At 68.9% G+C, this 54,201-nt stretch carries 63 protein-coding genes, 1 other RNA gene and 1 pseudogene (2 of these 65 cut by a window edge); 20 read left to right on the top strand and 45 right to left on the bottom strand.

From position 1 onward, the window contains the following. The 3 genes from ACZ5AJ_RS03810 to ACZ5AJ_RS03820 form a co-directional block, all read right to left on the bottom strand. Positions 1-325, bottom strand: the beginning of a protein-coding gene (locus ACZ5AJ_RS03810) for a GDSL-type esterase/lipase family protein (protein ID WP_464137232.1). It extends 1,214 nt beyond the left edge of the window; 325 of the gene's 1,539 nt are visible here — the first part of the coding sequence; the start codon lies at positions 323-325; its stop codon lies off the left edge, out of view. Then, the gene (locus tag ACZ5AJ_RS03815) at positions 322-2,586 is read right to left on the bottom strand and encodes a hypothetical protein (RefSeq protein ID WP_464137234.1); all 2,265 of its coding nucleotides are present in this window, start codon (positions 2,584-2,586) and stop codon (positions 322-324) included. Before ACZ5AJ_RS03815 ends, ACZ5AJ_RS03810 begins: the two co-directional genes overlap by 4 nt. A gap of 812 nt (positions 2,587-3,398) precedes the next feature. After that, positions 3,399-6,869, bottom strand: coding sequence for a phage tail tape measure protein (locus ACZ5AJ_RS03820; protein WP_464137236.1), 3,471 nt, complete (start codon positions 6,867-6,869; stop codon positions 3,399-3,401). A gap of 53 nt (positions 6,870-6,922) precedes the next feature. Between ACZ5AJ_RS03820 and ACZ5AJ_RS03825 the strand changes: the two genes are divergently transcribed. Both ACZ5AJ_RS03825 and ACZ5AJ_RS03830 read left to right on the top strand, forming a co-directional pair. Next, a complete protein-coding gene (locus tag ACZ5AJ_RS03825; RefSeq protein WP_464137238.1) occupies positions 6,923-7,132 on the top strand; it encodes a hypothetical protein in 210 nt (69 codons plus the stop codon). 59 nt (positions 7,133-7,191) lie between these two features. Then, positions 7,192-7,557: a hypothetical protein gene (locus tag ACZ5AJ_RS03830; protein ID WP_464137240.1), complete on the top strand. Its 366-nt coding sequence runs from the start codon at positions 7,192-7,194 to the stop codon at positions 7,555-7,557. A 5-nt stretch (positions 7,558-7,562) separates the two neighbouring features. Here the strand turns inward: ACZ5AJ_RS03830 and ACZ5AJ_RS03835 are convergent, their stop codons facing one another. The 37 genes and pseudogenes from ACZ5AJ_RS03835 to ACZ5AJ_RS04015 all read right to left on the bottom strand — a co-directional run bounded on the left by ACZ5AJ_RS03835 (position 7,563) and on the right by ACZ5AJ_RS04015 (position 31,824). Continuing rightward, a complete protein-coding gene (locus ACZ5AJ_RS03835; protein ID WP_464137241.1) occupies positions 7,563-7,835 on the bottom strand; it encodes a hypothetical protein in 273 nt (90 codons plus the stop codon). Between the two features lie 68 nt (positions 7,836-7,903). Further along, positions 7,904-8,554: a hypothetical protein gene (locus ACZ5AJ_RS03840; RefSeq protein WP_464137243.1), complete on the bottom strand. Its 651-nt coding sequence runs from the start codon at positions 8,552-8,554 to the stop codon at positions 7,904-7,906. Between the two features lie 131 nt (positions 8,555-8,685). Beyond that, positions 8,686-9,201 carry a phage tail tube protein gene (locus ACZ5AJ_RS03845; RefSeq protein WP_464137246.1) on the bottom strand — a complete coding sequence of 172 codons (516 nt, stop codon included), beginning with the start codon at positions 9,199-9,201 and terminating at the stop codon, positions 8,686-8,688. A gap of 1 nt (position 9,202) precedes the next feature. Beyond that, on the bottom strand, positions 9,203-9,367 hold the full coding sequence (locus ACZ5AJ_RS03850) for a hypothetical protein (RefSeq protein ID WP_464137248.1): 165 nt from the start codon (positions 9,365-9,367) through the stop codon (positions 9,203-9,205). A 75-nt stretch (positions 9,368-9,442) separates the two neighbouring features. Next, the gene (locus ACZ5AJ_RS03855) at positions 9,443-9,880 is read right to left on the bottom strand and encodes a hypothetical protein (protein ID WP_464137250.1); all 438 of its coding nucleotides are present in this window, start codon (positions 9,878-9,880) and stop codon (positions 9,443-9,445) included. Further along, a complete protein-coding gene (locus ACZ5AJ_RS03860; protein WP_464137253.1) occupies positions 9,877-10,263 on the bottom strand; it encodes a hypothetical protein in 387 nt (128 codons plus the stop codon). Before ACZ5AJ_RS03860 ends, ACZ5AJ_RS03855 begins: the two co-directional genes overlap by 4 nt. Continuing rightward, positions 10,244-10,678 carry a DUF6093 family protein gene (locus ACZ5AJ_RS03865; RefSeq protein ID WP_464137255.1) on the bottom strand — a complete coding sequence of 145 codons (435 nt, stop codon included), beginning with the start codon at positions 10,676-10,678 and terminating at the stop codon, positions 10,244-10,246. Before ACZ5AJ_RS03865 ends, ACZ5AJ_RS03860 begins: the two co-directional genes overlap by 20 nt. Further along, the gene (locus tag ACZ5AJ_RS03870) at positions 10,675-11,064 is read right to left on the bottom strand and encodes a hypothetical protein (RefSeq protein ID WP_464137257.1); all 390 of its coding nucleotides are present in this window, start codon (positions 11,062-11,064) and stop codon (positions 10,675-10,677) included. The genes ACZ5AJ_RS03865 and ACZ5AJ_RS03870 overlap by 4 nt, the downstream gene beginning before the upstream one ends. A gap of 17 nt (positions 11,065-11,081) precedes the next feature. Further along, positions 11,082-11,525: a hypothetical protein gene (locus ACZ5AJ_RS03875; protein WP_464137259.1), complete on the bottom strand. Its 444-nt coding sequence runs from the start codon at positions 11,523-11,525 to the stop codon at positions 11,082-11,084. Between the two features lie 11 nt (positions 11,526-11,536). Further along, positions 11,537-12,568, bottom strand: coding sequence for a major capsid protein (locus ACZ5AJ_RS03880; protein WP_464137260.1), 1,032 nt, complete (start codon positions 12,566-12,568; stop codon positions 11,537-11,539). Between the two features lie 11 nt (positions 12,569-12,579). Continuing rightward, positions 12,580-12,972 carry a head decoration protein gene (locus tag ACZ5AJ_RS03885; protein ID WP_464137262.1) on the bottom strand — a complete coding sequence of 131 codons (393 nt, stop codon included), beginning with the start codon at positions 12,970-12,972 and terminating at the stop codon, positions 12,580-12,582. 54 nt (positions 12,973-13,026) lie between these two features. After that, complete coding sequence (locus ACZ5AJ_RS03890) at positions 13,027-13,692, bottom strand: hypothetical protein (RefSeq protein ID WP_464137264.1); 666 nt, start codon at positions 13,690-13,692, stop codon at positions 13,027-13,029. Between the two features lie 178 nt (positions 13,693-13,870). Continuing rightward, on the bottom strand, positions 13,871-15,208 hold the full coding sequence (locus ACZ5AJ_RS03895) for a hypothetical protein (protein ID WP_464137267.1): 1,338 nt from the start codon (positions 15,206-15,208) through the stop codon (positions 13,871-13,873). Continuing rightward, on the bottom strand, positions 15,208-16,569 hold the full coding sequence (locus ACZ5AJ_RS03900; protein ID WP_464137269.1) for a phage portal protein: 1,362 nt from the start codon (positions 16,567-16,569) through the stop codon (positions 15,208-15,210). The genes ACZ5AJ_RS03895 and ACZ5AJ_RS03900 overlap by 1 nt, the downstream gene beginning before the upstream one ends. 21 nt (positions 16,570-16,590) lie before the next feature. Further along, positions 16,591-18,318 carry a terminase large subunit gene (locus ACZ5AJ_RS03905; protein WP_464137271.1) on the bottom strand — a complete coding sequence of 576 codons (1,728 nt, stop codon included), beginning with the start codon at positions 18,316-18,318 and terminating at the stop codon, positions 16,591-16,593. A gap of 47 nt (positions 18,319-18,365) precedes the next feature. Further along, the gene (locus tag ACZ5AJ_RS03910; RefSeq protein ID WP_464137273.1) at positions 18,366-18,971 is read right to left on the bottom strand and encodes a phage terminase small subunit P27 family; all 606 of its coding nucleotides are present in this window, start codon (positions 18,969-18,971) and stop codon (positions 18,366-18,368) included. A 901-nt stretch (positions 18,972-19,872) separates the two neighbouring features. Next, positions 19,873-20,682 (bottom strand): hypothetical protein, encoded by an 810-nt coding sequence (locus tag ACZ5AJ_RS03915; RefSeq protein ID WP_464137275.1) that lies wholly within the window; start codon positions 20,680-20,682, stop codon positions 19,873-19,875. A 127-nt stretch (positions 20,683-20,809) separates the two neighbouring features. Beyond that, positions 20,810-20,980 carry a hypothetical protein gene (locus tag ACZ5AJ_RS03920; RefSeq protein WP_464138794.1) on the bottom strand — a complete coding sequence of 57 codons (171 nt, stop codon included), beginning with the start codon at positions 20,978-20,980 and terminating at the stop codon, positions 20,810-20,812. A gap of 541 nt (positions 20,981-21,521) precedes the next feature. Next, positions 21,522-21,992: pseudogene (locus ACZ5AJ_RS03925) on the bottom strand (hypothetical protein); the annotation flags it as partial. 210 nt (positions 21,993-22,202) lie between these two features. After that, complete coding sequence (locus ACZ5AJ_RS03930) at positions 22,203-22,529, bottom strand: hypothetical protein (RefSeq protein ID WP_464137277.1); 327 nt, start codon at positions 22,527-22,529, stop codon at positions 22,203-22,205. Next, positions 22,526-22,903 (bottom strand): hypothetical protein, encoded by a 378-nt coding sequence (locus tag ACZ5AJ_RS03935; RefSeq protein WP_464137279.1) that lies wholly within the window; start codon positions 22,901-22,903, stop codon positions 22,526-22,528. The genes ACZ5AJ_RS03930 and ACZ5AJ_RS03935 overlap by 4 nt, the downstream gene beginning before the upstream one ends. Further along, positions 22,900-23,142 carry a hypothetical protein gene (locus ACZ5AJ_RS03940; protein WP_464137280.1) on the bottom strand — a complete coding sequence of 81 codons (243 nt, stop codon included), beginning with the start codon at positions 23,140-23,142 and terminating at the stop codon, positions 22,900-22,902. The genes ACZ5AJ_RS03935 and ACZ5AJ_RS03940 overlap by 4 nt, the downstream gene beginning before the upstream one ends. Before the next feature lie 202 nt (positions 23,143-23,344). Then, positions 23,345-23,722 (bottom strand): hypothetical protein, encoded by a 378-nt coding sequence (locus ACZ5AJ_RS03945; RefSeq protein ID WP_464137282.1) that lies wholly within the window; start codon positions 23,720-23,722, stop codon positions 23,345-23,347. Positions 23,723-23,870: 148 nt separating this feature from the next. Beyond that, the gene (locus ACZ5AJ_RS03950; RefSeq protein ID WP_464137284.1) at positions 23,871-24,131 is read right to left on the bottom strand and encodes a hypothetical protein; all 261 of its coding nucleotides are present in this window, start codon (positions 24,129-24,131) and stop codon (positions 23,871-23,873) included. Next, on the bottom strand, positions 24,128-25,084 hold the full coding sequence (locus tag ACZ5AJ_RS03955) for a hypothetical protein (protein ID WP_464137286.1): 957 nt from the start codon (positions 25,082-25,084) through the stop codon (positions 24,128-24,130). The genes ACZ5AJ_RS03950 and ACZ5AJ_RS03955 overlap by 4 nt, the downstream gene beginning before the upstream one ends. Beyond that, positions 25,068-25,241 (bottom strand): hypothetical protein, encoded by a 174-nt coding sequence (locus ACZ5AJ_RS03960; RefSeq protein ID WP_464137287.1) that lies wholly within the window; start codon positions 25,239-25,241, stop codon positions 25,068-25,070. The genes ACZ5AJ_RS03955 and ACZ5AJ_RS03960 overlap by 17 nt, the downstream gene beginning before the upstream one ends. Further along, positions 25,232-25,486: a WhiB family transcriptional regulator gene (locus ACZ5AJ_RS03965; RefSeq protein WP_464137290.1), complete on the bottom strand. Its 255-nt coding sequence runs from the start codon at positions 25,484-25,486 to the stop codon at positions 25,232-25,234. The genes ACZ5AJ_RS03960 and ACZ5AJ_RS03965 overlap by 10 nt, the downstream gene beginning before the upstream one ends. Further along, positions 25,483-25,905, bottom strand: coding sequence for a hypothetical protein (locus ACZ5AJ_RS03970; protein WP_464137292.1), 423 nt, complete (start codon positions 25,903-25,905; stop codon positions 25,483-25,485). Before ACZ5AJ_RS03970 ends, ACZ5AJ_RS03965 begins: the two co-directional genes overlap by 4 nt. A 59-nt stretch (positions 25,906-25,964) precedes the next feature. Further along, entirely contained in the window at positions 25,965-26,552 is a 588-nt protein-coding gene (locus ACZ5AJ_RS03975) for a hypothetical protein (protein WP_464137294.1), read from the bottom strand. Then, on the bottom strand, positions 26,549-27,298 hold the full coding sequence (locus ACZ5AJ_RS03980) for a hypothetical protein (RefSeq protein ID WP_464137295.1): 750 nt from the start codon (positions 27,296-27,298) through the stop codon (positions 26,549-26,551). Before ACZ5AJ_RS03980 ends, ACZ5AJ_RS03975 begins: the two co-directional genes overlap by 4 nt. Then, positions 27,295-28,779 carry a ParB/RepB/Spo0J family partition protein gene (locus ACZ5AJ_RS03985; RefSeq protein ID WP_464137297.1) on the bottom strand — a complete coding sequence of 495 codons (1,485 nt, stop codon included), beginning with the start codon at positions 28,777-28,779 and terminating at the stop codon, positions 27,295-27,297. Before ACZ5AJ_RS03985 ends, ACZ5AJ_RS03980 begins: the two co-directional genes overlap by 4 nt. Then, entirely contained in the window at positions 28,779-29,228 is a 450-nt protein-coding gene (locus ACZ5AJ_RS03990; protein WP_464137299.1) for a hypothetical protein, read from the bottom strand. Before ACZ5AJ_RS03990 ends, ACZ5AJ_RS03985 begins: the two co-directional genes overlap by 1 nt. Further along, complete coding sequence (locus ACZ5AJ_RS03995; protein WP_464137301.1) at positions 29,225-29,434, bottom strand: hypothetical protein; 210 nt, start codon at positions 29,432-29,434, stop codon at positions 29,225-29,227. Before ACZ5AJ_RS03995 ends, ACZ5AJ_RS03990 begins: the two co-directional genes overlap by 4 nt. 232 nt (positions 29,435-29,666) lie before the next feature. Then, positions 29,667-29,903, bottom strand: coding sequence for a hypothetical protein (locus tag ACZ5AJ_RS04000; protein WP_464137304.1), 237 nt, complete (start codon positions 29,901-29,903; stop codon positions 29,667-29,669). 121 nt (positions 29,904-30,024) lie between these two features. Beyond that, complete coding sequence (locus ACZ5AJ_RS04005) at positions 30,025-30,795, bottom strand: phage antirepressor KilAC domain-containing protein (RefSeq protein ID WP_464137306.1); 771 nt, start codon at positions 30,793-30,795, stop codon at positions 30,025-30,027. Between the two features lie 59 nt (positions 30,796-30,854). After that, entirely contained in the window at positions 30,855-31,478 is a 624-nt protein-coding gene (locus tag ACZ5AJ_RS04010; protein ID WP_464137309.1) for a hypothetical protein, read from the bottom strand. Between the two features lie 28 nt (positions 31,479-31,506). After that, positions 31,507-31,824 carry a helix-turn-helix transcriptional regulator gene (locus tag ACZ5AJ_RS04015; protein ID WP_464137310.1) on the bottom strand — a complete coding sequence of 106 codons (318 nt, stop codon included), beginning with the start codon at positions 31,822-31,824 and terminating at the stop codon, positions 31,507-31,509. A gap of 220 nt (positions 31,825-32,044) precedes the next feature. Here ACZ5AJ_RS04015 and ACZ5AJ_RS04020 point away from each other — a divergent pair, with 220 nt between their 5' ends. The 14 genes from ACZ5AJ_RS04020 (at position 32,045) to smpB (ending at position 44,678) form a co-directional block, all read left to right on the top strand. After that, positions 32,045-32,947 carry a hypothetical protein gene (locus ACZ5AJ_RS04020; protein ID WP_464137312.1) on the top strand — a complete coding sequence of 301 codons (903 nt, stop codon included), beginning with the start codon at positions 32,045-32,047 and terminating at the stop codon, positions 32,945-32,947. Beyond that, on the top strand, positions 32,944-33,981 hold the full coding sequence (locus ACZ5AJ_RS04025; protein WP_464137313.1) for a hypothetical protein: 1,038 nt from the start codon (positions 32,944-32,946) through the stop codon (positions 33,979-33,981). Before ACZ5AJ_RS04020 ends, ACZ5AJ_RS04025 begins: the two co-directional genes overlap by 4 nt. Positions 33,982-34,111: 130 nt before the next feature. Then, a complete protein-coding gene (locus ACZ5AJ_RS04030; protein ID WP_464137315.1) occupies positions 34,112-34,582 on the top strand; it encodes a hypothetical protein in 471 nt (156 codons plus the stop codon). 72 nt (positions 34,583-34,654) lie between these two features. Continuing rightward, entirely contained in the window at positions 34,655-35,038 is a 384-nt protein-coding gene (locus ACZ5AJ_RS04035) for an ImmA/IrrE family metallo-endopeptidase (RefSeq protein ID WP_464137317.1), read from the top strand. Between the two features lie 58 nt (positions 35,039-35,096). Next, positions 35,097-36,539 (top strand): recombinase family protein, encoded by a 1,443-nt coding sequence (locus tag ACZ5AJ_RS04040; RefSeq protein ID WP_464137318.1) that lies wholly within the window; start codon positions 35,097-35,099, stop codon positions 36,537-36,539. Positions 36,540-36,758: 219 nt separating this feature from the next. After that, positions 36,759-37,142, top strand: coding sequence for a TadE family protein (locus ACZ5AJ_RS04045; RefSeq protein ID WP_464137320.1), 384 nt, complete (start codon positions 36,759-36,761; stop codon positions 37,140-37,142). A gap of 2 nt (positions 37,143-37,144) precedes the next feature. Further along, on the top strand, positions 37,145-37,603 hold the full coding sequence (locus ACZ5AJ_RS04050; RefSeq protein ID WP_464137322.1) for a hypothetical protein: 459 nt from the start codon (positions 37,145-37,147) through the stop codon (positions 37,601-37,603). Beyond that, positions 37,600-38,106, top strand: a complete 507-nt coding sequence (locus ACZ5AJ_RS04055) for a pilus assembly protein TadG-related protein (protein WP_464137323.1) — start codon at positions 37,600-37,602, stop codon at positions 38,104-38,106. The genes ACZ5AJ_RS04050 and ACZ5AJ_RS04055 overlap by 4 nt, the downstream gene beginning before the upstream one ends. Beyond that, entirely contained in the window at positions 38,103-39,389 is a 1,287-nt protein-coding gene (locus tag ACZ5AJ_RS04060; protein ID WP_464137325.1) for a glycerate kinase, read from the top strand. Before ACZ5AJ_RS04055 ends, ACZ5AJ_RS04060 begins: the two co-directional genes overlap by 4 nt. An 11-nt stretch (positions 39,390-39,400) precedes the next feature. Next, on the top strand, positions 39,401-40,516 hold the full coding sequence (gene prfB / locus ACZ5AJ_RS04065; RefSeq protein ID WP_464137326.1) for a peptide chain release factor 2: 1,116 nt from the start codon (positions 39,401-39,403) through the stop codon (positions 40,514-40,516). Positions 40,517-40,666: 150 nt separating this feature from the next. Continuing rightward, positions 40,667-41,686 (top strand): cell division ATP-binding protein FtsE, encoded by a 1,020-nt coding sequence (gene ftsE, locus ACZ5AJ_RS04070; RefSeq protein ID WP_464137328.1) that lies wholly within the window; start codon positions 40,667-40,669, stop codon positions 41,684-41,686. Then, positions 41,683-42,600 (top strand): permease-like cell division protein FtsX, encoded by a 918-nt coding sequence (gene ftsX, locus ACZ5AJ_RS04075; RefSeq protein WP_464137329.1) that lies wholly within the window; start codon positions 41,683-41,685, stop codon positions 42,598-42,600. Before ftsE ends, ftsX begins: the two co-directional genes overlap by 4 nt. A gap of 2 nt (positions 42,601-42,602) precedes the next feature. Further along, complete coding sequence (locus ACZ5AJ_RS04080) at positions 42,603-43,949, top strand: murein hydrolase activator EnvC family protein (RefSeq protein WP_464137331.1); 1,347 nt, start codon at positions 42,603-42,605, stop codon at positions 43,947-43,949. 225 nt (positions 43,950-44,174) lie between these two features. Then, the gene (gene smpB, locus ACZ5AJ_RS04085; RefSeq protein WP_464137333.1) at positions 44,175-44,678 is read left to right on the top strand and encodes an SsrA-binding protein SmpB; all 504 of its coding nucleotides are present in this window, start codon (positions 44,175-44,177) and stop codon (positions 44,676-44,678) included. A gap of 33 nt (positions 44,679-44,711) precedes the next feature. On the opposite strand, the gene ACZ5AJ_RS04090 is transcribed toward smpB, so the two are convergent. After that, complete coding sequence (locus tag ACZ5AJ_RS04090) at positions 44,712-45,302, bottom strand: hypothetical protein (RefSeq protein WP_464137335.1); 591 nt, start codon at positions 45,300-45,302, stop codon at positions 44,712-44,714. 231 nt (positions 45,303-45,533) lie between these two features. Between ACZ5AJ_RS04090 and ssrA the strand changes: the two genes are divergently transcribed. Both ssrA and ACZ5AJ_RS04100 read left to right on the top strand, forming a co-directional pair. Further along, positions 45,534-45,904: a transfer-messenger RNA gene (gene ssrA / locus ACZ5AJ_RS04095) on the top strand. Between the two features lie 206 nt (positions 45,905-46,110). Continuing rightward, positions 46,111-46,305 carry a hypothetical protein gene (locus ACZ5AJ_RS04100; RefSeq protein WP_464137336.1) on the top strand — a complete coding sequence of 65 codons (195 nt, stop codon included), beginning with the start codon at positions 46,111-46,113 and terminating at the stop codon, positions 46,303-46,305. Positions 46,306-46,402: 97 nt separating this feature from the next. Here ACZ5AJ_RS04100 and ACZ5AJ_RS04105 read toward each other — a convergent pair whose 3' ends face one another. After that, positions 46,403-48,439, bottom strand: a complete 2,037-nt coding sequence (locus ACZ5AJ_RS04105) for a glycoside hydrolase family 3 protein (protein WP_464137339.1) — start codon at positions 48,437-48,439, stop codon at positions 46,403-46,405. Positions 48,440-48,517: 78 nt separating this feature from the next. After that, complete coding sequence (locus ACZ5AJ_RS04110) at positions 48,518-49,387, bottom strand: sugar phosphate isomerase/epimerase family protein (RefSeq protein WP_464137340.1); 870 nt, start codon at positions 49,385-49,387, stop codon at positions 48,518-48,520. 391 nt (positions 49,388-49,778) lie between these two features. Between ACZ5AJ_RS04110 and ACZ5AJ_RS04115 the strand changes: the two genes are divergently transcribed. Then, entirely contained in the window at positions 49,779-50,981 is a 1,203-nt protein-coding gene (locus tag ACZ5AJ_RS04115) for a Gfo/Idh/MocA family protein (protein WP_464137342.1), read from the top strand. A 128-nt stretch (positions 50,982-51,109) separates the two neighbouring features. Then, positions 51,110-52,213, top strand: a complete 1,104-nt coding sequence (locus ACZ5AJ_RS04120; RefSeq protein ID WP_464137343.1) for a phosphotransferase — start codon at positions 51,110-51,112, stop codon at positions 52,211-52,213. Between the two features lie 33 nt (positions 52,214-52,246). Here the strand turns inward: ACZ5AJ_RS04120 and ACZ5AJ_RS04125 are convergent, their stop codons facing one another. Together ACZ5AJ_RS04125 and ACZ5AJ_RS04130 are read right to left on the bottom strand one after the other, a co-directional pair. Then, positions 52,247-52,879, bottom strand: a complete 633-nt coding sequence (locus tag ACZ5AJ_RS04125) for a hypothetical protein (RefSeq protein ID WP_464137345.1) — start codon at positions 52,877-52,879, stop codon at positions 52,247-52,249. Positions 52,880-53,154: 275 nt separating this feature from the next. Next, positions 53,155-54,201, bottom strand: the 3' portion of a protein-coding gene (locus ACZ5AJ_RS04130; protein ID WP_464137346.1) for a glycine C-acetyltransferase. 156 nt of this gene lie beyond the right edge of the window; only the last 1,047 of its 1,203 coding nucleotides appear in the window; the start codon falls outside the window, past its right edge — the gene reads right to left on this strand; the stop codon is at positions 53,155-53,157.

The raw sequence follows: 54,201 nt of genomic DNA on the forward strand, positions 1-54,201 counted from the left end.
GCATGCCCGCACCAGTGCCGTACCGGGTCGAGATCAGCGTGCCCAGCGTGCTGTTCGGCAGACCCAGAGCTTCGGCCGTAGACCCCGACCAGATCGAGTAGACCCCGTTCGAGATCGTGTCGAGGTTCGCGGACGATCCCGTCGCAGTCGCGGTCTTGTCGAAGCGCACCCCCTCAATGTCAGTGAATGCCTGATCGATCCGCACGTCGGTCGTCTTCAGTACGGAGTCCGTCTTCACCGCGAGCGCTTCAAGGTCCGTGTGGGTCGCGACCGGGTCGGCACCGTCGGGATAGGGGAGCGCGAAGTTGACGGTCGACTCGCTCATGAAGGAGCTCCTTCCAATGGGTTGGCGACGAAGTCGCTGTAGGTGAGGGCATCCCATACGGCGGCGAGACCCGTGTAGTTCGACGGAGCCCAGGCGGCAGCAAGATCGCTGTAGGTCACATCCCGAGTCGACGTTGCACTGATCACCCGCACCGAGGCCGACTGGGTCGCTCCGCCGCCGATGGACTCGGAAAGCCCCACGATCAGCGCTCGGAGCTCGACACCGATCCACTCGGACCGGATCGTGATGACGTCGCCGAGCTCGCGACGAGGATCGAAGATCAGCCCAAGGTTCGTGATCGTCGGCTGCGGAGCAGCGACCTGGGTCGCCAGGTAGTCACCGATCCGCTGGGCGACAGACCCCCCGGCGAAGTACTCCCCACCCCAGTAGCCGAGGTCATGGGAGAGCACCGGCGCTGCCTGCGGTCCAGCGGACGTCGTATAGGTCGAGTCGACCCACTCACCTCGCCCTCGACCACGCACGACCGGCAGGGCCTCGTTCCGGAGATATTCCTTGAGCGCCGTCGCCTCCGGATGGGTCGACGTGTTGACCTCCAGACCGGACTCCAAGGACACGACGTTCGTGGTGATCTTCAGCGAGTCCGAGTACAGGGTCTCGGCCGTGATGTCCACGTCCGCGTCACCCGTCGCCGGATCGCCGGAGCTGTTGGACAGCCACACGCCGCAGTACGAGCCTGCCCGCAGGTTGTACGCGCCCCAGTTCGAGGCGTTCAGCCGGCGCAGCGTCCGGTCCACGCCGAACCACTCCACGCCGGAGTCAGGGGACGCCCACGCGATCAGAGGATCATCAGCAGCCGTCAGGACATCCTTGGCCGCTCGCCACAGCTCGAGCCGCGACTCCTTGCCCTTGGAGATGAGAGGGTCCTTCCACGTCACCTCGACGCTGGAGCGGACAGCGAGGAGCGAGTCCTCCCACGACAGGGCTGTGATGTCGTCGGCAGTCGTGATGGTCTGAACTACCGTGCCGCCGCGCAGCTGGTCCGAGGGGACGAGACGCAGCACCCCTTCGGTGTCCCACCATGCCGCGGTCAGCGTCGCCTTGAGGATCTCATCGACGAGGTCACCGACCTGTCGGCCTCTGATCGCCGGGGACATGTCCATCGTGGATGCGAGCCCCGACGGTGTGAACCGCATCGAGGGCGTGAACCCGATGGACGCGAACTCCCGCGCAGACGAGGTGGGATGCGAGATCTGCACACCGGCGATGCGGGCCCCGGCGCCTGCGTCGACCTCCACACCGGACATCGGAAGGTTCGTGACGGTGCCGACGGCTCGAGCTGCGGTGAGCTCCGCGCCACCGTCTCCACGGACCGTCCATGTCCCGTTCTTGACGAGCAGGGTGATGACGGTCGATGAGAGCAGGGTGGATCGGGCGAGGGACCCTACGGTGTACCAGCCGGACGATCCGTCGTTGTGGTAGATCACAAGCGAGCGCTGGCTAGTGATCGTCAGCCGGATCCGCTCCGTCCCGTAGTAGACGGTGACCATCGCTGACTCCTGATGGCTGTCTCCGACCACGATCGTGATCTGCGTGGTGGTGCTCGGTGCTTCGGTGAGCCGCGGCGTGTAGAGCGCTGTGAAGCCGCCCGCCGCGTATCCCCACGGTGTGCTGTAGAAGCTCGCGTGCGTCCCGAGCGTGGGGCCCTGCGCGGCCGTCAGCGTGCCACCCTCCGGCCAGACCGTGCCCTGCAGCGGCACCGACACCGCCGAGGGTGCCTCCGCCGGCGGGACATTGCACAGTCCGACGGACCTCAGCGCCGCGACCAGGATCGGCCAGTGCGACAGCCCGATCGACCGGTAGGCACCCCCATCCGTCGACGGTGTCATGTGCCGCAGCAGCGCCTGATGCGTGAACGAGCCCGTGATCTGATCGCGCCGATCGATGATCGTCGACGCGAACCCGCTGGTCGGGTCGCCCGTCGTGTCGTCCACCAGCCCCACAAAGCGCGTCCACCACGTCACCCCGTCCGAGACGCGGATCCGCACCTCGTCGCCCGAGGACGGAGGCCACGCAGCAACCTTCGCCCACGGAGAGGCTGGGCGCTGAGACACCGGGTCCGAGGTCGCCCATTCGATCTTGCCGGACACACCGGAGATGCCACCGCCTGCGATCACCTGATCAGGCAGATCCCCATCGATGCTTCCGTCCCACGAGATGGTTCGCGCCTCCCGTACGACCCCGTTCACGGTCACCTCGACCAGCCATCCCAGGACGCCCTCCGCCAGCTCACCAGACAGCATCAGGACACCTCCTCAGGCGACTTCCAAGACCGTGAAGCTCAGGGACGCATATGAGCCGCGACGGTTGGCCATCAGGACGTTCTCCGACAGCCCATCGATGACCGCGGACCGGCATCCGTGCCCCGGCGCGACCGGGACAGGACCATCGGTCCACGTCGCCTGAGGGCGTGCAGCGACAACCGTCGAGGACCGGACGCCGCCCCATGCGGAGACCGCCCCCGCAGGCGCCGTGACGGTCACAGACACGCGCTGCATGCCCGTCCCCGTCCCCGTCGCAGCCGTCGTCGACAGCTGAGTCCCGGCCGCGTCGTAGAAAGCGACCTGCACCGCCGGGGACGACGAGCCGCCCTGCACATCGGCCGACCACGTGAACGGGGCGCCGGCGAGCACAGGGATCCCGCGGACCAGCGCGACCCACCCAGACGAGAGCGACACCGACACCGACCGTGGAGCCCACACGCCATCAGCACCGCGCACAGGACCCGCATCGGTCAGAGCGGTGCTCGATACCCGATCCAGCAGCACGGCCTCGCGTGGAGTCAGCAGATTCGCGCGATGAGCGAGTACCGGCACCCAGTGCCACGGACCGCCCCCCCAAGCGCCCGAGAAGAAGTCCAGCAGGGGAGTGAGCTGGGTCGACCGACCAACAGCCCAGCTCACATCCCATGCACGCGGCCGCTCCGGGATGACCTGCACCCGTCGACGCCCCTCGACCGTGATCTCAGAGACGTACCGTTCCGCGACATCGATTCTCTCCTGCGAGGAGCACCGGAGTTCCACGAGACGCCCCAGCTGCCCGAGATACTCGGCCATCAGGACCTCCTCGTCACGAACGGTGCGCGTTGCGCCTTGCCAGCGCGGACCATCTCGCCATACAGCGTGCTCGATCCGACCTGCACCATCGGCTGCCATCCCGACATTGCCGACGCGACCGCCGACGCGACCGCAGCCGTGTCGACCGAAGCCGCGACCGTCTGCACCCCTGCGACACTGCTCGCCGGAGCCATAGACGGGACAGCGGCATACCCGCCGCCCTCGATGCCGCCACCATCCGCGAAGCGCAGCGCACCCGTCCGGATCGATGACCGCATCCGATAGATCGCGTCATGCCCACCGGCGAGCGCGACCTCGGCCGCGGTGATCACGTGCTCGCCGTTGGAGAGGTAAGCGGCGATGCTGTCGGAGGTGCCGGTGCCGAGCCCGTGGACAGCGCCGCCGGCGGCCTTCGAGATCGGTGCGGAGCCGGAGAATCCGGAGAAGACCTGCTTCACTCGCTGCGTGATCACGGCGCTGCGAGAGCGGGCTGCGAAGTTCAGCGCCGACTCCGCGGCGCCCGTGACTGCGGATGCGGTGATGGTCGAGGACCGGTCCCGGGCGGTGGAGTTGATGTCGGACTCGGCGCCGCCGGTGTCGGCGTCGACGTTGATCGTGCCCGTCGTCCCATCTGCGTGGGCCTTCGCGGAGTCGGTTGCCGAGTTCGCGCCGGAGTTGTCGCCGTCGATCGTGAGCGTGCCCTCGGAGAGGTTCACCTGCAGGATCGCGGCGGCGAGCGCTTCCTCGGCCGGGTAGGACTGGCCGTTGATGGTGACGGTGCCGTCGCTGGTGTCGATCGTGGTGAGGACGGTGGCGAGGGCTTCTTCGGCGGTGAGCGTCTCTCCGTTGATGGTGACGGTGCCGCCCTGGCCGTCGACCTGGATGAGGAAGGCCTGAACGTCTTCCTCGGCGCCGCCGGTGTCGACCCATGCGTCGATGATGAGCTGCGGGTCCGAGGTGTTGACCGTGGAGACGAGCCCGTCGAACTTGTCCTCGGCGGGGCCCGTGTCCGCGTCGACGTCGACCTCGGCTGTGTCGCCGGTGATGAGGGCGATGAGCTCTGCTGCTGCGGTGGTCGCCCGGTCGGTCTCGAGCTCGACCTGGGTCTGGATGGTCTCGGGGGTGAGACCGATCGACTCGAGGTAGGCGTCAAGCTCCGCCTGCGGGACGTCATAGGCCTCACCCAGTGCGACGATCTCGTCGTAGCGCTGCTGCATGATGCCGGAGGTGACATCGCCGTTGGCGGTCGCGGACTCGAGCTCGCGGAGGTAGGCGCCGGCGACGTCGTCGAGGGCTTCCTCGTAGCGGCGTGCTGCCTCGGTGCCGTCATCCCAGTGGGTGGTGCCGTCGTACTCGTCGAGGAGGGCGTAGGCGTCGTCGAGGGCGTCCTCGTAGTTGCGGGTCGCGTCGCGGGCGGCGAGGAAGGCGTTGCCGACCTCGGTGAGAGCACTGATGTGCTCGTCGATCGCGGCGACCGCCTCGTCCGTCGCGGAGGTCGACTCCTCGACCTCGCCGGTGTACTCGGAGATCGCGCCGCTAGCCTCGTCGACCACAGGTGTGAGCTCGCCCGTCGCGAGCTTCGCGAGGGTCGTGGAGTCCGCCTCGAGACCCATGGCGGTAGCGGTCTGAGTGAGGGCCGTCTGCAGCGTGGGGAGCTGCTCGATCAGGTCCTCGGCCGTATAGCCGTAGGCCTCGGCGGACTCGACGGCCGCGTTGAAGGACTCGTGGAAGGTGTCGTCGAGCCCGGCGTCGTTGAGCGAGGACAGGGCCTTGTCGAGCTCTCCGAGGCGCTCGGCGGCGAGCCCAGCTGTGGTGTCGAATCCAGCGAATCCGGCGGTCACCTGCTCGATGCCCTTGGAGACGCCCCAGCCGTTGACGAGGTCGAGGGCGTCGCCGACGCCCTTGATGGAGAAGCCCGCGTTGGAGGACGACGCGACGAGCTCGTCCATGCTGGCTGCGGTGACGGTGCCGGTGGTCTGCACATTCGCGAGAGACGCGGCGATCTGGTCTGCGGCCGGGACGCCTTCCTTGAAGGCGTCCGTGACCGACGAGACGATGTTCAGGCCGACGAAGGCGGCACCGAGCGCACCAGCCCGCTTCGCGACGGTCCCGAGGCTGCTCGCGAGCCGTGGCGAGCTATCTCGCATCTGCTTGAACGCGGTGACGGTGTCCATCACGCGCGGGAACAGCAGCAGGAATGTGCCGGCGGCGAGTGATGCCGCACCGGTGACGCCGCCGATGCCCGCGATGGATCGCTGCACCGGGTCCGGGAGGTCCGCAAACCATCCGGCGACGCCGGAGACGCCGTCGGCGAGGTCCGCGACTGCCGGCAGGACGACGCCGCCGATGCTGATGCCGAAGTCGATCAGCGAGTTCTTCGCCATCGCGATGCGGGACTCGGCGGTCTCGTACCTCTTGCTGGCCTCCTCGATCAGGGCAGTGCCCCGCTCGAACTCTCCGTTGCCGGTGGCCATGGCATCAGCGAGGACGCCGCTGGCCGAGGACAGGCGCAGCAGTGCGTCCGACTCCCGGATCCCCGTGATGCCGAGCTCGGACAGGACTCCATTCGTGGTCATGCCCTGCGACTCGACGCTGGACAGACCGGTGACAAAGGCGTCCAGAGCAGCAGCAGGATCGGACTGCCACGCCGCCGTGAACTGCTCCGCCGACATGCCGGAGACCTGCGCGAACAGCTCGAGGCTGTCGCCGCCATCGTCGACGGCCTTCCCGATGCGCTTCATGGTCTGCGACATGGCAGTGCCGCCGGCCTCCGCCTCGATGCCGACGGACGACATCGCGGTGGCCATGCCGAGGATCTCGCCCTCGGTGAGCCCGGCCTGCTCGCCGGCGCCCGCGAGCCGCATCGCCATGTCGACGATCTCGGACTCGGTGGTCGCGAAGTTGTTGCCGAGCCCGACGACGGCGGCGCCGAGGCGGCCGATGTCGCCCTGGCTGGTCTGGGTGATGTTCATGAACCGCGCGAGGGCGGTCGCGGCCTCCTCCGCAGACAGGTTCGTCGACTCGCCAAGATCGATCATCGTCCGCGTGAAGGACAGGACATTCGGGGTGGCGATGCCGAGCTGACCCGCAGCTTCCGCGACCGCGGCGATCTCCTCATGCGAGGCAGGGAGCTCGCGGGCCATCGACCGCAGGCCGGACTCGAGCGCATCCATCTGCACGGCAGTGCCGTCGACGGTCTTCGTGACGCCCGCCCACGAGGACTCCCAGTCCATCGCGGCCTTCGTCGCGAGCGCGAGCGCACCCACGGTCGCGGCGCCGAAGCCCGTCAGCGTGCTTCCGGCCGTGCTCCACGCCTCACGGTTCGTCTGCGCAGACTGCACCATCTGGCCAAGCGCAGTGTCAGCCTGCTTGGCAGCGTCCTCAGTGCCCTTCGCAGTCTCCTCGACTGCCTTCGTGGCCTCCGCCATCTCCTTCTTGAATCCGGAGACCTCGGCCCGAAGTCGCACCACGATGCTACGGTCAGCCAATACGCCACCCCCTGGGTCGATCGAAGGAGCGACGGATGCTGACCGTCAGAGATTTCTGGACCCGCATCGCCATCGGCGCGGTGATGATGCTTCTCGGGCTGCTCGCGCTCACCGGGGACGTGATCGTCCTGCGAGTGCTCGGCGTGGCCCTGCTCTTCGCAGGCCTCGGCAACATCGTCTGGGTGGTGATCAGCGCATCGCTGATCGTGCGGAAGGCAAAGCGGATCGAGCGGGACCGCCGCTAGCCGAGCTTCAGCTACACCCGGCATCCACGTCATCACTCCACGCGCTCCAGGGAGCACGCATGAAGATCAGATCCGTCCCCGCTGCCATCGCCCTGCTCGTGCTGCTCTCGGCGTGCGCCGACATGAAGGGCTTCGAGGATTCCGACCCCGAAGCGCACAGCGCGTGCACGAAGTTCCTTGAGGAGGAGCTGCCGGAGGGAAATGCAGAGCTCGATGACCCGCTGGTCGCCCTCGGGACGACGTTGATCGTCGGAGAGCACGCAGCCAATGCCTCCACGCCCGAGATCCAAGCGGTCGCCGAAGAGGTGACAGGGACAGGCCAGTACCTCATCGACGAGGCCGCTCTCATCAGCGTGTGTGAGGACAACGGCTACGAGGTCTCCACGGGGAGCCTTGCTGAGCTCTGGCAGAGCAAGAACGCCTGACCCCTCTATCTGCCGACGCGGGTCTTGTCCTTGAAGCCGACGAGGACGCCCTTCTCGGGCTGCTTGTCCTTCGCCCTCTCCGCCTGCCACTCCTCAGCGGCCACGAGGTAGATGCAGGTCCTCTCGACAGGCACCGGCTCGATCTCCGACGTGTCCCCATCGCACTCGTCGACGTAGTGCAGAGGGCCCGCACCTGACGGGCACACCTCCATGTCATGCTGGCTCAGCGCGAGCACCAGCAGACGATCCCAGTCCGTCCACCCCTCGACCCCGGTCATGAGATGCGACAGCGTCGTCCCCCACGACCGGGCCGTCGACAGGGCCTCACGGATGTGCGGGAACCGCCTCAGCGCTCGCGCGAGGAAGGGACCGACGGCAGCACCGGGCCGACGTCGTTGAGCTCCACCACACCCTTGTCCAGAGCACGCATCGGACCGTCACCGATCTTCTGCCGCATCCGACGAAGCTGCTTCGCGGACATCTTCGAGCTCTTCCGGCCCGTCGCCGGCTCGTACACGCCCACGATCGCCGCCGAGATGACCATGTCGCCGAGCGCGACCTCATCGACCTTCGTCACCGGCTTCCCATCTCGGCCCCGCACCGGCTTCCCCTCGCGATCCAGCACCAGCTTCGTCGGCGCCTTCTCGGCGAGCGCCTTCTGCTCCTCGCGGTTGAGGCGCTCGATGGTGATGAGGAGGCGGGAGTCCTCCATGCGGTCGGCGATCGCGTCGAGCTGCTCCTGGATGGAGACGTCGCCCATGGCCTCGTCGAGAGCGGGGGAGGCGTCATCGGTGGGGAGTTGGGCGGCGAGGCGCTCGTACTCCTCGAGGAGGCCCCAGTCGCGGTAGATGGTGATCTCGCGGCGGGGCCGGGTGCCAGCGTCGATCCAGTCGTCGATCCAGGCGTCGATGTCGAAGTCCTCGGTGGTGGTGCCGAAGTCGGTGCGCTGGTCGTCGTCGAGGGTGAGTTCGCTGTCGGGGGTGGGTTCAGTGGTCATGGGGTTCTCCTGTGCTCCTGTGCTCCTGTACTCCTGGACTCCTGGGGTTTCCCTCGCGGGGAGGGAGCTGGGCGGGGGAGCGCAGGAGTAACGCTCGACCCCGCCCAGCAGCTGAGCGCCTGGGTGATGCGTCAGGCGGCGAGGGTGACGTCCAGGTGGCCTTCCTGGATGGCGAGGTCGATGACCCGCTTGATGAAGCCGTCGCGGTCGGAGGGCTTCTTCGGGTTGTCGAGGAGCGCCCGGTAGACGGAGACCTCGTCTCCGGCTTCCCAGTCGTCGGTGGACATCTTGTAGGAGTCCCGCTCGACGAGCCAGATCTCGACGCCCTTGGTCTTGAGGGCCTGGTAGACCTCGTCGCCGGTGACATCGACCTGGCCGGTCTCGTCGTCGAAGTATCGGAAGGGTGCGATCTGGCCCTCGAAGTTCGACGCCCCGTAGACGGTGGCGTTGACGTCGCGGCACAGCTCGGGGTCGCTGACGGTGTCGGAGGTGGTCGGGCCGAGGGTGTACGGGGTCTTCGCGATCCGGCAGGACAGGTCGATGCCGGCGGTGACCTCGGCGAGAGTGGGTGCGTCGGGATCGGCGGGTGCCGCGGCGAGCAGCTGCAGCTTGATGTGCCCGTTGGCGAGGGAGCGGACGACGGCCATGTCAGGCCTCCTTCTTCGTGCTGGTGGAGGCCCCGGTGGTGCCGCGGGCCTTGGACTTCGGGGTCAGAGACAGGTGGGGGAAGATGTCCAGCCAGGTCTCGGGGACGCGCTGCGGGAGCTTCGCGCCGGTCTTGGTGTCGTACGCCTCGATGAGCTTCGTGGGCATGCGGGCACCGCCTTTCATGACGAAGCCCCCGGCGCGCTGCGCCGAGGGCGGATGGAGGGTGATGGTGGAGCAGGGTCAGGTCGCGTACGGCGTCGACCCGATCCGGTAGATGTCGACCGCGAAGAAGGCGGCCGGAGCAGCGGTGGCCTGGCCGTTGAGGCGGACCTCGCGATCCGCCTCGACGTCCTGGGATGCCTCGAGCCGCATCTCCCAGCCGTCCCGTCCGGGGACGATCAGCTGCTGCCGCTCGAGCACGGCACGGGACAGCTCCACGAGCTCCCGCACCGCCTTGGGGGCGAGGGCGGTGTGCGTGACCCGGATCAGGGCCTGCACGCCGTCCTCGCAGTCGCCGAGGGACTCCGAGAATCCCGTGACGGTCCCCCCGGACAGCACCAGGAACGGGTACTTGTCGGGGTCGGATGCGACCCTCGACGCGTCCGTGTCATGGATCTCCATGTCGGGGAACGCCGGCGCGAGAAGGGCCCGGACGGCGTCGAAGTGCTCGGCGATCACAGGAGACCATCCAGCAGTGCGGCGAGGGCCTGCTCGAAGCGGTCAGCCTCGTTCAGCATCGCGACCGACGGGTCCGGGACGGTCCCGCCGCCGCGGCTGGTGCCGAAGATCGCGATGTTCGCGAGAGCACCGCCGTACTTCGACTTGTCAGGCCCGATCTGGGCCTCGACACCGTCCGCGAGCACTCGCGTGTCGTAGTTGACGGAGAAGGTGATCCCCCGGAACGACGGCGAGGACGCGAGGTCCATCTGGAGCTCTTGCTTGATGTTCAGGGCGCCCTTCTCCACGACGGGGCGGACGCCCTTCTGTACCTTGTCCGGGATCCGGGCGAGGTCGGTGGCGAGGGTGCGCAGCTCCGACACGTCAACGTGGATCTCCGCCACGGAGCACCTCCTGCACGTTCATGCGGACAGCGGTGGTCCACGTCTTGTCCTCGTCGGAGCGCAGACGCATCCACACACCGACCAGGCGAGGGTTCCGCGAGTCGACGAACTCGACGAGGTCGCCGGTCTGCACGTCCGCCGTCCCGTAGGGGAAGTGGACCTGCGCGACACGGGCGGTCACCCGGGCGACCCCTCCGAGATCCGGGGACGACGGGTACGACGCGTCGTTCTGGGCCTTGGCCGGCGCACCGTCGGGGTCGCCATAGACGATCCGGAGCTCGTCGACGGTCTTCCCGCGTCCGTTCGTCGTCTGCTGCCCGGTGGGCCGCCACACCCGGACCGTGTCCTCCATGAGGACGGCCGCCGCAGCGCGACCGCGAGCGGTCATCGCCTCGATCTGCGCCAGGGACCTCATGACGGGATCACCGTCCAGGCGCCACGACCAGATCGGCGCAGCAGACTCAGCATCGCGTCGGTGGGGAGCAGGACTCCCTCGGCGCGCGCAGAGTCGATCGTCAGCTGCTCCGACTCGGAGTAGTCGTCGATCGCCATCGACAGGTTCCGGGTGCGGGCGCCCTCCGGGTTCTTGAGGACGTTCGCGACCATCTCGCCCTGCACCGAGGAGACGACCTCCTGCGGGAGGGACCCATCGTCGATCCGACGGGCGATCCGCAGACCAGGAATCGCGAGGAGCCGCACCCAGGCGACCTGGAGCAGTCTCTCCGCCTGGGCCTCCTGGGCAGGGGCGAGGTCAGGGAAGAACATCTTGACGTCGTCGAGCGTCGCCCTGTTCTCTGCCATGACCCCACCCCCTCCGGTCAGGCGTCGTCGGCCGGCGCATCGGCGTCGCCATCGGCGTCCACCTCCGCGTCGTCCGCACCTTCGGTGTTCTCGTCCTCCGGGGCGTCGGCATCCTCATCGGTCGGCTCACCCTCCGGCGAGCCGACGGTGGCGGGCGCAAAGCCCGCCTCGGCGAGGACCGCGAGGATCGCCGGCTTCGTGCGGGCGTCGCCGAGGACGACATCCTGGGCCTTCGCGAAGAGCTTCAGCTCCTTCACGGTCCAGGACTCGTCCAGCGGCTCGTCAGCGGCCCGCGGGCGAGGCTCCGTCGCCGGAGCCCCGGCCGGGGCCGGCGCGGCAGCGACCGCGTCGACCCAGACCTTGGGGTTCGTGATCCGGGCGGCGATGTCCGCGGGGACCTCGACGCCGGGCCTGAAGGCGACGCCGTCGACGTACACGGTGCGCTTGAGCAGCTTCGTCATCGCCTGCCTCCTCAGAGCACGTCCGCGACCAGCAGCTTGCGCGGGTCGTAGATCACGGGCATGACGACGCCGCCGACCTTCGTCCACGTGTGGACGGGATCGAAGGTCCTCATCACGACGCCGACGAGACCCGGCAGCTGCTCGTAGGTCAGCTCCGGGTTGGACAGGCCAGCGAGCTCGAGCGCCTCCGCCGTGATGCCCCAGACGGTCTCGCCGAGGGACGCACGGTCCTCGGGGCCGAAGATGACCTTGTCCTGAGAGATCACGCGGGTGTCCGTGCCACCGACCTCGACACGGGTGTCGTAGATCGTGATCGGCGGCAGATCGAAGGTCTCCAGCACGCCGGCCAGCTGACCGGGGGCCAGGTTCGGAGGCGTGACGACACCGGGGAACGCGGACGACTTCACCTCCGCACACTGCAGCATGTTCGCTCGCGCCGTGCGGGACATGATGATGTAGCCGGGCGGGACACCGTTCACGTCGGTGTACTGCTCGACCCACTCGGTCAGATCCGAGATCGGCGTCGCGTTCTCGTGGTCCGACCACAGCGTCGTCGGTGCGACCAGGTTGTCACCGGGGACACCGAAGTCCGCCTCCAGGGTGAGCCCGTTCTCGTCGGCGAGGGTGAACGTGCCATCCTCGAGAACGTCACCGCGAGCGACCTCGACGCGGGCCAGGACGGCGCGCGTGTTGATCTCCACGTCGTCGTACACCTGATCGGCGATCGAGGCGAGGGTGCCGCCACCGTTGCGGATCCGCTCGAGCTGCAGACGCTCGAGCTCACCGATGACGGTCTTCTGACCGACCGGGGGCAGCATCACCCGACGGCGCGAGAAGCTGTCCCGCTGTCCGATCGGGGTCTCCGCGTCGTACGAGCGGAAGCTCGCGGCGCGGTTCGTGCGGGTCACCGAGTCGATGGTCGCCTCGATGTCCTGCACGGTGCGGTTGGGAAGGAAGTCCGCGAGGATGTAGTTCGCGGGCGTGGGGACCTCACGCGTGAACGCGGTCAGGGCCCCACCGGGGACGAGATCGTTCAGGATCATCTCGGGCCTCCTCAGCGGTAGCGGATCTGACCAGCGAGGTCAGCCTTGGCGAGCGCATCCAGGCCGGAGTCGGCCGGAAGCTTGGACTCCACGACAGCTCCGTGGTCGAGCAGCGGGGCACCCAGGCGGGTGGCGCCGGTGGCGACCTTGATGCTGTTGAAGAGATGGCCGGCCGCGGTGTCGCGACCGTCCTCGGCGTCCGGGTCGTAGGGCCCGAACAGGCCCGAGGCCGTGATCTCCGCCAGCACGGTGCCGGAGGGGATGTAGCCGTCGGGGTAGTGGGTCGCGGCGGTGAACGCGGCGACGTCGAGGGTGATGGAGCGGTTGCTCTCCGTGCCGTGCTGCGATCCGAGCCACGCCCGGTTCTCGCTGCCGTACACCTCGTCACGGACGGTGAGGTCCATGTCGTCCTCCTTCAGAGGCTGGGGGTTGACGGCCGTCCCGGGCGGGGCGGCCGGTTACTGCTGCTGGGGAGCGCCGTACCGGGCCTTCGCCCGCTCGGCACCCTGCTCGTACGACGACTCCTTGGCGTTGCCGCGCGGACCCTGGCCCGGGTCCGGTGGGGGAGTCGCCGTCCCGGCGCCCGTTCCCCACGTGCTGATCCAGTCGTCGGCGTCCTTCTCGATGTCCTCGCGGGTCGATCCCTTGAGACGCTCAGCAGCCTGCAGGTTCAGCCCCTTCGCCGCGGCGACCCGATAGCGCTCAATGAGCGCGTCCCGGTCAGCGAGGTCACGGGTCAGCTGCGAGTGCTCCGACTGGAGTCGCTCAGCAGCCTCCTGCTGGCGCTGCTCCTCCGACTTCGAGGCGTCCTCGAGCTCCTTGATCCGGGCCTGCGCGACGGCGAGATCGGCCGAGGCCTTCTTCGACGCCGAGCGCTCCGCAGCCAGCGCCGACTTCAGCCCCTTGTCGGGGTCGTCGCCAGCAGACTGACCGTCACCGGCAGGCTGACCCTCCCTATCGGCGTCGCCGGAGCCGGCGTCACCGCCCGGGGGATCCCCGGCGCCGTCGGCGACGCTCATCTGAGCGTCACCGAAGGTCTGCCGGTGGAAGTCGATCAGAGCGTCGATCCCTCCCGGCGCCGTCAGATCGATGCCGTGAGGGAAGGGCTTGCGCGTGGTGGTCATGGTGGTGCTGCTCCTCATCACGAGGTCGCGGCCGCCCGCATCACACGGAACGACCTGGGATGTGAACGGGCCACCCGCATCACGCGGACCAGCCCAGGGACACGGCCACCGGCATCACGCCGACAGCCGCAGGGGATGCCCGCCCACGGCGAGCGCGGCGCCGCCGGTACGGCAGCGCCTAGATTCGGGTCCCCGGTGCGGGGAGGGTGTGCCTGGTGCCGAGAGCGGTGTCGCCGCCGTCGAGTCCGAGGACGTAGCGGCGGTAGGCGGCCTCGGCGCGGGCGCGGTCGGCGTCCGTCGGCGGGCGGGGGAGGGAGCCTCCGCGGGGCGTGCCGCGGCCCTCGGTGAGGAAGCGCCAGCGCTGTGCGGCGCCGGCCTGGTAGGGATTCATACCTGCCCTGACCATCTGCCAGTCCCGGTCGGCGCGGTAGCGGCGCTTCTCGGCCTCGGTCATCGTGCCCATGTTGGTGGGGTCGCGGAGACCGGTGAGCCAGGATTCCTTGGTGGCGCGGGACGCGTTCTTGGAGAGGCGGAAGGGTCCGGCTATCGAGCCGCCGGGCTCCTGACCGCCGGGGAGGATGTAGCCATCCTCCTCGAGCATGCGGAGGGCGCGGGTGCGGGTGCCGGCGGTGCGGTAGATCTCGTCGACGGTGCGGCGGGCTCGGCCGGTGCCGCGGCGGCCGAAGTTGCCGCGCCTCGAGGTGCCCTCCCATGTGGTCCGGGCGCGCTGAGATCCGACTCTGGTCATGCCGCGGCGGGCGTTGACGACCTGGTAGACGTCGGCGCCGTCGCGGATCGCGCGGGCCTCGGACTTCCCGAAGATCTTGGTCTGCTCCTCAGGGGTGAGGGAGTGGAAGTAGGCGTAGGGGTCGGCGAGGAGACCCTCGTCCTGCATCGCCTGGCTGTTCTTCGCGGCCACGTGGATGCAGTCGCAGTTCGGGTGGCGGTCGAAGCCCTTGTTCCATCGGTACCACTTCCCTGCGAGCACGGCGCAACGCGAGCACGACGGCGGGTTCAGCATCCGCGTGTAGCCGATGGCGTCGCGGGAGACGACGTCGACCGACGCGACAGCCCGGCCGGAGTCCCGTACGGCGCCGGCGGCGAGCCGGTCCAGACGGGCCCTGCCGATCTCGAGGGCCTGCCGCATCGTCATCCCGCCCGCCAGGGCCCGCTTCGTGCCGATCACCGGCATGTACAGTGCGCTCGCGAGGTCACCGCCGTCGTCGAGGACGCCGGTGAATGCCGAGGGGTCCGCGAACGCCCGAGGGAACTCGTACTCGTCGCGGTCGGCGAGGGTCTCGGCGTTGTATGCGGCCGCGGCGGACGTCGCGTCGCCCTGCACCTCCGTGATCCCGGCGGTGAGCAGGGGGAGCTGCTCGCGCCAGGATGCGGAGAGGTGACGGGGCTCGATCTGGGCCCAGGCGCGGCGACCGCGACGCACCGCACGCAGCTGCAGGACCTGCATCCACGAGTAGTGCTCGGCGGCAGCGCCGGGAGGGTTCTGCTCAGCGGCCATCAGACCTCCTGGGCGGCGTCCTCACGAGTGATCCGGGAGACGAACGGGTCATTGATGTTCGTGAGGTCCCAGTGCTCCATCTGCTTCCGCTCCTCCTGGGAGTAGCCGAGGTCCTTCCGGGCCTGCTGCGGCGGGATGATGCCCTGGGAGACGAGCTTGACGGCGTAATCCGCCATCTGTCCCTCGGTCGGTGTCGCCACGGGACGGAACTGCGTCTCGATGCGACGCATGTCCGGCTCGTAGCGGCCGAGGATGCGGAGGTTGTTGCGCTGCACCTCGGCGTGCGCGCCGCCGAGGATCGTCACCTTCCGCTCCGCGCGCTTGTTCTTCGTGATCTCCGCGGCCTTGAGAGCCTCGGCGGACGCCGGGTTGTCGCCGCCGAACGCGGTCACGTAGGACGGCAGCGAGGCGAGGATGCTGGCGATCTGGAAGAGCAGCTTGATCGAGGAATGGAAGTTCGTGAGGTCCGCCTCCGGGAACTGGCCGACCTGGACGTCGTTGCCGTTGACCTCGGACGCCCAGATGCCGCCGGCAAGCTTCTTCCAGTCGGAGATCGGGTTGCCGTCCTCGTCCTGGAAGTCCTCCTCGCTGAGGCCGAACGCGTACCGGCGGGGCATGGCATGGAACTCGCCGCTGATCATCAGATCGGTGGCCATCTTGTTGATGGCGTCGGCGATCGGGACCACGTCCTCGAACTCCGAGCGGCCGAACGGCTCGAGCATCCGCGGCTGGTTCGGGAACGGCACGATCAGCGGGGAGCCGAGACCGTGGTCCCAGCGGGAGTCCTCGATCCAGTCCGGGCCGACCCGTCGGAACGTGACCCTCGAGTCCGGGAGGTAGAGGGTGCCCCACTCGATCTTCTCGTCGCCGTCATCCTCGACCCACCGCTTGATGCCATCGCTGATCCGGCGAGTCCGCGGATCCCTCCGGGCGTATGCCTGGAAGGGCGACTCGACAGTCACTACGGGGAGCTCATCGGCGCCGTCGGCGGGACCGGAGATCATGTAGGCATCTCCCAGGCCGATGGACTCGGTGTGCAGGAGGGACGCCTGCTCGTCGAGGTCGTTCTCCTTCCAGATGTCCCACATCAACTCGTCGATCATCTCGCTGGGGCCACCGTTGCCCTTCGACGGGGCCCGGAAGCCCGTCACGTCGAGAACCGACTCGTACTGCTCGGTCACGATCTTCGGCCAGTTGATCACCAGCTGCGTGATCCTGCCGCCGAACTCCTGCTCGAGCGCCGGCGCCATGAACCGCAGCGGCTGCAGCCCCTTGAGGTACAGGTCAGCGGTAGTCAGCGACTCATGGCGGCCGAGCCGAATCCGCTCCAGCTTCATGAACGTCTCGAGCTCGGTCGCCACGAGCCCACCCCCTTTCCGCGGTCACCGCCGGGAGCCGACGATGACCTTCCTGTCACGCGCCTTCGACGCTGTGCGGATCCACCCATCCAGGCCGGTCACGGCCGCCTGGATGCCATCGATACGGGTCAGGGACTTCTCCCGGTCCGGCTTCACCGGCCGCAGGTTGTCCGTCTGGTCGCGCTTCACCTCGACCACCGAGGCCATCCACCGCGTCACCGGATCGTCCGGGACACGGATCAGGCCGGCGCCGAGCAGCCGCTCGAACTCCTTCGCGGGCGCTGACAGCCCGATGAAGCCCTGACCCACCGGGTTCACGTCGACACCGCGGAGCTCTTCATCCAGCTCCTGCACGATCTGCCCCGCGAACATGCGGTCGTACGAGATGCGCTGCATGTCGAAGTGCCGGCAGTCCTCGAGGATCTGCGCCTTGACCGCGGCGTAGTCGATGACGTCGCCGTCGGTCGCCGTCACGTGCCCGTCGGCGACCCACTGCGACAGCGGCACGAGCAGCTGCCGCTCGAGATCCTCGACGCGATCACCGGGGACGAAGTAGCGCACCACAAGATCCAGGTCGAAGCCCGGGCGCTTCGACTGCACCCACACCGCCCATGCGGTGAAGTCCGAGACCGCCGACAGGTCCAGGCCGCCCCACGCGCGCCGACCCCGCAGGGGACCCACGTCGATCGGCGCCCGCACCTCGTCGAACTTGTCGAGGTTCAGCCAGCGCGACTGCGAGCGCGTGCGGAGGTTCAGCGAGAGCCGCAGATAGGTCGGCAGGTACGTCGGCGAGGACTTCGCCTTCGTCGCCTCACCCGCGAGATAGCGCTTCGTCGGCGACTTCCCGAAGCCCGGGTTCGCCTTCCGCTGCGTCTCCTCGGAGAACGGATCGTCCGACGGCTCAGCCGCCCAGATCACCCCGTAGTGCGAGGCGTCCTCGAGGATCCCCAGCGCCAGGTTCCTGGTCAGCTGATGCTTCTCGTCGTAGATCGTGCCCTCTTCGGCCTCGTCAGCCGTCGTGATGAAGACGATCAGCGGCTGATCCCGGGCGCCGACGCCGGTCTCGATCGCCTCGACCAGACCGCGCCGCAGACGCAACGTGTGAACCTCGTCGATGATCGCCCCAGAGACGTTCAGGCCATGCGCGGTCTCCGCGACCCTCGACAGCACCCGCAGGATGCTCCCCGTCTTCGGGACCCGCACCACGTCCTTCAACGGCTCGATCCGCCGGCGAGCGCTCCGCGAGGTCGACAGCATCCGCTTCGCGTCGTCGAACACGCGTCCGGCCTGCATCGTGCTTCCGGCTGCGTTGTACACCTCGGCGCCCGGTTCGGAGTCCGCGAGGAGCAGGACGCCGGAGACGCCGGAGGAGAGGGTGCTCTTCCCGTTCTTGCGAGGGACCTCGATCCACGCTGAGCGGATGACGCGGACGACGCGGTCGATCTCCTCATCGTGGAAGACCCAGCCGAAGATCGGGGCCATCACCCAGACGACCTGCCAGGGGTCCAGGCCCTCGCCGAGACGCATGCGGACGCCCGCCCAGCGGCCCTTGGTGTGTCGGAACATCCCGATCGCCTGGAGCGCCCGCTGCGCGCGGCCGACGTCGAACCAGGCGCCCGGATGGTTCGGGGCCTGGCAGGCGACGACGAGGGGCTTGCGCTGGGCGGCGTCGACGATCTGCTCGTGCGTGAGGCCGAGCTCGATCAGGGAGTCGTAGGGGACCGGCAGCGTCGAGAGGTCGACCTCGTCCACCAGCGCTCACCCCCTGGCCGTGCACGGCGCCGGGGGAGCGCTGGCGGTCAGTCGAAGATCCCGTCGTCGTCCTCGTCGTCGCCGCCGGGCGTCGAGGGCAGACCAGTCCGGGCGCTCGGCGACAGGCCGAGCTCACGGATGTACGTCTTCAGCTGGACGCGGTACTGGCCAGCGACGGTCGTCAGCGGGTTCTTCGCGGCACCACGCTGGCCCATCACGATCAGACCCTGTCGGGCGAGCTCGTGCTCGCACCATTCCAGGCGGGCGATGCACACGCACATGTCCACGACGATCGACCAGTCCGGATCGGACAAGCCGATCGAGTTCCGCAGGATCGGCACGACACGGGCCCACTCCTCGGCGGCGCGCTTGCGGACGAAGCGGGTGCCGTTGATCGCCTGCCGACGAAGCTCGTAGGTCTCGAGCTGCTTCTCCCAGCGATAGACCCGCTGGGTGAAGTGCTCGATCGACTCGTCATCCTCCCGGACGGGCTCCTTCGGCTTCCGCGGGGCCTTCGCCTCCGGGAACTCCCGCGCCCAGTTGGGCTCCGGGAACTCCGACGGCGGCAGCACCACTGGCTCGTCGACCGGTCGATGCGAGGGGTTCCCTTCTCGGAGCACGGCGAGCGCCGGGCGACGTGCCGGACCGGGCATCGGGCACCTCCTGACCGGGCGCTCGGGCCCCTCAGATGGCCCAGGGGGACCCCCTGATCAGAACCCTTCAACCTGCGGCGGTGCGTGTTCTCCTCCCCGGCGGTCCCTGGACCCGCGGGGGGGAGGGGGTCCCCCCACCCATCGCCGCAGGTCAGAGCGTCGGGCATCGTCGGCGCGAGCGACGACCGTGCGAGCAAAACCGCAGGTCAGAGCGTTTCGTCTCGGTCGTCGATCGATCGTCGAAGCGGCCTTCGACGAGCGATCAGGCGACGCTCGCGAGGGACCGAAGCTGGTCCTTCGCGGCGCTGCTCAACGGTCGTTGCCGCGGTGCTTGACCGAACGTCCCGCAGCTGACAGGTTGCATCGCTCATGTGCCGGACCGAGGTAGGCGGTGCGGTCGTCCGTGTGGTCGGGGGACCACCGGGTGCCGGGCACGATGGGGGCACCGCACCGCACACACCGGACCGTGCCGGTGGCGATGATGGGCTCCCACCTCGCCCGCTCCGCATCATGCGCACGCCCATACCCACGCTGCTGCCGGGTGCCACGGGTGCGCTCATACCGGGAGGCATGCTCCGGGCAGTACCGCTCCCGCACACCGACCGTGTCGGGACAGCCCGGAACGGGACAGGGACGACGCAGAGCACGAGGCATCGCCGCACTCCTCTCGCCCGGAGCACACCGGCGACGCCGACCCTGGGGAGTAGCGGGTCCAGGGCCGACGCCGACGGTGGCGGGGTGATGCTCATCCCTGTGCGATCCCGGGGCGGAGCATCCACGCGCCCGGGCAGTGCCATGCCCACACCCGCCCCGGGCATGCGAGAACCCCGGGCGCCAGGGGAGGGCTGCACCGGGGTTCTCGATCTGCGTCAGGGCATGCTGAACACGCACTCGCAGGGTACTACATCCCTGCCGCACGAGGCGACGCAGGTGCTGCCTCCCGGCGTGTCCCCGTCCGCACGTGCCCACGGATCCGATGGAACTCCCCGAGCTCGTCGGCGCCGTAGCGGCCACGCTCGTCGGGCACTGCGAAGAACACCGGCTCGACATCGACCCGCTCGCCAGACTCCTCAGACAGCCGCCTCGACTCCTCCCGGGCACGAGCCTTCGCCCGACGCCGATGCGCCTTGATCCTCTCCGCGATGCCCGGCCAGAAGTGGTCCGCCTCCGCCGGCGTCATCCGCCACGACTCCGGCGACTCATCCAGCAGCTCCCGCATCCTCGCCTCGACATCGTGCAGCTCGATCGTCCTCGGCTCCACCCGCTCGACATCACCGACGAGCGACCGCAGCAGACCGAGCGTCAAACCGAGCTGCTGCTCAACCCATCGCAGAAGCTCCTCGTGCGCCACGATCCACCGCGCCGCCTCATCGAGGAACGCGATCGCCGACGACAACGACTCACCCGCCACCGACCGCTCGCCCTGCCACTCCCGCACCAGATCCGCGACATCCCGCAGGACCGTCACAGGATGCGGCAGGTCATCCGGCACCGACGCATGATCAGCTACCGGACCGAGCACAGCCAGCGCACGCCCACCCGGTAACGGCCGCTCCCTCGACCCCGACGGAGCCATCGAGATCGACTGCCGACCGATCGACAGCATCACCTCCGACACCTCATCGAGCAGCCGAGGAACCTCCGCCAGCTCATTCCTCAGACGGTTCACCCGATTCTCGAACTCCCAACCATCATGCAGGCCCTCGCTCATCGCCCCTCCTTCTCGCACTTCCAGCACGGCCGATCCAGACCATGCCGGGGACACATCGACTGCTCATCCCGATCAACCCACGAACCCACGTGATCCCTGAACGGAGAACCCTCCCGGCCAGGAACCCTCAGGTAGTCCACCGGAGGGACATCCCCAGCCCTACCCCGACCAGCACCAGCACCAGCACCAGCACCAGCAGACCCAGCACCAGGGGAGCCACCAGGAGACCCACCCCGGCGCCGCCGACGGCGGCGCCTACCGGAACCACCACCTTCACCGTCACCAGTACCTGAATCATCACCATCACCAGGACCCCCTACGGGCACGCGCGCGCCCGAGGACAGCTCCTGTTCTCTGATCTGTGCGGGTATCAGAGTCGGCGGGGGACTCTGATCCGGGAGGGCTTCCGTGATCGGGACCTCCTGGAGCCAGGGAGTGGACGGAGAGGGCCGGGGCCCTGCAACCGGAACGGGGGAACCGACACGGCCCTCTGCGTCCACTCGATGGCGACCGGGAGCCTGGACCGGCACCGTGATCCGCGACCCTGCGACCCCGTCGGGGTGCGAGTCCACGCGCGACCCAGCGACCCTCTGTGGGTGCGAGTCCACGCGCGACCCAGCGACCCTCTGTGGGTGCGAGTCCACGCGCGACCCTGCGACCCCGTCCGGGTGCGAGTCCACGACGCGGATCGACGGCGACCCTGCGACCCCATGCGGGTGCGAGTCCACCGGATCCAGCGTGACGGTGTCGGCCTTCTGCGGTGCCGGGCGCAGGGTGAGTCCCGCTTCCTCCGGCGTCCGCTGGCCCTTCTTCTGGTTGCACTCCCTGCACATCATCGCGAGGTTGGCAGCACCGCAGACGATCCACGGATCGATGTGATCCATCGTGGGCGTCTTCGCGGACTTCCGGTCCTGGCGATTCATGAGGTGCCCGCACAGGCGGCAGCGCGCCCGCTCGGGATCCTCCGGTAAGCAGTCCCGCGCCCAGACCTGAGCGCGTAACGCCTTGTTCTGCAGCTCCTTCTTCTTGGCGATGTTCAGCTTCGCCTGGACGCCATGGTCGTAGGCCCGCTGCCACCAGTCGTGGAAGCGGTACTCCGCCGGGCCGAGCGGCCGGCACGTCCGGCAGGACGCGAGGTGCTGCATGCACGTCTCACAGTCCTGTTCCGTCGACGCGTCATGCCACAGGCCGACGTCGACCAGGGCCCGGGCGCCGAGGTCCGCCCAGTCGTGGTTGAGCATGATGCGGACCGTGTCCGCGCGGGTGATCAGCCCGTCCGTGAACGATCCGCGGGACACCGTCCCGGCCATGGTCCAGAGAGTGATCGCGATCGATCCCGACGCGTCATTCTCCAGGCCGCGACCGAGCAGGTCCCGGAACTTCGGATTCGCATTCAGCTCATCCACGAGCGTGAAGAACACGCTGCCTCCTCAACATCAGTCGCTGCATCTGCACTCGCCCGTGACGGGGTTGATCACCCCGCCGCAGGACTCACACAAGGTCGTCGTCGGCATCACGCATCACCTCCTCCCCCTCGGAGCACGGCCCCGCTCCAGCAGCTGCCGGCGAGGGCCGCTGCTGTCACGGGAAGCATGGAGCGCCGCATTGAAGGCGGCGAAGTCGGAGAGCGGGAGGCGGTGGCTCACGGAGTCGAGGGTGACCTCGAGGCGGTAGAGGGCGCGCATGAACGCGTCGGTCTGCATATGGAGCGTGAAGGTGACGGTCTGCTCGCCACTCTGGGCGGCCAGCGATGTGAGCGTGCTGGCACGGCGGGCGTCGCGGCGGACGCGGCGGCGGTGGCGCCGGGCGAGGGTCTTCTGGGACGGGCAGTAGCGGAAGCGGGTCATGATGCGTCCTCCCAGGGGGTGACGAAGCGGCGGACAGCCCGTGCTTGAAGCTTGCTGAGGGGGAAAGCACTGTGCCGTCTCGCGTAGTCGGCTTGCTCCAGGAGCTCGTTGATCATGCTGGGGCTGGGCATCCGCTCCTCCTTGGCCTCGACGGGGACGAGGGCGGTCCAGCCGATCAGGGACTCGTCCCAGCCGACCTCGCTGGCGCCGATGCGCCACGGGACTTGGTGGGAGCTGTCTCCGGCAGCGACCTTGACGGCAACGTGATTCCTGAACCGTGAGGGCTGGTCGGGATCGAGGAGTGCGATCGTGCCGACAGGCAGCGCGGCAGCCTGGGCGGTCGACTCGATGACGACAGGTCGGTAGAGCCTCATGCGATCACCTCGCACGGGTGCTCCCGGCGCAGCGGACCGATGGTGATCGCGCCGATCGTGAGGGTGACCTTGACGTCGACGAGGTAGTGCCGCGTCTCGCCACTCATCTGGTGCTCGGTGACGATCTCCGAGGAGATGTCGAGCGCGGTGAGGAGACCGGAGAGAGTGCTTCCCTCGTGCTGGACGATGATCCGCTTGGCGCCGATGTCGTCGGCGGAGAGCTTGCCGACGGTGCTCATCGAACCTTCCTTCCTTGGGGGCGGCGGGCTGGCCGCGAGTAGCAGGCAGAACACAGGGGATCGGTGTCGACGGCAGCCTGGTCATCCATCAGGACCGGGACCCCGCACAGCGTGTAGCGGACCTCCGCGTCCTCGGCGCCGCCGACAATGTGCGCAACGCGGCCGCGGCGCAGCCGGACCCGGGACCCGGGCCGATGCCGGTTCACGAGCCGACCTTCTCGAGCTCGAACCGGAAGTGCGTGCAGTGCACCCCCTGCACCCGATACCGGGCGCCGTCGAAGAAAATCGCCCCGCCCTCCGGTGGAGCAGGGACCTCGCCCACCGGGAGCAGCTCACCGTCCAGCGGGCCACCCTCGAAGTCGACGATCACGAGCCCACGATCGACCGGGGGCGGCGGCGGGCACCGATGCAGTGCCAGCATCAGCGCCCACATCCCCGCGAGCGTCGCCCAGAGCACGCTGCTCCAGTCCTGGCTCACGACCGCCGTGATCGCACCGGCGAGCGCGCCGCCGGCGCCGATGGCCGGGGCCACCCAGGGCTTCTCGGCGATGGTCAGGAAGCGGCACTGCTCGGTGGTCATCGGGGGTCCTCCCATGTGTCGAGCTGGTGTTCTGTGCCGCATGCGACGTGTGGGCCGTCGTGGTCGACCTTGCGGGTGCAGACGAGGATGGACTCTGCGAAGCACACCGGGTCCAGGGGAGTGGCCTCGGAGCAGTAGGGGCACGTGCTCATCGCTCCTCACCGTCCTTGGTCAGGGCCTCGATCGCCTGGGCCTGATGGGTCGCGATGGCGAGCTGTCGGCCTCCGATGCGAGCGTCATCGACGGGCGCGTTCAGATCGGCCAGCTCCGCCCCACACAGGCAGACGAAGCCGAACGGCAGATGCTCGGCGATCTGGTGCAGGGCGAGAGTGCGGATCTGCTCGGCTGCACGGAGGGGCTTCTGCGCCTTCGCGCGCGCCTCGATCTCCTCGTCGAAGCTGTGGATCATGCCGCACCGTCCTCGGTCAGCGCGGCGGTGAGCATGTCGCGGACGATGCCCGAAGAGAGCGGGTACATGCGCCGCGCCCGCTCGACCATCTTGTCCGTGACCACGGGCTCCATGGGCACGGTAAGTGCGGCGGTGGCACGGACACCCTCGGAAGCGAGCAGGTTGGCGAGTTTGCGCACGTCCTCTGCCCCTGCTGTCCACGCCCCGGCATTGAGGCCGATGACCGCTTCCAGCTCCTCGGCACCCTCCGGGCGTGCGGGCCTCTGGGGCTCGGGTGCGTCCAGGAGGCGACGCTCGTAGCCATCCTCGGAGGCGGAGAGGGGCTTGAAGGCTGGCCCGTCGATGTTGAGGAAGAGTTGCCCGTCGACCTCCCGCTCGATGAACGCCGCGCCCGCCGGGATCACGCCGTCCTCAGGCACATAGGCGGCATCCCACGCGGCGTCCAGCAGCTCGCGGGGAGTCATCTCGTCGTGGCCCTGGAGGATGTGCGAGAAGCGGGCCACCTCGGACAGGGCGTCGTCCAGGAGGACCTGGGTGTCGTCCCGCTCGGCCTCTGCCTTCTCGGCGCGGGCGATGGCATCGTCTCGTTGTATGTGGCACTCGCGATGGGCGCGGCCGAGATAGTCTGCGCGGTACTCCTCACGCCTCGCGTCTGTCCGCCAGTCGTTCCGCTGACGGAGCAGGGCGCGCGCGACCTCCTTCCACAGGTATGCCCGGAGGGCGGCGTCGTCGCGCTGCTTGGCGGCCTCGAGCCAGCGGGCCATCCAGAACGCGGTCCCTTCGGTGTCGACGCGGACGCCGCGCTCGGCCAGGTGGCGGGAGAGGAGCACGGGATCTGTCACGAAGCCGACGCCCTCGATCTCGCGGAGCAGGACCTCGATCCGCTCCGCTGCATCGAGCCACGCGGGCTGCACGGGCTTGCTGTCGGTGTTCTGGTCAGTCGTCTCGGTCATCAGAGGTCTCCTGGTCGAGGGGGTGGTGGCGGTAGCGGATGGTGGTGAAGCGTCCGGGGCCGGCGGTCACGGCCAGGTCCGGGGCGCACGGGCAGATGTGCTGGAGCAGGTCATGGGAGTCCTGCTCACCCGCGGGGACCGTGTGGATCACGCGCATGTCGGCGCCTCCCCAGCCCGACGAGCGGCACGGATCTGCTGGCGGTCCTTGGTAGAGGTCCCGCCCCAGATCCCGTCCTCGACCCGCTCGAGCGCGACCTCCAGGCACTCCGCCCGCACCGGGCACGCCTGACAGATCCGCTTCGCGAGCTTCGTCGGGCCGCCCTTCTCCGGGAAGAACAGCTCCGGGTCGGTCTGCGCGCACAGCGCCTCCCGCTTCCACGGCTCGTAGGGAAGGTCGATCACGCCGCCACCCCCTCGGCCAGGCGGCTGGTCGCCCACGCCGCGAGGTGCGGAAGCCGCTCCTCCTGCTGCGCAGCCCACGTGGACGCAGCCTCAGCGACCTGCGCGGCGGGGCGGACGGTCTGCGCCAGCGCCCACACCACCAGGTGCCGGTCCCGGCCGACCCCATCCACCCGGAACGTCCACTCGCCCGTCACCTTGATGCCCTGCTCGGCCGTCATGTCGAGCAGCTGCACCAGCGCGATCCGCTTCAGACGGGCCGCCGACATCCCCCCATACAGGGGGAACGTCGCCGTGAACACGCCCAGCGTCACGCCAGCCGCGGCAGCCCGTGCACGCGCTTGCCGCTGGCGGAGCTCCCGGCCACGGTCCGCTTGCGCCTTGCGGCAGGCATCGCACCGGCAACCATCCTGGTCATACATGCCCCGCTGCCCATGCTCATGACGGGCCTGCGGGCAGTCGCACGACACCAGTCCCGTGGTCACACCGACCACCCCCTGGTCAGCGCGTCCCACCAGCGCATCGCCCACAGGGCGTCACCCATCGCCGTGTGCACGTCATCGGCCGACGGCGGCTCCGCCCCCGCAGCACGAGACAGGGCATACGACGACGCGCCCTCCAGCGACACCGTCGTGAACGGGGACATCGCCATCGCGGCGATCGTCCACGTCACCAGATCGACCGAGTGATGCCACCAGCCCGGGGTATAGCCGTGCCGGCGGAGCATGCTCGCCAGGATCGGGGCATCGAACTCCCCGACCGCGGAGCCCACCAGGATCACCCGGCCCCGCCCGGGACGCGTCGCCGCCTCCACGCGGGCCGCGGCCTCCGCCTCCGTGAGCCAGCGGGCACGCCCATCATCCACATGCCGATCCCGGAACCGGCCCACCCGCAGCGACCGCGGATCCGCGTCCGTCAGATCCACATCCGAGACCAGGATCGTGGTCCGGATCTCCCGACCATCCGGCATCCGCTCGATCATCCCGATCTCCCACGGCCGCGCAGACCCCGTGTCCAGACTCGTGGTCTCCAGATCCAGGAAGACCAGCTTCGCGTCCCCGTGCATCATGAGAGGACCGCCTCGTCGACGAGGACGTGCAGCCGCTGCCGCCAGTGATCGATCGTGATCTGGTCCTCGAAGGGGCCCTTCGCGTCCGGGCCCGGCGTCGACGCTGTCGTCAGCGCGACGAAGTCCGCCGTCTCCCCACCGACCGTGGCCAGCAGATGCTTCCCCACCGCCCGGAAGAACAGCGGCCCCTCGAGAACCTTCGCCGCGCGGCCCAGGCGCACCAGCTCCGCCGGAGACCACGACACCCCGCGCCGCAGATCCAGCGGAAGGTCCGCCTCCACGAGCGACGCGACCATCCCGGCCGTGCGCATCACCCGGTCAGCATCCGACTCCTGGCCACGCTCCAGCAGCTCCCCATCCGGGACGCTCATCTGGAACTCGTCCCCATCGAACAGGACCGACACGTCAGCGATCCGCAGCGCCAGCGGCGACAGCGTCACCTCCAGGACGTACTCGTCGGCAGAGACCTCCTTCGGCAGCTTCCGACGGAAGATCGCCAGCACCGCCTTCACCTGCGCGGCAGGGATCGAGAACACGCCCACGCCATCCTGCTCAGCGAGCTCCACATGCCCCGCGGCCGCCGACCGCAGATTCAGTGCCAGCAGGGATAACCCATCCGCCGAGACGATGCACCGCACCGCCGCATACGACTCCGTCTCCCGCGGCAGCGCCTGGAACATCGCCACCGCCTCCAGCATCCGGCAGAACTCCAGGCCATACACCCGGAACGACAGCCCCCGGCTCATGCCCGATCACCCGCCACAGCACCCTCGACACCCTCGGCGTCGCCGCCGGTGGGCTCGGTGGGCGCGTCATGGGCCTTGCCGGTCGCCAGGAGGATCGCCTGCTGCTCCACAGGCGTCCACGCATACCCGGTGGCCTCGAGCAGCCTGCGGAGCTCCCCGGACTCACCCCAGTAGGAAGAGCCCGGGCGGCCGGCACCCATGTACTTGTGGTGCGCGTTCAGCTCCCACCAGTGCTCCCTGACCCAGACCAGCACCGACAGCGGCCACCCCTGGAGAGCCCTGGCGACCTTGGTCTTGCCCTCGACACCGGTCAGCGCCTCCAGCAGCTCGCACCCGGCCAGGTCATCGCCATAGCCCCGCCATGCCTGGGCGACGATGCTCTTGACCGTGATGGTCTTCGCCTCAGCGGACACGTCGAAGCAGGGCAGGACAGCGGCGAGGTGGCGAGCACGATGAACCTTCGCCGTCGCGAACTCCTCCGCCGACAGGTCCTCCCACGGATCCCTCACCGGCTCCGGCGGCACAGCCTCCGCGTCCGCGGCGTCGGCCGCGTCCTTGGCTGCGGTCGGGGAGGGATGCTGGGACTCGTGCTGATCGCATCCCACGACCAGCGTCCCCGCCGGGACACTGCCCAGCCCGGGCACCCAGCACGCCTCCCTCAGGACGGTCCCGGCATGTCCCGGGCACGAGGCGTGCTCCGCAGCCAGCAGCTCATACAGGGCCTCCCCGGTCAGGTCGTCCCCAGCCGCCTCGGTCGTCGCCTCGATCTTCTCGCTGGTGAACAGGCCCTCCACGTACAGGTCATCGAGCGAAACGACGGCCTCCACGAGCCGCATCCCCTGCTTCTTCGCCGCCTTCCGCGACGCGGCCGCCCGCTTCCGATCCTCCCGACGGCGAGACGCCTCCGCGACCTTCTGCGGGAACCGCTCCGTACCCGCAGCGAGCTCGAGCTCCGCGACCGACGCCGGATCATCCTGGAACTCCGCGATCAGCAGCGCATCCTCGATACTGATCTGCCCGTCATGGATGCGAGTGCCCGTGTCCTGACCGAGCTTCGAGATCTTCACCCGGTCCGCGACCCACTGCTTCCCCAGACCGGTCTGCTTCGCGACCTCGACCTGGGACATCCCCAGATCCAGTGCCGCCTGCACCGCACGGGACTCCTCCACCGGAGTCAGCCCCGCACGCTGAACGTTCTCCAGGATCATCAGCTTCATCTGCTCAACCGGATCCGTCAGCGACCCATCGACCTGCGCCGGCACCTCGGCCAGCCCGAGACCATGCGCGGCCGCCAGCCGACGATGCCCCGCGATCACCGTGAACTCACCCTCCGCGCCCTCACGCGGTGCAAGGACCAGCGGGACACGGATCCCGTTCTCCCGGATCGACTCCATCAGCTCAGCGACCCTCGCCACATCCAGACGCGGGTTCCTCTCATGCGGGTGCAGCCGCTCGATCTGCACCATCTGGATCTGCTCCATCACTCCTGCTCCTCCTGCTCTCCGCCGGCCTCCAAAGCACGACGTCTGATCTGTGCGGAGATGTCCTCTCCGAGCCCGCGCAGCCTGTGGCCCAACGCGAGCAGGTCCCCGTCCTTCATCACCGGGATCGCCGCCGCGACCTCCCGGACCAGGCCCGTGGTCGCCTCGGTCCGCCAATGCCCGCACGCCGCGTTGTGGTGCACACCCCGCCACGACCCGACCTGCGTGCCCCGGGCACCCGGCTCGAGATAGCGGGCCAACAGCCCGCCATGCGCGTCGGGCCACACCTCGTAGGTGCCCCATCGGCCATCGATCGGAAGCCGCTCCGGAGCCAGCGGGGTCCAGACCTTCCCGTGCAGACCCCACGCCCACCACAGCTCGCCCCCGCAGTCCTCACACACCGGCGAGGGCTTCTGCGGACGCAACGACACCGACCGACGACGACTCACTCGCCCGCCACCCCCTCACCACGAGCAGCAGCGGCCACGCGAGCATCACGAGCCGCCCGCGCCTCCCGACGCTCCTGCGCGATCTGCGCCGTCGGCCCGACCGTCACGTCCCAGATCAGGACCCCGATCACCACGACCCCGAAGACCAGCACCATCGCGAGCAGGGCCCGGACCGCGAAACCCACCAGCATCAACAGCAGACTCATGACCGGTCTCCTTCCGGGCGGGCCTTGCCCGCCGGGTGCGCGGCCTCCGCGCGAGCGTGATCGGCCTGATGCGACCGCCGGAACGCCCGCGCCTCCTCACGCGACCCCAGACGCTTCTGCGCACCGCAGTCACACGCGACCAGCCACCGTTCCGCCGGCGGCAGACCGATCCGCTCGATCACGATCCGCCGCAGCCGTCGCGGCGACCGCGGGAACGGCAACACCCGCCCGCTCACGCCTCCACCCCCTCGGCGCGGCGCCGCTCACGGATCCCCTCCACGAGGACCTCGAACGACGGGCCCGTCGACGACATCGCCGCCCGTGCCGCGTCCTCCACCGAGGAACCGTCGTAGCCGAGCATCCGCCGGTACGCACGTGACAGCGCGATCCCTGCGCCGAGCGGCAGATCCATCTCCACACGGGCATCGACGCCCGCCTGGACCTGCTCCTGGATCGTCTTCGTCGACATCAGTGGGACTCCTTCCGGTGAGACTGGACAGTGGGGGCAGCGAGAGCCGTCAGCAGGTCCCGCAGCAGACGAGGACGGCCACGGCGCGGATGCACCCGTCGGGACGCCGCCGGTGCGGCGCTCATGCCGCGATCCCCGGCAGATCGAGCTGGCCATCGCGGAAGCGACGGAAGAGCATGTCCAGGCCCTTCCCCGTGATCCGGACCTGCGGCGCCGACGACGCACGGGTCTCACCGGTCTTCTGGTCCACGAAGGTCTTGGCCTTCACGACGAACAGCCCCTGCTCGATGAACCTCTGGTAGACGTGCGGGCGGTCCTTCGCATCGCGGTACAGGTAGCCCCACTCGACGAGCCGGGCCACCAGGCGCTTCTGTCCGATCTGCACCACGCCCTGCTCGAAGAGCACCTTCGCGGCCTCCTCGTACGACCACGACCCCTCCGACGACACGATGTGATCCCACGCCGCTGCCTTCGGGCTCGCGATCTCGAGCTCCCGGCTCCTCTGCTCGAGCGTCGCCTGCGCCTCGATCAGCGCGGCCGCCATAAGCTCAGGCCCTGTCAGCTGCGGCGCACGACGAGCACGGAGCTCCTTCTCCGCCTCGATGAAGTACCGACGCACCTGCTGCCCACGCTCCGACCGCTGGAGCATCGCGATCTCCTTCGCGGCGTCCAGGGTGAGAGCCCAATCGCGACGCGGCCTGCCGCCCGAGGGGTTCTCGCCAGATCCGGCGAGAACCTCGGAGTAGTCGGTGCCATCCTCGAAGCCGTAGGCGAACATCTGCTTCGCCCAGTTGGTGAAGTCTCGGCCAACGCCGAGCCCCTCATGCAGGGCACGCATGGAAACGGCGATGCTGCCGTCGGCGTTCTGGTTGATGGGGATAAGCTGGTCCATGAAGCTGGTCCTCTCTGAGGGTCGCGCGCCCCGCCCTGCATGGCGGGGCGCTTTCTTGTTCAGGCAGTGGGGGCGTTCTCAGCAGCCCCGTCGGCGGTCAAGACGCCGAGAGCCTTCTGCGCGGCAGCGAGGGACTCCTCATCGATGAGGTCTCGCGCCGGAGTGTGGGCGATGTCGGCCACGAGGCCGCTCAGTGCGGTCTCGGTCGCGTTACGGAGACCATCCGCGTACCCGGCCGGCGTGGCGGCGGCCGCGATCCGCGTGTACCTCTCGAGCAGGCGGGTCAAGATCCTCAGATTCAGGTTGTAGGCGTTGACCAGGCAGCCGACGGCCTTCTCCGTCTCCCGCGCATCCTGATCCGACCCCACAGAGCCGCCGACCACCGTCTCGGCTCTCACCGGCTCAACCGTCACCAGGTCCTCCTGCACCATTCCGGCGAGCGCGCGGCGTGCCTCGGCGATGCGGGTGCGGGAGGTGGTGGTGGGGGCGGCGTCGAGGAGGCCGCAGAGCATGGCCTCCTGGGTGGCGAGCTCGGCCTTCCGTGCTTCGCGCAACGGGGTCGACTCGTCTGCGTCGGGGTGCCGGAGGGCGTGGAGGGCCGCGGAGACCCTGGCCGTGCGGGTCGCGATCTCGTCGTCCCAGACCCTCGCGGCGAGGTCGCTCGTGATGCTGGTGGTGCTCATGGGCGCTACTCCCGTGTCTGTGGTGTGGTCAGGCGGCGGTGCGGCTGCTTCGGCGGTGTGCTCGCGCGGAAGCCGCATGTGCACGCTCAGAGTCCACTCGAGTTGCGAAGACGTCGTCGACGTCGAGATGGAGGTAGTGGGCGATGCGCAGGGCGGGGTCGGTGTTCAGGGTCTTCGCCTCGCCGGTGATGAGGCGCCGCATGTAGCTGTGCGACTTCCATCCGGCTGCTCGTGCGAGCTCGCGCTGGGAGACGCCGAGGTTCTCCATGCGTCGTACGAGCTTGTCGCGGTTGATGAGCTCCATCCAGATCGCTCCAACGTGCTGGGGGTCGGTGACGAGTTGCACTGTACTTCCTCCGAGTCCGGGTGTCCACTGATGGAGTACATCATGCACCTTCTGGTGTCCACGCGCAAGTGTCGGTGTGTCTGCGACATATCACCGCGTGTACTCGATGGGCGTATGTTCGACTCGCTGATCTGCGACACTCTTGGTGTCCACTGGATTCCGGCGTGTCGGTATCCAGGCCGCTGGCCACCTGCCCCAGTCCATGCCGAGGATGTCCACCGTGAACGCACTCCACCCGCTCGGGAAGCTCATCCAGTCCGTCGAGGACTCGAAGGGCTGGACGCTGCGCGAGATCGCGCGACGCGTCGACGAACGGACGGACAGAACGATCTCCCACGCCTACGTCGCGAAGCTCAAGCGGGAGCCGATCAAGTCGATCAGCTACGAGACCATCCACGCCCTCAGCGTGGGACTCGGCCTGCCCGAGCGCGATGTCGCGACAGCAGCGATGGAGACCATGGGCGTCCACGACATGACCGCCGGAGGCACCGGGGCTGCCGTCGCCATCGCACGCGATCCCGACCTCTCCGACCGCGACCGCAGGATCCTCCTCGCGGCCCTACGGGAGATGCACAGTGGACACGACACAGACGACACCGGGGCAACGTCCCCCGCTGGATCAGCCGATCCTCCGCGCGACAGCAGCCCGCTGGAGCGTGACGCTCAGCCAGATGGGTTTACGGCCAGCCCGACCGACGAGGACCTCGCCGCCCGCGTACGGGCCTACCTCGAGCAGCACCTCATCGCCGCCGGCCGCTGGCCCGACTTCGAGCTCCTCGGCGTCGACGACCGCGAGACCGCCCTCGACGGCATGGTCCACGTCGGCGTCGAGCTCATCCGGACCGGACTCGCCTCAGAACAGCTGGGCATGCCCGCAACGGTCGAGAACGCAACCGACGTCATCGCCCGCGTGGTCGATGCGCTCCCCAGCGCGCGTATCCAGGGGAGTGCCGACCGCCGCTCCGCAGGGGATCCCCCGCCGCGTGACCGGGCCACGGCCGAGGGCGCCGGCGCGCACCCTTGGGAGCAGGGCGAGTACGACCTCGCCGCCAAGCACGGCCGGAACCGCGGCCGCGAGGCGCGGCAGCAGCAGGACCGCGACGCAGAGGACGGTGGGGCGTGACTCAGTACGGTTACAGGATCTTCGCGCTGGAAGCGTGCAACGGGACGGCGCGAACTCCGTTGGATCTCTCAAAGCTCGCGTCTTGGGAGTCGCACGGAGGGATAGCCGCGCTCGACCATCTTCACTCCACGCTGGATCAGCACCGTCAGCAGCGTTACGTGGACGTTCCGGTGCAGATCCCTACCGTGCCGAAGAAGGGCGAGAAGCCGTTCCACATGCAGTTCGACCGGCTGTCGAAACGTCAGGCGCGCCTGGACGGGTCGTTCCACCTTGGGCGAGAGGGGGACTTCCCCGCCCTTTCGGAGCTCGATCCAGCAACCGGAGTCTGGCGGAACGCGCCGATGGGTAAGCGGGCGCCGGTGAGGCCGTACCGAGCTTGGTTCCACCTGCCGCCGAAGGGGACTGCAGGGTTCCTCGTCGCCGAGTCGATTGGACGGGTCAACGCCGGTCAGCACCTGGTCAGAATTCTGAACGCTGTGAGCCACAACGACCTTTGCTACCAACTTGGCGCGGTGGAGAGGCAGCGTGCAGGATGGGTGCGTTGGCGGCTCACGCCTCTGATCGATGATCAGCGGCTCGAGAGCTTCATCAAGGAGATGCACGGTGGAAAGATCCGGCTCACCCGAAACTCTCGAACGGGGGCAGGTGCCCGCAGCACGGGGGCGGTGACGATCGAGCAGGACATCAGTGACACGTCTCCGGACTTCCTTCGATCGCTTGTGCGCTCTTGGGAGCGCAGTAGCAAGAGGCACCACGACAAGTCCGTGCTCAAACGGCTTGGTGCACGGACTGCAGGCGTCTTCTTCGGCGACCTCATCGACTCGGCGGAGTTCGACTCTGCCGAGCTGGTTGCCGAGGAGAACGGACAGAACCAACGCGTGTCTCCTGACGCGCTGGATAGACTCTTCGAGTACCCGCAGGGCGACGCCCGGCCGAGTGACACTGCTCTGATGTCTCACGCGGGGTCTACCATCCGTCGCATGGTCCAGCCGATGGCTTCCCTCAGGATCAACCTGGCAGACCTCAACCTCTAGGGAGGTGGTCCCGGTGTGGTGGCACGACTCGCGATTCAACCCCGCAGCGCTTCTCCGGGGACATGCTAAAGGTCTGGCTGACTACCGCGAGGACGGAGATCCCAAGCCGGATCGAATCTCTCGGTGGGCGATGCGCATCATCGCAGTGGGTTCTGGAGGGCTAGTGGCAGCCTTTGACGTTCCGCTTTCCGCAAGCGCTCCCTTGCTCGCTGCAGTCGCGCTCCTAGCGGGGGGCATGCTCACTGCCTTCACGCATCTCTCTTCGCTTCGCAAGGCGTATACCGACCGCGTGGATGTGTGGGGAGACGCGGAGCGTGTCCAGCGCGACTACCTGGACGAGACCGCCGCTCATCTGCTAACTGGCAGCTACACGGCTGCTTGGTGCGCGGCAAGTCTCGTCGTCGCTATGAACACAGCTACGCCTCAGGTGCCAGGCGGGCCCGCCGTTCCGCACGGTCTCTGCGCTTCGGTTCCTGTTGCACTAGCGACGTACCTCTTCCTGATCTTCATCGTTGCGATTCCCCGAATGTACGTCGCCTACGTAGAGCTGAACGATGTCCGGGACGAACTCTCTGGCACCCACAAGGATGGCCACACCTGACTTCGTATCCCAGCCGAGCATCTGAGTCTGTGAATCTGCTCCGGCGTCAGTGCAGGTGCGTAGCCTCTGGTCATGCGTCCACCGGAGATCATCGATGCCGCGCTGCCCGAGGGACTGCTCGGCTTCACGGACGGCGTCTCGAGGATCTGGCTCGATCAGCAGCTGACCACCGTCGACCGCCGCGTCGTCCTCGAGCACGAGCTGGTCCACTACGCGCGCGGGCATCGCGGCCACTGCATCGCCGTCATCGAGCACGGCATCGACTGTGAAGTCGCCACCGGGCTCGTCCACCTCGACGAGCTCGGTGACGCCGCCGCCTGGTCCCCGCACCCCTACGTCATCGCTGAGGAGCTCGACGTGATGCCCGAGACGATCGAGGACCGCCTCCACGCCCTCACCCCCGCCGAGCGTGCCGTGCTCGAAGAGCGGCTAGCGGATGCGCACTGGGTAGGTTGAGCAAGGGCCCGTCGCGGGGGCGGGGGAGTAGCGAGAAGGAGTAGCTGTGGGGAGAAGGGTGAAGGCGACGCGTGCGGTGATCTACATGCGGCAGTCGACCTACCGGGAGGAGTCGATCTCGCTCGAGCTGCAGGAGACCGCCTGCCGTGCACACGCCGAGCGAGAAGGCTACGCGGTGGTGGCGGTCGAGGCGGACCCGGGGATCACCGGACGCACCTGGGACAGGCCGGCCGTGCAGCGGGTCATGGGGATGGTCGAGCGGGGCGAGGTCGACGTGATCATCCTCTGGAAGTGGTCGCGGCTCTCCCGCTCGCGGAAGGACTGGGCGGTCGCCGCCGACACCGTCGAGAAGGCCGGCGGACGGATCGAGTCCGCGACCGAAGCCATCGACACCTCGACATCGACGGGGCGTCTCGCGCGTGGCGTCATGGTGGAGTTCGCCGCGTTCGAGTCCGAGCGGATCGGTGACGTCTGGCGGGAAGCCCACGCCCGGCGCATCGCCGAGGGCAAACCTGCCAACGGCAAGCCGCGCTTCGGCTACAGCTACGACCGCGACGCGAAGCTGCACGTCCCCGACCCCGTCGCCGGGCCGATCCTCGCCGAGGCCTACCGCCGCTACATCGACGGCGAGAGCTTCTACTCGCTCAACCTCTGGATCCAGAGCACCGGCGTGCCCCCAGCCGCCGGCTACGGCCGCCAGCAGGGCATCTGGTCCGCGCGCACACTCCGCCGGATGCTCGACTCCGGATTCGGCGCCGGGAAGCTCCTCGTCAAGGGCGAGCACCGCGACGGCATCCACGAGCCCGTCATCACCGAGACCGAGTGGGCGCGATACCAACGGCGGCGAGAGGACCGGCAGCAGCGGCCCCGCACCGAGCGATCCCAGCACCTCCTCTCCGGCCTCGTCCGCTGCGGCACCTGCGGCGCATCGATGTCCCACAGCACCAGACCCGAACGCGAGTCCGGCCCGCAGGTCCGCTGCAAGCTCGCGATCGAGTCCCGCACCCACCCGCATGGCGTCGCCCTCGCCAGATACCCCGAGGCCGCCGTTCGGACGTGGCTCCAGGAGACAGCTCCCGCGCACGGCACCCACATCGATGTCGCCCCGCCGACGCCCGCCGTCGACCAGGTCCCGATCCTCGAACGCGAGCGAGAGAAGACCTACGGAGCACTCACCCGCCTCGCAATGCGCCTCGCCGAGGAGACCATCAGCGAAGAGATCCACCAGCGCGCCGCCGCCCAGTACCAGACCAGGCTCGAGCAGCTCGATGCCGAGCTCGCCGACGCCCGCGCCCGCCTCGGCGCCCCCGCACCCTCGCCCGCCAAAGCCCGCCAGCTCCTCGACGACTGGGACTACCTCGGCACCGGCGAGCGCCGCGCCGCTCTCGCTGAGCTCCTCGAGCGGGTCGAGGTCACCCCCGGGGGGCGTGGTGGGCCCACGCTGGTGCGTGTCGTGCCCCGATCCGGCCCCCCACAATCCTTTCGGTACGAGTCACGCTGATGACTGCGGGAATAGTGGTCGCCCTATGGGCCGTGGCGTCCGAGCAGATCGTCCAGATCTTCACGAACGCGATGGCGCCCTTCCTGGGCGGCTCGCTCTGAGACCGGCATCGTGCTAAGCGAGTTCCGATCCCAGCAGAGCCGTGTGAGCCCCTGCGACGCGTCGGACCGCAGGTCCGCCCCGGTGGGAGGCCCCGACGTCGGCCGCCTGCGTCGAGCGATGCGTGACGATACAGGATCGGCCGTCGCCGAGTTCCCGATGGTCGCCGTCCTGGTCATCGTGATCGCGCTCGCGGTGGTGCAGGCCTCGATGATCCTGCATGTCCGCAACACGATGACCGATGCGGCCGTCCGCGGGGCGCATCACGCCGCGCTCATGGGGGCTGGTCCGCAGGACGGCGCGGCTCGCGCCGAGCAGCTCCTGGAAGGGCGCCTCGCCTCGGCACTGGATGCTGAGGCGACCGCGACCCGGGCAGCCGACGGAACCATCACTGTCCGCGTCAGCGCGACGATGCCTATCGTGGGGATCCTCGGGCCAGCGGCCGGGCTCGTCGTCCAGGGGCACGCGATCGACGAGGACAGCTGGGGCGGGGGGAGCTGGTGAGGGTGCTCGGATCGACCCTCACCAGGAGTCTCGGGGCCGAGGAGGGGAACGCACTGGTCGAGTTCGTCGTCCTGGCGGTCGCGCTGCTCATTCCGAGCCTCTACATGGTCCTCACGCTCGGATCGTTGCAGTCGGCCGTGTTCGCGGCCGACGTCATCGCTCGCGACGCCGCACGCATCCATGCGGTCGAGCGGGACCCGAGCACGGCTGCTGCCCGCGCCGAGGAGCACACCGATCTCGTCCTTGCCGACTTCGGTCTGGAGTCGGCCTCCGGCGGTGATGCCGTCCAGATCACCTGCAGCGACGACCCCTGTGCGACACCTGGTGGAACCGTGACGGCGACCGTGCACCTCGCCGTACCGATTCCGGGGCTCGGGCCTGTGCTCGGTCAGGACGGACCGGTCACCGTGTCCTCGACGCGCTCGGCTCCCGTGGATGTGCATCGGGGGCGCGGGGCATGAGCCGGGTGACGGAGGACAGCGGAGGGCGAGGTCTGCAGCATCTGCGGATTGTCACCGCCCGGCTCACGGGCCGGCTCGCCGATCAGGTCGGCTCCATGACAGTGCTGACGACTGGCGTTCTCGTCGTGATCCTCATGGTGATGGCCGTCGGCACCGCTGTGACCGGAGTCCATCTCGAGCGTGCGGCTCTGCAGGACATGGCAGACTCCGCAGCGCTCGCCGGCGCGGAGGCGATGGCGCCGTCACGTCTGTACTCAGGCGGCGGGGGGACCGTCGTGGACGGACCCTCGGCGCGGAAGGCCGCCGAAGGCCATCTCGCGGAGCATCCGTCGACCTCGCAGAGGTCCCGGGGGATCACGGTCACGAGCGTCGACGTGGATCCTGACGGGACCGTTCGCGTGGTCGTGACAGCGAAGGTCGACCCACCGCTGGCAGGATGGTTCACACGAGGAACCGGAACCTCGGTTCCCGTGGCCGTCGAAGGAGAGGCCCGCGCCCGATGAACGCCCCTGCAGCTCCCGCTGCCCCCGATGACCCCGCAGCTCACGCAGACCCCGGAGCACCTGGAGCGCCCGCTGGACCCGCACCATCGTCACGCGCTGTCCATCAGGCACGCAGTGCGGAGCGCCGGAACGCTCCGGCTCTCCTGCTCGCCCCCGACAAGTTCAAGGGCTCGCTGAGCGCCATCGACGTCTGCCGCGCTCTCGCCGAGGGCATCGCGGAGACGGCCCCGCAGGCGACGGTCACGATGTGTCCGATCGCCGACGGCGGTGACGGAACGGTGGATGCGGCGATCGCCGCCGGCTACGAGGCGCACGAGAGCATCGTCGCCGGGCCGACGGGGGAGCGGATCCCCGCCCGCTGGGCGCTGCGCGGGCAGGACGGTGTCCTCGAACTGGCCGAGACGTCGGGCCTGAGGCGGCTTCCCGGTGGCCGCCTCGACCACGGCCGGGCGCACACCGCCGGACTCGGCGAGGCGATCCTCGCCGCGCGTGATGCGGGAGCCCGTCGGCTCCTGATCGGTCTCGGCGGCTCGGCCAGCACCGATGGGGGAGCCGGCCTGCTGGCCGCGCTCGGCGCGCGCCTCCTCGATGCCGACGGGTCCCCGATCGCTCGGGGGCACGACGGTCTCGCGCAGCTGTCCTCGGTCGATCTCCGTCCCGCTCTCGAGGCGCTCGACGGAGTGGAGCTGATCGCCGCCTGTGATGTGACCAGTCCGCTGCTGGGTCCTGCGGGAGCGGCCTCCGTCTTCGGACCACAGAAGGGGCTCTCCGAGGGCCGCGCTCCTGCGGCCGATCTCGTCCTGCGCACGTATGCCGATCTCGTCGAGGCGTCGTCGGGCCCGCACCGGGATCGTCCCGGGGCAGGTGCAGCCGGGGGCACCGGGTTCGCGCTGTACGCGCTGGGCGCACGCTTCGTCTCCGGTGCTGATGCGGTGCTCGATCTGCTCGGCTTCGATGCGCAGCTCGAGCAGGCTGATGTCGTGCTGATCGGTGAGGGGAGGCTCGATGAGCAGACTCTGCAGGGCAAGGGCCCTGCAGAGGTTGCGCGTCGGGCCCGGGCCAGGGGGCGGCGCGTCCTCGCCGCAGCGGGAGCCGTCTCGCTGACGGGCGTCCAGCTCGAGGAGGCCGGGATCGAGAGGGTCTGGGATCTGCTCTCCCGCGCTGAGGACGTCGAGGATGCCATGGCTCGAGGCCGTGATCTGCTCGTGGAGATCGGTCGCGAAGTGGGCCGTGAGATCGGACGTGACCACGTTCGCGGCGATGCCATGCCAGCCCTGCCGTAGACTCACCCCTCGTGGCTGCCATCGACTTCTCCGAAGAACTTCCGAATCTCCGCTCGACGCTCTCGTCGATCGAGCAGGTGACGGACGTCGACGCCCTCGACGTGAAGATCGCCGATCTGGAGAAGCAGGCGTCCGCCCCCGACCTGTGGGACGACGTCGAGAACGCGCAGAAGGTCTCCGCCGCCCTCTCCCACGCGCAGGCCGAGCGTCGGCGCATCAGCGAGCTCGCCTCCCGCATCGAGGACCTCGAGGTCATGGTCGAGCTCGCCGCGGAGGAGGACGACGCCGAGACCCTCAGCGAGGCGGAGGCCGAGCTGACCAGCATCCACAGGACGCTGGATGAGCTTGAGGTGCGCACTCTCCTCTCCGGCGAATACGACGAGCGCGATGCTGTCGTGACGATCCGTGCGGGCGCCGGCGGCGTCGACGCCGCGGACTTCGCCGAGATGCTGCTGCGCATGTACCTGCGCTGGGCCGAGCGTCATGGCTATCCGACGAAGGTCATGGACACCTCGTACGCGGAGGAGGCGGGCCTGAAGTCCGTGACCTTCGAGGTCTCCGCACCGTTCGCCTACGGCACCCTGTCGGTCGAGGGCGGCACCCACCGGCTCGTGCGCATCAGCCCCTTCGACAACCAGGGCCGGCGCCAGACGTCCTTCGCCGCGGTCGAGGTGATCCCGCTGATCGAGTCCACCGACTCCATCGAGATCCCCGAGAACGAGCTGAAGATCGACGTCTTCCGCTCCTCCGGGCCGGGCGGCCAGAGCGTGAACACGACCGACTCGGCCGTCCGCATGACCCACATCCCGACCGGGATCGTCGTCTCCATGCAGGACGAGAAGTCGCAGATCCAGAACCGGGCCGCCGCCCTGCGGGTCATGCAGTCCCGCCTGCTGCTGGTGAAGAAGCAGGAGGAGGACGCCAAGCGCAAGGAGCTCGCCGGCGACATCAAGGCCAGCTGGGGCGACCAGATGCGCTCGTACGTGCTGAACCCGTACCAGATGGTCAAGGACCTGCGCACCGAGCATCAGGAGGGGAACCCTCAGACGGTGTTCGACGGCGAGATCGACGAGTTCATCGACGCCGGCATCCGCTGGCGCGCCGGCCAGGGGCGCGACGAGGACTGAGAGTCCTGCGCACCCGGACGAGGGACCGTCGGTCCGCCGCCGACCAGGTTTGACCAAGTCTTTGACCGTGCCGCCGGGGTCGGTTCCCGACCTTCGGGACGTCCGGGACCTACTCTGGGCTGGCACCGTTCCCCGATGTGACAGGCACCCGTGATCCGATTCGACAACGTCACCAAGACGTATCTGCGTGGCCAGCACCCCGCGGTGGAGGACCTCGACATCGAGTTCGCCCGCGGGGAGTTCGTCTTCCTCGTGGGGGCCTCCGGATCGGGGAAGTCCACTCTCATGCGGATGGTCCTCAAGGAGACCTCCCCGACCCGCGGGACCGTCTACGTGGCAGGCAAGGACCTCTCCCGCATCCCGTCGTGGAAGGTCCCCGCTCTGCGGCGGGACATCGGCATGGTCTTCCAGGACTTCCGTCTGCTGCCCTCGAAGACCGCCTACCAGAACATCGAGTTCGCGCTCGCGGTGATCGGCACGCCCCGCAAGGTCGTGCGTCGCCTTGTTCCGGAGATGCTCGAGATGGTGGGTCTGGAGGACAAGGGCAGGAGGCTTCCGCATGAGCTGTCGGGCGGTGAGCAGCAGCGCGTGGCGATCGCGCGCGCCTATGTGAACCGTCCCTCGATCCTGCTGGCCGACGAGCCCACCGGCAATCTGGATCCGGCGACCGCGGAGGGCATCCTCGACCTGCTCAGCGAGATCAACGAGCGCGGCACCACCGTGGTGATGGCCACCCATGACCGCGCTGCGGTGGATCGCATGCGCCGACGTGTGGTCGAGATGGTCGACGGACATGTCGTGCGCGACGACCGCGAAGGCCTGTACGCCTCGGTCGCGCCGCAGAGCGTGATCTCGGGGAACCTGCCCGACGGCGAGGAGCCGGCAGCGGCCGGGGGACTCTCCCCGGCCGGCGCAGACTCCCCGGCCAGCGGCTCCTCTCCGGCCGGCGGGTCCGCGTCGAGCGCGTCGGCTGACGGTCCGAGCGTCGACACCGGTGCTGGCACCATCGCCAGCGGTGGTGCCAGCAGTCGTTCCGAGGGAGCTGCCGATGTGCTCGACGAGGAGCTGATCGACGAGCGCGAGGCCCGTCTGCTGGACGACGCCTTCTCCGCGGACGACGACGGCTTCGAGGACGACCCCTTCGACAGCACCGGGAGGGATGCTCGATGAGGGCGCGCTACATCCTCGGCGAGATCCTCACCGGCCTGTGGCGGAACATCGCCATGGTCATCTCGGTGGTGATCGTGACCGCCGTCTCCCTGACCTTCGTCGGCACCGGACTGCTGATGCAGAAGCAGATCATGGACATGAAGGCGACGCTCGTCGAGCAGTCGCAGGTGACGATCTACATGTGCTCACCGCACTCGACGTCGGCATCATGCGCGGGGGGCAGTGCGACGGACGCGCAGATCGAGTCGGTCCGCAGCGCGCTGGACGGTGACGTGCTCTCCCCGTACGTCGCGTCCTACGCGGAGCGGAGCCAGGACGAGGCGCTGGAGATCTATCAGGATCAGTTCGCTGGTGAGGGCTTCGTCTCGAACTTCACCGCGGAGGACATGCCGGTTTCCTTCCACATCACGCTCAGCGATGCCGACGACTCGGCGGCCGTGGTCGAGTTCTTCCAGGGACGCGATGGCGTCGACGAGGTGACGGATCTGCTGAGCACCTTCGCACCCTTCATCGACGTGCTCAACCAGTCGACGCTCGGCGCGCTGGGCCTTGCCGTGCTGATGCTGGTCGCAGCCGCCCTCCTGGTGGCCACCACGATCCGGATGTCGGTCGCCAACCGTCGTCGGGAGATCGCGATCATGCGCCTGGTGGGTGCGTCGAACGTGTTCATCCGCGCCCCGTTCCTGCTCGAGGGCGCTGTCGCCGCGATCATCGGCGGCCTGATCGCCTCGGGCATGCTGTGGGTGGGCGTGCACTATCTCGTCGAGGGCTGGCTGACGCCGACCCTGGGCTCGCAGCTGATCACCATCACCACCGGGGATCTGCTGTGGTGCGCACCGATCCTGGTGGCCGCCGGAGCGGTCCTCGCGATCGGCTCCTCCGTCGTCTCGCTGAACCGCTATCTGAAGGTATGAGCATGCCGAACCCCACGGTCAGGACGTCCTCCGGCGCTGCACGGTCCTCTGCCGCGCGGCGCGGCCTGTGCGCCCTCGCGATCGTGTCGATGGTGCTGGTGCCGGTGCTGGCGGGCCCGTCTCCGAGCGCGTTCGCCGACGGCGACAAGGAGCAGAAGATCGCCGAGCGCGATGAGATCGATCAGCAGCTGGAGGACCTGCGCATCGAGCTCGCCGACGTCAACGAGGACCTCTCGCAGACCTACCTCGACCTCGCCGAGACCGAGCTGCTCATCCCGCAGGCCCAGCAGGATCTCGAGGACGCCCAGGCGGAGCTCGAGGAGGCTCGGGAGCAGGATCGCATCGTCGGAGAGCGCCTCGAGAGCGCCCAGGAGGAGGAGGCCGAGCTCTCCGAGGAGGTCGAGACCGGCCAGGACGAGGTCGACCGCTCGGACGAGGAGCTCGCCGAGATCGCGATCTCCGCGTACAAGGGCAGCGGTGCTCCCAGCCCCGTCTCCGTCTACATCGGCTCCGCGAGCCCGCAGGACACAGTCGACCGCACCATGAACTACCGGCTCACGCTCGCCTCCCAGGGGAGCCGGCTGGACGAGCTGCGGGAGGACCAGGCCATCACCGAGAACTCCGCGGACCGGCTCGAGGCGGTCCGCGAGGAGATCGACGACCTCAAGCAGCAGGCCGAGGAGGCCGTCGAGCGCAAGGAGGAGGCCGAGCAGGAGGCGTCCGACGCGAAGCAGGCGCTCGACGATCTCTACGAGCAGCAGCAGTCCCAGCTCGACGACCTGGAGGCGAAGAAGGCCGAGTACGAGGACCAGGAGACGTCGCTCGAGAACCAGGGAGACGAGCTCGACGATGAGATCGAGCGTCTCGCCGAGGAGGAGAGGGCGCGCCTGGAGAAGGAGGCCCAGAGCTCCTCCGGCTCCAGCGGATCGGGCTCCGGCAACAGCGCCGGCACGAAGAGCGGCTGGATCCGACCCGTCGGCGGTGTCATGAACTCGACCTTCGGATGGCGCGTCCACCCGATCTACGGCACCAGGAAGTTCCATGCCGGCGACGACTTCCCGGTGGGATGCGGAACTCCGGTCAAGGCGGCGCACTCCGGCACGATCCTGCAGACGACCTACAACTCCGCCGCGGGCAACAAGCTGATCATGTCCAACGGCATGAACAACGGGCACGTCATCACCACGTCGTACCACCACCTGCAGAGCTTTGCGGTCTCCCCGGGCACGAAGGTCAGCGCGGGCGACGTCATCGCGTACGTCGGCACGACAGGGTCATCGACCGGCTGCCACCTCCACTTCGAGGTTCATGAGGACGGCACCGCCGTCGATCCAGCCGGCTACGTGTGATCGTCGGCTCGTCGGCTCGTCGGCTCGTCGGCTCGTCGGCCCGTCGGCCCGTCGGGCCGTCTGCTCTTCGGCCGACGGCTCCTCCGACGTGCGGGGGCCGTCGCCCTGGGCATAATCGGTGGTCGCGATCGGGGCGACCGCGTAGGCTTGGACGTCGGCCCCGGCAGCGGGGAGCAGGCCCTCGGTGAGGGCACGAGGCGCTCGGGCGCGGACAGGAGGATCCCCATGGCGAAGAAGAAGTCGGCCGCGAGCCAGGCCAAGGACGACGGTCCGCGCAAGCAGCTGATCGCCTCGAACAAGAAGGCCAGGCACGACTATCACATCGACCACACCTGGGAGGCCGGCATCGTGCTGACCGGCACCGAGGTGAAGTCCCTGCGCGATCGCGGTGCGTCCCTGGTGGACGGCTTCTGCTACATCGAGGGCGGCGAGATGTGGATGGAGGCCGTGCACATCGCCCCGTACGTGAAGGGCACCTGGACGAACCACGCCGCTCGGCGCAAGCGCAAGCTCCTGCTGCACAAGCAGGAGATCGCCAAGCTCGCCGGGAAGACCCGCGAGAAGGGGTACACGATCGTCCCGCTCGAGATGTACTTCCTGGGCTCTCACGCGAAGGTCGTCATCGCGCTCGCCCGCGGCAAGAAGGAATGGGACAAGCGTCAGACGCTGCGCGAGCAGCAGGACCTGCGGGAGGCTCAGCGGGCCATGCGTCAGCGCGAGCTCCTCTGAGATCACGACGGTGATCGGGACGCCCGTTCCCGATCACCCCGGCGGAATGGCGCTGGGACTGTCGGCGTCACGCTCCAGTCGAGCCACGGTCTGCTGGATCGCGGCGAGCGCCTCGTCGTCGGCCGACCCCAGGTGCTGGCATATCGCGAGGGCTCGGCGCGCGTCCTCGACGGCGCGGGTGCCGAGCTGCTCGGCGGTGCCGTGCCTTCCCTGGGCGGAGGCTGCCGCCGCATGCTCGAAGCGGCACTTCGCACGATGCTGGAACACCGCCGCCAGCACGGACAGCGAGGAGGGCGAGGTGGGGTCTCCGAGACCGGTCTCCTCAGCAGCCAGGTCGAACTGCTCCTCGGCGGCGACGAAGGCGCCCTGCCAGTGGAGCACCTGCGCATAGCGGGTGCGTCGCACCGCACGCACGAGGGAGGGCAGCTCCGGATCCGCGAGGGAGCGTCGGCCGGCGATGGCGGCCTCATCGAGCCTTCCGAGCATGCGCAGGTGCGCGACGGTGCGCGGATCCTCCGGGTTGTCCTCGCACCAGCGAGAGAGGGCCGACGGGTCCGCGACGATCTCGCGCAGGGTCTCGTCGTCGATGGTGATCTGCACTCCGGCAGCCTGGAACCCGACCATCCCGTCATCCTCGACGCATGCGGCGATGCTGTCCAGACCCGACCCCGGCGGACGGACTTCGCCCACAGCGGAGGACTATTCGCTGGTGGGCCGCGCGGGTCGGCGCTAGACTGGATCCTGTCGGAGAGATCCGGCATCGTGGATGCTTGACAGTGGATGCTTGACAACAGAATCGTGAGCGCGACAGCGACCCCGTGAGGGTCGCCTGCACTGTGCTGCATACCCACGCTCGGGGACGATCGGTTTCGACGGTAGTTGTCCAGCGAGGGGAAGCGGGCCGAGAATCCAGAGTCATCTCGTGAACGTCCTCTGGAAACCAATAAGTGCCGAATCCAAGCGCACTGACTTCGCTCTCGCTGCCTGATCAGCGTTAGCAGTCTGGAACCCCGGGGGTGCTCCTGACCCGGATCGTTCCATCATCAAAGGAGCCACTGCTGCCGTCCCTCGTCATCGGGGCCGGGTGAACACCTCAGAGTGACTGAGTCCGTCGACGACGTGTCCGTGGGATCGTCGGGACTGAGAAGACGCCTTCACGGACTGCGCCCGGAGAAGCCCTGGCTCCGCACTATCGGACGCGGGTTCGATTCCCGCCGTCTCCACTACCGCGCTCACACGAGAGAGCCCCCTCACCTGCACTCGCGTGCGGGGGAGGGGGCTCTGTCATGCCCAACTCAGCCCAGCCCAGCCCAGCCCAGCTCCCTGTCTCCCGATGCCGGCTGGGACTCCCTCGGCGAGCTTCCGGCTCGTCACCGGACGGTGCCGCGTAGGCTGAGCCACCTCCGGTCATCCCCCGACGAAGGAGGCTGTGATGGATCGCGAGCAGCTGCGTCTGGCGGTGGTCCATGCGATCGAGAACCGGCGCTCCGAAGGCCCTGCGGATCCTGCGGCGTTCGATGTCGACGCGATCGTCGGCGACATCATGGACGCCGCCCGCGAAGGCCCCGTGCAGGAGCTCGACGGCGTGGACTACTGGGCGATCATCGCCAGGCATCGTCGGGCATGACCATCTGCTGGACGGCGCCCCAGCGGGAGCATCCTGGAGCGTCAGTGCCCTGCCCCGCCGAGCAGGCGGCAGGGCAGGGTTCCGGGCGTCGGGATCCTCAGGCGTAGGAGAGGCCGTGGCCCAGCTGCCAGCGGTTCCCGTCGGCGTCGACGTACACGTAGGGGCGACCGTCCATGTGCTGCTCCTTGGCGAAGCCGGGGACGTCATTGGGTGAGGCGCAGATGCCGTCCTCATCCACCGCGATCGCCTCCGGGGAGATCGGGAAGGTCAGCGGCAGGCGTCCGCTGGGGGTGAACCCGCCGACGATCGCGTCGAACAGCACCTCGGCGCGCGTGTCGAAGCCGGCGACGAAGGCGTCGGCGAGCGGTTCGAGGGTCCCGGGCAACCAGGCCATCACCACGTTCAGCCCCACGACCAGAGTGCTGACGCTCTCGCGGATGGCGCGGATCTTCGCGAGGTCGACGTGGGAGTGCTCGTCGATCGCCAGGTCCAGCAGTCCGACGGAGCGGAAGTAGTCGCCCGTGAACGGGTTGGCGAGCACGACCGCCACATCGGCGTCCCGGAAGTCGGTCGTGAAGTCGATCTCGGGATGCGCCGCCGCGATCTGGGCGCGCAGGCCGTCGAGCTTCTTCACGGTCACGCCCTGCTCGAACAGCTCGACGTACACGCGCAGCCCGGTGAGCTGCGAGGGCGTCAGAGGGAGGACGGTCCCTCCATCCCGCTCGGAGTTCTTCAGGAGCACGACGGATCGGCGGTGCGCCTCGAGCGCGGCGGCCTCGAACTCAGGGTTCGCGACGACCTCGTCGGCCCTTTCAGGATCGACGTAGGGGTTCTCGAACAGTCCCAGCTGGAACAGCTCGATCAGCAGACGCCGTGCGGCATCGTCCAGGCGCTCGCTCGAGATCAGGCCCTGCATGTAGGCGGCGCGGATCGAGTGCACGTCGTTGGTGTCGGCGATGATGTCGGTCCCCGCCATGATCGCCCGCCCGGCGCGCTCGGGCACGGAGAGGTCCTCGACGCCCCATGCCATCTTGCTGAGGATTCCGGAGTCCGAGTTGATGTAGCCGTCATGGCCCATCGACCGCAGGAGGTCGAGGACCTCCTTGTTGAAGGCGAAGCCTACAGGTTCGAACCCCTCGAGGCGGCCCTGCGGCGTCGACGACTTCTCGGCGGAGGGGATCGCGTAGTAGGGCATGACGGAGGAGGTCCCGGCGTCGACCGCCGCCTGGAACGGGGGCAGGTGGTACTTCTCGAGGGAGCCGGGCGTGGGGTAGACGTTCCACTTGCCCTCTGCGTAGTGCGGGTCGAAGCCGTTCTCGCGGGCCCCTCCGCCGGGGAAGTGCTTCGTGGTGAGCGCGACGCCGTCGGCGCACACGCCGTGCTCGCCCTGGAACCCGCGCACGACGGCGCTGATGGCCCGCGCGTTCATCCCAGGATCCTCGCCGAAGGTGCCGTAGCTGCGGAACCAGCGCGGGTCGGTGACGGTGTCAGCCATGTACATGTAGCCCTTGCGCAGGCCGGAGGCGACCCATTCCTCCCGCGATCGCTCGGCGAAGCCGCGGATGAGCTCCTCGTCCCCGGTGGCCGCGAGGCCCAGGGTGCCGGGCCACTGGGTGAAGTCCTTGTCCTCGGCGGTGGCACCCATCTTGAAGCCGCCGGCCTCGTTCTTGGAATTCGCGGCCACGATGACGGGGATGCCCCATCGCGTGCTCTCCGCGACCTCCTGCATGGCGTTGACCCAGGTGGCGATGCGGGAGCCCGTGGGTGTCTCACGCATGATGAAGTGGCGCATATGGAGCTCGACGATCTGCTGGGTCGTCCCCTCGTAGGGATCGCCCGCGGTGTTGTGCGGGTCGAGCTTCACCGGGTGGTACTGCTCGTCGAGCGCCCCATCGTGGCTGGTCAGCTCCGGATCATGCTGGGAGATCCCCATGGAGCGGGAGTTGATGACCATCAGGCCGATCTTCTCCTCGGGGCTCATGCGCGAGACCAGGTCCTCGGCCCGCTCGGCGGGGGAGAGCCGCCAGTCCTCGTACGGCGTGAGCTCGCCGTCGCCGTCGAGGTCTCGGAAGCGGAGTCCGTCGATCTCGATGATGGGGGCGACGTGGGACGAGATCGGGACCTGATCGGGCATGGAGGACTCCTGGAGGCGAGGACTGCGGGTGTGTGATGCGCGGCCGACGACGGGCGGCTTCGGCCGACGACGTTCGGCTCAGCCGGTGATGAGCTGCTCGTATCCGATCTCCACGAGGTGCGCCCGGCTGATCGCGAGGGCTTCGAAGATGTCCCGGCCGTAGGTCTGATCCTGCTCGATCAGCAGGGCGGAAGCACCGGAGGCGATGCCCTGCTCGATGACGGGCTTCCAGTCCAGAGTGCCCTCGCCGACCTCCGCGAACTGGACGATGTCGGCGTTCCAGTACTGGAAGAAGGGCTTCGGATCGCCGGCGCCCATCGCCTCGAGCATCTCCGCAGGAGGCCAGGCGATGCGGAAGTCCTTCAGATGCACGAGGTCCAGGACGCCGTCGAAGGCGGCCAGGGTGCGCTCCGGGTCGCGTCCGCCGCGGGCCACCCAGTGGCAGTCGATCTCGAAGCGCAGGTGCGGGGCGAGCTCGCGCAGGTGCTCGAGCAGCGTGCGACCCTCGAGCTTCGTGAACTCGATGTGGTGGTTGTGGTAGCTCAGCGAGATGCCCTGCTCGCCGAGGCGCTGGGCGTAGCCGTCGGCCTCCCGGGCGAAGTCGCGGAAGGTCTCGGCGGTGGCCATCGCGGTGAACGGCATCATGCCGATGCGGATCTTGTCGGTGCCCAGACGTCGAGCATGCTCGACGTGGACGTCGAGATGCTTCTCGAGGGTGAGGTCATCGCTGTCGGCGGGGGCGGAGGTCTTGCCGGAGATCGCGGCGTACTCGATGCCGAGGGAGTCCCGCGCGCTCGCCATCGCTGCGACGTTCTCCTCGGTCATGGGGATCTGGGAGACCTCCACCACCGAGAAGCCGGTCTCGCGGACCTTCTCGAGCACCGGCAGCACACCCTGCTCCGCGATGTGGTCCTTGAGCATCATGAGCTGGATGCCGATGCGCGCCATGGAAGTCCTCCTGGGATCGTCGTCTTCGTCGTCGGTGGCGAGGTCGGAGCATGCGGCGCGACGGGGATCAGCCGCGGGAGGCGGGAGCGGCCGAGCCGTCCGCCATGGACCGGCCCGATCGACCTCCGCGAGATGGACCGAGCTCCTCCGGTCCCTCTGGTCTCCCGAGAGCCTCGAGATCGTCTCCGGGTGCTCCCGACAGTAGCCACGAGCACATGCTGTTCCGGACGGTTGCCGCGCATTGCCTGGGGCAACGCCCTGCAACCGGGGTCCTGTTGCGCAAAACTCCCCGCAGTATCGGATCACCGAAGATTCGCGGCGAAGCGGAGTCCACGCCTCGCCCGGCCGCAGCGAACCGGCCGCACTGACCGTGAACCGAAAGGCGCAGACCATGACGACGACGTCCTCCACGACCGCAGGCGAGCAGGAGCGCACGGTGCGCCTCGGCATCATCGGCGTGGGCACGCAGGGATCCGCCTACGCGCGGTTCATCAGCGAGGGCCTGGTCCCGCACATGAGCATCGGCGCGTTCGCCGACACCGACCCCGCCGCCCTCGAGCGAGCGGCGGAGAGGCATCCGGGAGTGCCGACCTACTCGAGCACCGAGGAGCTGCTGGCCTCCGGCGATGTCGACGCCGTCATCACCACGATCCCTCACTACGATCATCCGGCGGCGGCCATCGCCGCCCTCGAGGCAGGGATCCCGACTCTGGTCGAGAAGCCCGCCGCGGTGCACACGCGCCAGGTCAAGCGCATGAACGAGGTCGCTGCGGCGCACCCCGACGTGCCGTTCGCCATCATGTTCAACCAGCGCAACAACCCTCTGTACCAGAGGATCAAGGCGATCGTGGATGCCGGGGAGATCGGAGAGGTGCTCCGGTCGACCTGGATCATCACCACCTGGTGGCGTCCTCAGGGCTACTACGACCAGTCCGACTGGCGCGCCACCTGGGGCGGTGAGGGCGGAGGCGTCCTGGTGAACCAGGCGCCCCACCAGCTGGACCTGTGGCAGTGGATCTGCGGTGCGCCCGAGAAGGTGTTCGCCAAGGCCGCATTCGGCTTCCGCCGCGCGATCGCCGTGGAGGACGAGGTGACCGCTCTGGTCGACTACGGAGACGGGCGCACCGGCACGTTCATCACCGCCACGCACGACATGAACGGGACTGATCGCTTCGAGATCCTCGGCACCGCCGGCAAGATCATCGTGGAGGGCTCGAAGACGGCGACGGTGCACCGTTATGCGAAGCCCGAGAAGGAGGTCTCGGACTCGGTCGACATCGACGGGGCCCGCAGGCTCATGTCGGGGGATGCCTCCGTGCTCGAGGGTCTGGTCACCACTGAGACCATCGAGGACTCCTCCGCCTGGGGCGCTCAGCACTCCGGCGTCCTGGAGAACTTCGCACGCCATGTGCTCTTCGGCGAGAAGCTGCTCGCCCCGGGCTCCGACGGCATCGTCGGTGTCCGCCTGGCCAATGCCATCCATCTGTCGGCCTGGACCGGTCGCGAGGTGCCGCTGGACTTCGACGAGGACGAGTACCTCGCGGAGCTGAACAAGCGGATCGTCGCTGAGGGGAAGTTCCCTCAGCAGAGCTGAGACGGATCCCCGGCCCCGGAGGGTCTGGAGGCGTTCCCGCGGGAACGCCTCCAGACCACCCGACGGTCCGCCGTCGGAGCGAATGCGCCGCCGTCCGGGGCTGTCCGCCAGGCGTCTATCGTGGGGCGATGACCGGGATCCGGGAGCCCATCGAGCCGACTCCGCGCGGCACCCGGTCCCCGGCCCTGCCTGCTGCGGATCTCACCGTCGGCCGAGAACTGGTCCTCAGCCGTCTCGAGCAGCTGGTCCTCGAGCAGGACGCGGATCTGGACGGCATGGACGGCATCGAGTGGGCTGTGGGCGATGCTCCTCTCGGAGAGGGGTGGGACAACCTCATGTGGCCGGTCGGGACGGTGCCGGTCGGAACGGTGCCGGTCGGGACGGGTCGTGAGGAGACCGAGCGGCTGGTAGTGCCGACGGCCACGGCGACCGCGGAGCGCGTGCAGCTGGTGCTGCGGGTGGCTCGCCGTGCTGTCGCGGTGCCCCTGCTCGACCGTGAGCGCACAGTCCTGCGACATCTGGGTCACCATCGCGGAGACCTGACGATGGGCATCCCTCGGATGCTGGGATCGGCCGAGGGCGCGATCCTGATGCCATGGTTGCCCGGGCTGAGCGCCGCCCAGCTCGCTGGCGCCGACGACAGGGCCGACATCGCTCTCCACCTCGCGCGGATGCTGGCCGAGCTCCATTCCCTGCCCGTGCCGGACATCGAGCGCAGCGGAGTGCGAGGAGTGCCGCTGGCCTCCCGGTCCGACGCGTTCGCTGCGGACCTCGAGCGAGCCGGTCTTCCGAGCAGCCTCCGGGAAGCGGCTCTGGGCCTGTGGGAGCGCGGCCTGCAGGCGGAGCGGTGGAGCGGGCGCGGCGTCCTGATCCATGGCGACCCGCATCCGGGCAACGTGGTGATCACCCCCGACAGCGAACCCATCCTGATCGACTGGGGAGATGCCACGGTCGGCGATCCGGCGAGCGACCTCGGAGCTCTCCTGCTCCATGATCCCCGCCCCAGGGTTCTCGCGGAGCACAGGCGCCGTGCTGCAGGGCGCCGGTCCGTTCCGTCGGCCGAGCCGCTCACGGACGGTCCGCTCATGGAGCTGTCGGAAGGATCGTGGGACGCTTTGGCGCTGCGCGGATGGGCGTGGGCGGCGCGGATGGCGGTGGCGATGCTGACCGCCTATCCCGCGAGTCACCCGTCGGGGCGGGCAGCGGAGAGGCTCCTGCGGCGAGCCAGCTGATCGGTCAGCCGGAGATCCCGCCATCCCTGGGCATCACGCGCTCAGGTCCATCGGTGCCCGGAGTCCGTGCCCGGCGTCGAGCAGAGCCGAAAGCCGCTCGCGCACCTCCTCGAGATCCCTCGCATCCAGCATTCTCGCCACCTGATGGAAGCGTGTGAGCTCGTCGTCGAAGGGGACGACCTCGAGGGGATCGATCAGATGCGAGCAGTCGCCGTTGCGCGGGAGGAGCACCCGCTGCTGCTCGCAGACCCTGCGCGTGGCCTCGCATCGTCGCCTGCGCGTCCTGGGTCCGGGGGACGGCTCTCCTGGACTGAGGATCCGGTGGGCATGGAGATCGAACAGCACCATCCCGTGCTCCTCCGCAAGTCGCGCGAGGACATCGATCGCGGCCGGTCGCGGTCCGTCGAGGCGGATCGCCAGCATCTCGTTCCAGCCGGTGATGGGAGCGCGCGGGTTTCGCCAGGGGCAACCAGGGTCCTCAGGATTGCAGGGAAGTCGCAGCAGCGCCTGGACGGCGAAGGCGCGCGAGCTGGGGTCCAGATCGGGGAGCGTCCTGCTGCGATACCAGTCCAGTCCGATCTCGAGCATGCGACGGGTCTGCTCCGCGCAGGCTGCCTCGGCGTCAGCCGGGCGCTCGCCGGGCCAGGCCACGAGGTCGTGCGTCATGCTCGCACCGCCGATCGGTGGGCGGAGCGATGGATGCGGTGGATGCATCGACGGGAGCGAGAGGTCGGTGTGGGGCGGAGGCCCGTGTGCCGTCGGAGGAGGAGTCGTGTCATGCGGTCGATCCTGCCCCCTGGGTGCCGACACGACCATGGTTGTGCACAATGTGCAGGTCGTGGTGCTATGGAGAGCCTCCTCCACAGGGAGCCCGTCCGCTGCGACGGCGTGCTGACGGCCTGACGGACGCGTGGGCGGAGCAGACCAGGCGGGACCGTGCGTCAGGAGGTGCTCTCCGCGCGTGCTGCGACGAACGCCTGGACGGCCGCCTCCACGTCCTCCTCCGAGTGCGCTGCCGTGAGCTGCACGCGGATCCTGGCCCCGCCCTGCGGCACGACCGGATAGGAGAACGCCGTGACGTGCACGCCGTGCGCGAGCATGGCGTCGGCCATGCTCCCCGCCAGCGCCGCGTCGCCCAGCATCACGGGGACGATCGGATGCTCGCCCTCGAGCAGCTCGAAGCCCTCCTCCAGCATCCGGCGACGGAACTGCGCGGTCCTGGCGAACAGCCTCTCGCGCAGCTCGGCGCTGTCGGCGACCAGATCGAGGGCCGTGAGGGTCGCCGCCACGATCGCCGGGGCGAGCGAGTTGGAGAAGAGGTAAGGGCGGCCCCTCTGCCGCAGCACCTCGACGATCTCCCGACGGGCGGAGACATACCCTCCGCTCGCACCGCCGAGCGCCTTCCCGAAGGTGCCGGTGAGGATGTCGACGCGATCGCCGACGCCGAAGTGCTCCGGCGTGCCGGCGCCCGCGGCGCCCAGGACTCCCACCGCATGGGAGTCGTCGACCAGCACCAGGGCGCCGTACTCGTCCGCGAGGTCGCAGATTCCCGGCAGCGGTGCCAGGTGGCCGTCCATGGAGAAGACGCCGTCGGTGACGACGACCATGCGGCGGGCGCCCTCCCCGTCGTGCAGGGAGCGGGCGGCGTCGAGCTGGGCGCGCAGGTCCTCCAGGTCCGCATGGCGATATCGGAATCGGGTGGCTCTGGACAGGCGGATGCCGTCGATCAGGGAGGCATGGTTGAGCTCGTCGGAGATGATCGCGTCCTGCGCACCGAAGAGGGGCTCGAAGACCGCGCCGTTGGCGTCGAAGCAGGAGGAGAACAGGATCGTCCCCTCGGTGCCCAGGAAGTCCGAGAGGCGACGCTCGAGCTCCAGGTGCGTGTCCTGGGTGCCGCAGATGAAGCGCACCGAGGCCATGCCGAAGCCTCGCTCGTCCAGCGCGCGCGCGGCGGACGCGACGAGGGCCGGATGGTCGGCCAGCCCCAG

This window comes from Brachybacterium zhongshanense (assembly GCF_055385755.1).

Excerpts from the sequence above, each read along its gene's own strand:
- ACZ5AJ_RS03815 (WP_464137234.1), bottom strand. The coding sequence starts at position 2,586 with ATGCTGTCTGGTGAGCTGGCGGAGGGCGTCCTGGGATGGCTGGTCGAG.
- ACZ5AJ_RS03825 (WP_464137238.1), top strand. The coding sequence starts at position 6,923 with ATGCTGACCGTCAGAGATTTCTGGACCCGCATCGCCATCGGCGCGGTG.
- ACZ5AJ_RS03830 (WP_464137240.1), top strand. The coding sequence starts at position 7,192 with ATGAAGATCAGATCCGTCCCCGCTGCCATCGCCCTGCTCGTGCTGCTC.
- ACZ5AJ_RS03835 (WP_464137241.1), bottom strand. The coding sequence starts at position 7,835 with ATGACCGGGGTCGAGGGGTGGACGGACTGGGATCGTCTGCTGGTGCTC.
- ACZ5AJ_RS03840 (WP_464137243.1), bottom strand. The coding sequence starts at position 8,554 with ATGACCACTGAACCCACCCCCGACAGCGAACTCACCCTCGACGACGAC.
- ACZ5AJ_RS03845 (WP_464137246.1), bottom strand. The coding sequence starts at position 9,201 with ATGGCCGTCGTCCGCTCCCTCGCCAACGGGCACATCAAGCTGCAGCTG.
- ACZ5AJ_RS03850 (WP_464137248.1), bottom strand. The coding sequence starts at position 9,367 with ATGCCCACGAAGCTCATCGAGGCGTACGACACCAAGACCGGCGCGAAG.
- ACZ5AJ_RS03865 (WP_464137255.1), bottom strand. The coding sequence starts at position 10,678 with ATGAGGTCCCTGGCGCAGATCGAGGCGATGACCGCTCGCGGTCGCGCT.
- ACZ5AJ_RS03870 (WP_464137257.1), bottom strand. The coding sequence starts at position 11,064 with ATGGCAGAGAACAGGGCGACGCTCGACGACGTCAAGATGTTCTTCCCT.
- ACZ5AJ_RS03875 (WP_464137259.1), bottom strand. The coding sequence starts at position 11,525 with ATGACGAAGCTGCTCAAGCGCACCGTGTACGTCGACGGCGTCGCCTTC.
- ACZ5AJ_RS03880 (WP_464137260.1), bottom strand. The coding sequence starts at position 12,568 with ATGATCCTGAACGATCTCGTCCCCGGTGGGGCCCTGACCGCGTTCACG.
- ACZ5AJ_RS03885 (WP_464137262.1), bottom strand. The coding sequence starts at position 12,972 with ATGGACCTCACCGTCCGTGACGAGGTGTACGGCAGCGAGAACCGGGCG.
- ACZ5AJ_RS03890 (WP_464137264.1), bottom strand. The coding sequence starts at position 13,692 with ATGACCACCACGCGCAAGCCCTTCCCTCACGGCATCGATCTGACGGCG.
- ACZ5AJ_RS03895 (WP_464137267.1), bottom strand. The coding sequence starts at position 15,208 with ATGGCCGCTGAGCAGAACCCTCCCGGCGCTGCCGCCGAGCACTACTCG.
- ACZ5AJ_RS03910 (WP_464137273.1), bottom strand. The coding sequence starts at position 18,971 with ATGCCCGGTCCGGCACGTCGCCCGGCGCTCGCCGTGCTCCGAGAAGGG.
- ACZ5AJ_RS03915 (WP_464137275.1), bottom strand. The coding sequence starts at position 20,682 with ATGAGCGAGGGCCTGCATGATGGTTGGGAGTTCGAGAATCGGGTGAAC.
- ACZ5AJ_RS03920 (WP_464138794.1), bottom strand. The coding sequence starts at position 20,980 with ATGATTCAGGTACTGGTGACGGTGAAGGTGGTGGTTCCGGTAGGCGCC.
- ACZ5AJ_RS03930 (WP_464137277.1), bottom strand. The coding sequence starts at position 22,529 with ATGACCCGCTTCCGCTACTGCCCGTCCCAGAAGACCCTCGCCCGGCGC.
- ACZ5AJ_RS03935 (WP_464137279.1), bottom strand. The coding sequence starts at position 22,903 with ATGAGGCTCTACCGACCTGTCGTCATCGAGTCGACCGCCCAGGCTGCC.
- ACZ5AJ_RS03940 (WP_464137280.1), bottom strand. The coding sequence starts at position 23,142 with ATGAGCACCGTCGGCAAGCTCTCCGCCGACGACATCGGCGCCAAGCGG.
- ACZ5AJ_RS03945 (WP_464137282.1), bottom strand. The coding sequence starts at position 23,722 with ATGACCACCGAGCAGTGCCGCTTCCTGACCATCGCCGAGAAGCCCTGG.
- ACZ5AJ_RS03950 (WP_464137284.1), bottom strand. The coding sequence starts at position 24,131 with ATGATCCACAGCTTCGACGAGGAGATCGAGGCGCGCGCGAAGGCGCAG.
- ACZ5AJ_RS03955 (WP_464137286.1), bottom strand. The coding sequence starts at position 25,084 with ATGACCGAGACGACTGACCAGAACACCGACAGCAAGCCCGTGCAGCCC.
- ACZ5AJ_RS03960 (WP_464137287.1), bottom strand. The coding sequence starts at position 25,241 with ATGCGCGTGATCCACACGGTCCCCGCGGGTGAGCAGGACTCCCATGAC.
- ACZ5AJ_RS03970 (WP_464137292.1), bottom strand. The coding sequence starts at position 25,905 with ATGTATGACCAGGATGGTTGCCGGTGCGATGCCTGCCGCAAGGCGCAA.
- ACZ5AJ_RS03975 (WP_464137294.1), bottom strand. The coding sequence starts at position 26,552 with ATGATGCACGGGGACGCGAAGCTGGTCTTCCTGGATCTGGAGACCACG.
- ACZ5AJ_RS03980 (WP_464137295.1), bottom strand. The coding sequence starts at position 27,298 with ATGAGCCGGGGGCTGTCGTTCCGGGTGTATGGCCTGGAGTTCTGCCGG.
- ACZ5AJ_RS03985 (WP_464137297.1), bottom strand. The coding sequence starts at position 28,779 with ATGGAGCAGATCCAGATGGTGCAGATCGAGCGGCTGCACCCGCATGAG.
- ACZ5AJ_RS03995 (WP_464137301.1), bottom strand. The coding sequence starts at position 29,434 with ATGAGTCTGCTGTTGATGCTGGTGGGTTTCGCGGTCCGGGCCCTGCTC.
- ACZ5AJ_RS04000 (WP_464137304.1), bottom strand. The coding sequence starts at position 29,903 with ATGTCGACGAAGACGATCCAGGAGCAGGTCCAGGCGGGCGTCGATGCC.
- ACZ5AJ_RS04005 (WP_464137306.1), bottom strand. The coding sequence starts at position 30,795 with ATGGACCAGCTTATCCCCATCAACCAGAACGCCGACGGCAGCATCGCC.
- ACZ5AJ_RS04010 (WP_464137309.1), bottom strand. The coding sequence starts at position 31,478 with ATGAGCACCACCAGCATCACGAGCGACCTCGCCGCGAGGGTCTGGGAC.
- ACZ5AJ_RS04030 (WP_464137315.1), top strand. The coding sequence starts at position 34,112 with ATGCGCATCATCGCAGTGGGTTCTGGAGGGCTAGTGGCAGCCTTTGAC.
- ACZ5AJ_RS04035 (WP_464137317.1), top strand. The coding sequence starts at position 34,655 with ATGCGTCCACCGGAGATCATCGATGCCGCGCTGCCCGAGGGACTGCTC.
- ACZ5AJ_RS04045 (WP_464137320.1), top strand. The coding sequence starts at position 36,759 with ATGCGTGACGATACAGGATCGGCCGTCGCCGAGTTCCCGATGGTCGCC.
- ACZ5AJ_RS04055 (WP_464137323.1), top strand. The coding sequence starts at position 37,600 with ATGAGCCGGGTGACGGAGGACAGCGGAGGGCGAGGTCTGCAGCATCTG.
- ACZ5AJ_RS04060 (WP_464137325.1), top strand. The coding sequence starts at position 38,103 with ATGAACGCCCCTGCAGCTCCCGCTGCCCCCGATGACCCCGCAGCTCAC.
- ftsX (WP_464137329.1), top strand. The coding sequence starts at position 41,683 with ATGAGGGCGCGCTACATCCTCGGCGAGATCCTCACCGGCCTGTGGCGG.
- ACZ5AJ_RS04080 (WP_464137331.1), top strand. The coding sequence starts at position 42,603 with ATGCCGAACCCCACGGTCAGGACGTCCTCCGGCGCTGCACGGTCCTCT.
- smpB (WP_464137333.1), top strand. The coding sequence starts at position 44,175 with ATGGCGAAGAAGAAGTCGGCCGCGAGCCAGGCCAAGGACGACGGTCCG.
- ACZ5AJ_RS04090 (WP_464137335.1), bottom strand. The coding sequence starts at position 45,302 with ATGGTCGGGTTCCAGGCTGCCGGAGTGCAGATCACCATCGACGACGAG.
- ACZ5AJ_RS04100 (WP_464137336.1), top strand. The coding sequence starts at position 46,111 with ATGGATCGCGAGCAGCTGCGTCTGGCGGTGGTCCATGCGATCGAGAAC.
- ACZ5AJ_RS04105 (WP_464137339.1), bottom strand. The coding sequence starts at position 48,439 with ATGCCCGATCAGGTCCCGATCTCGTCCCACGTCGCCCCCATCATCGAG.
- ACZ5AJ_RS04110 (WP_464137340.1), bottom strand. The coding sequence starts at position 49,387 with ATGGCGCGCATCGGCATCCAGCTCATGATGCTCAAGGACCACATCGCG.
- ACZ5AJ_RS04115 (WP_464137342.1), top strand. The coding sequence starts at position 49,779 with ATGACGACGACGTCCTCCACGACCGCAGGCGAGCAGGAGCGCACGGTG.
- ACZ5AJ_RS04120 (WP_464137343.1), top strand. The coding sequence starts at position 51,110 with ATGACCGGGATCCGGGAGCCCATCGAGCCGACTCCGCGCGGCACCCGG.
- ACZ5AJ_RS04125 (WP_464137345.1), bottom strand. The coding sequence starts at position 52,879 with ATGACGCACGACCTCGTGGCCTGGCCCGGCGAGCGCCCGGCTGACGCC.